Source organism: Micromonospora sp. NPDC048930 (assembly GCF_043197935.1).
Classification (GTDB): domain Bacteria; phylum Actinomycetota; class Actinomycetes; order Mycobacteriales; family Micromonosporaceae; genus Micromonospora.
Genome location: NZ_JBICUB010000007.1, coordinates 293,432 through 348,612, shown reverse-complemented (window position 1 = coordinate 348,612; position 55,181 = coordinate 293,432). Strand labels below are relative to the sequence as shown.

Annotated in this window: 55 protein-coding genes, 2 tRNA genes and 1 riboswitch (1 of these 58 cut by a window edge); of the genes, 22 read left to right on the top strand and 35 right to left on the bottom strand. The window is 71.9% G+C overall.

Annotated elements, in window-relative coordinates; translation table 11 throughout:
- On the bottom strand, window positions 1–80 hold the start of the coding sequence (locus ACGFI9_RS20790) for a biotin-dependent carboxyltransferase family protein (RefSeq protein WP_393179963.1). It extends 868 nt beyond the left edge of the window; the window shows 80 of its 948 coding nt (coding positions 1–80); it begins with the start codon at window positions 78–80; the stop codon falls past the left edge of the window.
- Between the two features lie 7 nt (window positions 81–87).
- Window positions 88–711, bottom strand: a complete 624-nt coding sequence (locus ACGFI9_RS20785) for an allophanate hydrolase subunit 1 (protein ID WP_393179961.1) — start codon at window positions 709–711, stop codon at window positions 88–90.
- A gap of 107 nt (window positions 712–818) precedes the next feature.
- On the opposite strand from ACGFI9_RS20785, the gene ACGFI9_RS20780 reads away from it, so the two are divergent.
- Window positions 819–1,496, top strand: a complete 678-nt coding sequence (locus tag ACGFI9_RS20780) for a hemolysin III family protein (protein WP_393179959.1) — start codon at window positions 819–821, stop codon at window positions 1,494–1,496.
- Between the two features lie 89 nt (window positions 1,497–1,585).
- Here the strand turns inward: ACGFI9_RS20780 and ACGFI9_RS20775 are convergent, their stop codons facing one another.
- Window positions 1,586–1,873: a DUF6458 family protein gene (locus tag ACGFI9_RS20775; protein WP_393179958.1), complete on the bottom strand. Its 288-nt coding sequence runs from the start codon at window positions 1,871–1,873 to the stop codon at window positions 1,586–1,588.
- Window positions 1,874–1,989: 116 nt separating this feature from the next.
- Here ACGFI9_RS20775 and ACGFI9_RS20770 point away from each other — a divergent pair, with 116 nt between their 5' ends.
- On the top strand, window positions 1,990–2,526 hold the full coding sequence (locus tag ACGFI9_RS20770; protein WP_393179956.1) for a SixA phosphatase family protein: 537 nt from the start codon (window positions 1,990–1,992) through the stop codon (window positions 2,524–2,526).
- 69 nt (window positions 2,527–2,595) lie between these two features.
- Here ACGFI9_RS20770 and ACGFI9_RS20765 read toward each other — a convergent pair whose 3' ends face one another.
- The 3 genes from ACGFI9_RS20765 to ACGFI9_RS20755 form a co-directional block, all read right to left on the bottom strand.
- A complete protein-coding gene (locus tag ACGFI9_RS20765; protein WP_088969138.1) occupies window positions 2,596–2,865 on the bottom strand; it encodes a DUF6458 family protein in 270 nt (89 codons plus the stop codon).
- A gap of 269 nt (window positions 2,866–3,134) precedes the next feature.
- Complete coding sequence (locus tag ACGFI9_RS20760) at window positions 3,135–4,991, bottom strand: acyl-CoA dehydrogenase (protein ID WP_393179955.1); 1,857 nt, start codon at window positions 4,989–4,991, stop codon at window positions 3,135–3,137.
- Between the two features lie 156 nt (window positions 4,992–5,147).
- Window positions 5,148–5,816 carry an NAD(P)-dependent oxidoreductase gene (locus ACGFI9_RS20755; protein ID WP_393179954.1) on the bottom strand — a complete coding sequence of 223 codons (669 nt, stop codon included), beginning with the start codon at window positions 5,814–5,816 and terminating at the stop codon, window positions 5,148–5,150.
- A gap of 87 nt (window positions 5,817–5,903) precedes the next feature.
- On the opposite strand from ACGFI9_RS20755, the gene ACGFI9_RS20750 reads away from it, so the two are divergent.
- Window positions 5,904–6,392 carry a MarR family transcriptional regulator gene (locus ACGFI9_RS20750; RefSeq protein WP_393179952.1) on the top strand — a complete coding sequence of 163 codons (489 nt, stop codon included), beginning with the start codon at window positions 5,904–5,906 and terminating at the stop codon, window positions 6,390–6,392.
- A 13-nt stretch (window positions 6,393–6,405) separates the two neighbouring features.
- Here ACGFI9_RS20750 and ACGFI9_RS20745 read toward each other — a convergent pair whose 3' ends face one another.
- Together ACGFI9_RS20745 and ACGFI9_RS20740 are read right to left on the bottom strand one after the other, a co-directional pair.
- The gene (locus ACGFI9_RS20745; protein WP_393179951.1) at window positions 6,406–7,533 is read right to left on the bottom strand and encodes a PP2C family protein-serine/threonine phosphatase; all 1,128 of its coding nucleotides are present in this window, start codon (window positions 7,531–7,533) and stop codon (window positions 6,406–6,408) included.
- A 77-nt stretch (window positions 7,534–7,610) separates the two neighbouring features.
- A complete protein-coding gene (locus ACGFI9_RS20740) occupies window positions 7,611–8,225 on the bottom strand; it encodes a septal ring lytic transglycosylase RlpA family protein (protein ID WP_393179949.1) in 615 nt (204 codons plus the stop codon).
- Window positions 8,226–8,422: 197 nt separating this feature from the next.
- On the opposite strand from ACGFI9_RS20740, the gene ACGFI9_RS20735 reads away from it, so the two are divergent.
- Window positions 8,423–8,968, top strand: coding sequence for a phosphoribosyltransferase (locus ACGFI9_RS20735; protein ID WP_393179947.1), 546 nt, complete (start codon window positions 8,423–8,425; stop codon window positions 8,966–8,968).
- 33 nt (window positions 8,969–9,001) lie between these two features.
- Here the strand turns inward: ACGFI9_RS20735 and ACGFI9_RS20730 are convergent, their stop codons facing one another.
- Complete coding sequence (locus ACGFI9_RS20730) at window positions 9,002–9,532, bottom strand: alpha/beta hydrolase (protein ID WP_393179945.1); 531 nt, start codon at window positions 9,530–9,532, stop codon at window positions 9,002–9,004.
- 111 nt (window positions 9,533–9,643) lie between these two features.
- On the opposite strand from ACGFI9_RS20730, the gene ACGFI9_RS20725 reads away from it, so the two are divergent.
- Window positions 9,644–10,078: an ASCH domain-containing protein gene (locus ACGFI9_RS20725; RefSeq protein WP_393179943.1), complete on the top strand. Its 435-nt coding sequence runs from the start codon at window positions 9,644–9,646 to the stop codon at window positions 10,076–10,078.
- A 64-nt stretch (window positions 10,079–10,142) separates the two neighbouring features.
- Here the strand turns inward: ACGFI9_RS20725 and ACGFI9_RS20720 are convergent, their stop codons facing one another.
- The 4 genes from ACGFI9_RS20720 to ACGFI9_RS20705 form a co-directional block, all read right to left on the bottom strand.
- Complete coding sequence (locus ACGFI9_RS20720; protein ID WP_393179942.1) at window positions 10,143–11,021, bottom strand: LLM class flavin-dependent oxidoreductase; 879 nt, start codon at window positions 11,019–11,021, stop codon at window positions 10,143–10,145.
- Window positions 11,022–11,128: 107 nt separating this feature from the next.
- A complete protein-coding gene (locus tag ACGFI9_RS20715; RefSeq protein ID WP_393179940.1) occupies window positions 11,129–12,184 on the bottom strand; it encodes a MerR family transcriptional regulator in 1,056 nt (351 codons plus the stop codon).
- Window positions 12,185–12,267: 83 nt separating this feature from the next.
- The gene (locus ACGFI9_RS20710; RefSeq protein ID WP_393179938.1) at window positions 12,268–12,828 is read right to left on the bottom strand and encodes an NUDIX hydrolase; all 561 of its coding nucleotides are present in this window, start codon (window positions 12,826–12,828) and stop codon (window positions 12,268–12,270) included.
- A gap of 1 nt (window position 12,829) precedes the next feature.
- Window positions 12,830–13,723: a LysR family transcriptional regulator gene (locus ACGFI9_RS20705; RefSeq protein WP_393179937.1), complete on the bottom strand. Its 894-nt coding sequence runs from the start codon at window positions 13,721–13,723 to the stop codon at window positions 12,830–12,832.
- 114 nt (window positions 13,724–13,837) lie between these two features.
- Here ACGFI9_RS20705 and ACGFI9_RS20700 point away from each other — a divergent pair, with 114 nt between their 5' ends.
- From ACGFI9_RS20700 to ACGFI9_RS20680, 5 genes are all read left to right on the top strand, one after another.
- Complete coding sequence (locus ACGFI9_RS20700; RefSeq protein ID WP_393179935.1) at window positions 13,838–14,233, top strand: VOC family protein; 396 nt, start codon at window positions 13,838–13,840, stop codon at window positions 14,231–14,233.
- 70 nt (window positions 14,234–14,303) lie between these two features.
- On the top strand, window positions 14,304–15,302 hold the full coding sequence (locus tag ACGFI9_RS20695) for an aldo/keto reductase (RefSeq protein ID WP_393179933.1): 999 nt from the start codon (window positions 14,304–14,306) through the stop codon (window positions 15,300–15,302).
- 74 nt (window positions 15,303–15,376) lie between these two features.
- Entirely contained in the window at window positions 15,377–16,357 is a 981-nt protein-coding gene (locus tag ACGFI9_RS20690; protein ID WP_393179931.1) for a GNAT family N-acetyltransferase, read from the top strand.
- Window positions 16,358–16,478: 121 nt separating this feature from the next.
- Window positions 16,479–18,410 carry a hypothetical protein gene (locus ACGFI9_RS20685; protein ID WP_393179929.1) on the top strand — a complete coding sequence of 644 codons (1,932 nt, stop codon included), beginning with the start codon at window positions 16,479–16,481 and terminating at the stop codon, window positions 18,408–18,410.
- Window positions 18,403–19,128 carry a hypothetical protein gene (locus tag ACGFI9_RS20680; RefSeq protein WP_393179927.1) on the top strand — a complete coding sequence of 242 codons (726 nt, stop codon included), beginning with the start codon at window positions 18,403–18,405 and terminating at the stop codon, window positions 19,126–19,128. Before ACGFI9_RS20685 ends, ACGFI9_RS20680 begins: the two co-directional genes overlap by 8 nt.
- Window positions 19,129–19,167: 39 nt before the next feature.
- Here ACGFI9_RS20680 and ACGFI9_RS20675 read toward each other — a convergent pair whose 3' ends face one another.
- The gene (locus ACGFI9_RS20675) at window positions 19,168–19,821 is read right to left on the bottom strand and encodes a GNAT family N-acetyltransferase (protein WP_393179926.1); all 654 of its coding nucleotides are present in this window, start codon (window positions 19,819–19,821) and stop codon (window positions 19,168–19,170) included.
- Window positions 19,822–19,946: 125 nt separating this feature from the next.
- Window positions 19,947–20,417, bottom strand: coding sequence for a HEAT repeat domain-containing protein (locus ACGFI9_RS20670; protein WP_393179924.1), 471 nt, complete (start codon window positions 20,415–20,417; stop codon window positions 19,947–19,949).
- Window positions 20,418–20,552: 135 nt separating this feature from the next.
- Here ACGFI9_RS20670 and ACGFI9_RS20665 point away from each other — a divergent pair, with 135 nt between their 5' ends.
- Window positions 20,553–21,509: a sulfotransferase family protein gene (locus ACGFI9_RS20665; protein WP_393179922.1), complete on the top strand. Its 957-nt coding sequence runs from the start codon at window positions 20,553–20,555 to the stop codon at window positions 21,507–21,509.
- A gap of 171 nt (window positions 21,510–21,680) precedes the next feature.
- On the opposite strand, the gene ACGFI9_RS20660 is transcribed toward ACGFI9_RS20665, so the two are convergent.
- Both ACGFI9_RS20660 and ACGFI9_RS20655 read right to left on the bottom strand, forming a co-directional pair.
- Window positions 21,681–21,914, bottom strand: a complete 234-nt coding sequence (locus ACGFI9_RS20660; RefSeq protein ID WP_393179920.1) for a hypothetical protein — start codon at window positions 21,912–21,914, stop codon at window positions 21,681–21,683.
- 245 nt (window positions 21,915–22,159) lie between these two features.
- Window positions 22,160–22,233: transfer RNA gene (locus ACGFI9_RS20655), tRNA-Gly, on the bottom strand.
- 248 nt (window positions 22,234–22,481) lie between these two features.
- Here ACGFI9_RS20655 and ACGFI9_RS20650 point away from each other — a divergent pair.
- Window positions 22,482–23,468 carry a zinc metalloprotease gene (locus ACGFI9_RS20650; protein WP_393179918.1) on the top strand — a complete coding sequence of 329 codons (987 nt, stop codon included), beginning with the start codon at window positions 22,482–22,484 and terminating at the stop codon, window positions 23,466–23,468.
- Window positions 23,469–23,537: 69 nt separating this feature from the next.
- On the opposite strand, the gene ACGFI9_RS20645 is transcribed toward ACGFI9_RS20650, so the two are convergent.
- On the bottom strand, window positions 23,538–24,083 hold the full coding sequence (locus ACGFI9_RS20645; protein WP_393179916.1) for a pyridoxamine 5'-phosphate oxidase family protein: 546 nt from the start codon (window positions 24,081–24,083) through the stop codon (window positions 23,538–23,540).
- Window positions 24,084–24,161: 78 nt separating this feature from the next.
- Between ACGFI9_RS20645 and dcd the strand changes: the two genes are divergently transcribed.
- Entirely contained in the window at window positions 24,162–24,740 is a 579-nt protein-coding gene (gene dcd / locus ACGFI9_RS20640) for a dCTP deaminase (RefSeq protein WP_393179914.1), read from the top strand.
- A gap of 47 nt (window positions 24,741–24,787) precedes the next feature.
- Here the strand turns inward: dcd and ACGFI9_RS20635 are convergent, their stop codons facing one another.
- Window positions 24,788–25,822 carry an NlpC/P60 family protein gene (locus ACGFI9_RS20635; RefSeq protein WP_393179913.1) on the bottom strand — a complete coding sequence of 345 codons (1,035 nt, stop codon included), beginning with the start codon at window positions 25,820–25,822 and terminating at the stop codon, window positions 24,788–24,790.
- A gap of 12 nt (window positions 25,823–25,834) precedes the next feature.
- A riboswitch (cyclic di-AMP (ydaO/yuaA leader) is annotated at window positions 25,835–25,970 on the bottom strand.
- Between the two features lie 231 nt (window positions 25,971–26,201).
- Here ACGFI9_RS20635 and ACGFI9_RS20630 point away from each other — a divergent pair.
- A complete protein-coding gene (locus ACGFI9_RS20630) occupies window positions 26,202–28,229 on the top strand; it encodes an N-acetylmuramoyl-L-alanine amidase (protein ID WP_393179912.1) in 2,028 nt (675 codons plus the stop codon).
- Window positions 28,230–28,293: 64 nt separating this feature from the next.
- Here ACGFI9_RS20630 and ACGFI9_RS20625 read toward each other — a convergent pair whose 3' ends face one another.
- The 5 genes from ACGFI9_RS20625 to ACGFI9_RS20605 all read right to left on the bottom strand — a co-directional run bounded on the left by ACGFI9_RS20625 (window position 28,294) and on the right by ACGFI9_RS20605 (window position 34,825).
- Complete coding sequence (locus ACGFI9_RS20625; RefSeq protein WP_393179910.1) at window positions 28,294–29,295, bottom strand: C40 family peptidase; 1,002 nt, start codon at window positions 29,293–29,295, stop codon at window positions 28,294–28,296.
- A 179-nt stretch (window positions 29,296–29,474) separates the two neighbouring features.
- Window positions 29,475–30,479 (bottom strand): hemolysin family protein, encoded by a 1,005-nt coding sequence (locus ACGFI9_RS20620; RefSeq protein ID WP_393179908.1) that lies wholly within the window; start codon window positions 30,477–30,479, stop codon window positions 29,475–29,477.
- Complete coding sequence (locus tag ACGFI9_RS20615) at window positions 30,472–31,779, bottom strand: hemolysin family protein (RefSeq protein ID WP_393179906.1); 1,308 nt, start codon at window positions 31,777–31,779, stop codon at window positions 30,472–30,474. Before ACGFI9_RS20615 ends, ACGFI9_RS20620 begins: the two co-directional genes overlap by 8 nt.
- A 158-nt stretch (window positions 31,780–31,937) precedes the next feature.
- A complete protein-coding gene (locus ACGFI9_RS20610) occupies window positions 31,938–34,139 on the bottom strand; it encodes a (Fe-S)-binding protein (protein ID WP_393179904.1) in 2,202 nt (733 codons plus the stop codon).
- Between the two features lie 422 nt (window positions 34,140–34,561).
- Window positions 34,562–34,825: a cell division protein CrgA gene (locus ACGFI9_RS20605; protein ID WP_393179902.1), complete on the bottom strand. Its 264-nt coding sequence runs from the start codon at window positions 34,823–34,825 to the stop codon at window positions 34,562–34,564.
- 231 nt (window positions 34,826–35,056) lie between these two features.
- On the opposite strand from ACGFI9_RS20605, the gene ACGFI9_RS20600 reads away from it, so the two are divergent.
- Genes ACGFI9_RS20600 through ACGFI9_RS20585 form a run of 4 tightly spaced genes read left to right on the top strand, consistent with a single transcriptional unit; the run spans window position 35,057 to window position 38,730 of the window.
- Window positions 35,057–35,863, top strand: a complete 807-nt coding sequence (locus ACGFI9_RS20600) for a DUF881 domain-containing protein (RefSeq protein ID WP_393179900.1) — start codon at window positions 35,057–35,059, stop codon at window positions 35,861–35,863.
- Window positions 35,860–37,797 carry a class E sortase gene (locus tag ACGFI9_RS20595; RefSeq protein ID WP_393179899.1) on the top strand — a complete coding sequence of 646 codons (1,938 nt, stop codon included), beginning with the start codon at window positions 35,860–35,862 and terminating at the stop codon, window positions 37,795–37,797. The genes ACGFI9_RS20600 and ACGFI9_RS20595 overlap by 4 nt, the downstream gene beginning before the upstream one ends.
- 2 nt (window positions 37,798–37,799) lie before the next feature.
- Window positions 37,800–38,075 carry a hypothetical protein gene (locus tag ACGFI9_RS20590; RefSeq protein ID WP_393179897.1) on the top strand — a complete coding sequence of 92 codons (276 nt, stop codon included), beginning with the start codon at window positions 37,800–37,802 and terminating at the stop codon, window positions 38,073–38,075.
- 4 nt (window positions 38,076–38,079) lie between these two features.
- The gene (locus ACGFI9_RS20585; protein WP_393179895.1) at window positions 38,080–38,730 is read left to right on the top strand and encodes an aminodeoxychorismate/anthranilate synthase component II; all 651 of its coding nucleotides are present in this window, start codon (window positions 38,080–38,082) and stop codon (window positions 38,728–38,730) included.
- Window positions 38,731–38,851: 121 nt separating this feature from the next.
- Here the strand turns inward: ACGFI9_RS20585 and pknB are convergent, their stop codons facing one another.
- The 7 genes from pknB to ACGFI9_RS20550 are packed head-to-tail and all read right to left on the bottom strand — an operon-like array spanning window position 38,852 to window position 47,778.
- Window positions 38,852–40,663, bottom strand: coding sequence for a Stk1 family PASTA domain-containing Ser/Thr kinase (pknB, locus tag ACGFI9_RS20580; protein ID WP_393179894.1), 1,812 nt, complete (start codon window positions 40,661–40,663; stop codon window positions 38,852–38,854).
- A complete protein-coding gene (locus ACGFI9_RS20575) occupies window positions 40,660–42,027 on the bottom strand; it encodes a protein kinase (RefSeq protein ID WP_393179892.1) in 1,368 nt (455 codons plus the stop codon). The genes pknB and ACGFI9_RS20575 overlap by 4 nt, the downstream gene beginning before the upstream one ends.
- 1 nt (window position 42,028) lies before the next feature.
- Window positions 42,029–43,534, bottom strand: coding sequence for a peptidoglycan D,D-transpeptidase FtsI family protein (locus ACGFI9_RS20570; protein WP_393179890.1), 1,506 nt, complete (start codon window positions 43,532–43,534; stop codon window positions 42,029–42,031).
- Entirely contained in the window at window positions 43,531–45,018 is a 1,488-nt protein-coding gene (locus tag ACGFI9_RS20565) for an FtsW/RodA/SpoVE family cell cycle protein (protein ID WP_393179889.1), read from the bottom strand. Before ACGFI9_RS20565 ends, ACGFI9_RS20570 begins: the two co-directional genes overlap by 4 nt.
- 28 nt (window positions 45,019–45,046) lie before the next feature.
- Window positions 45,047–46,501: a PP2C family protein-serine/threonine phosphatase gene (locus ACGFI9_RS20560; RefSeq protein ID WP_393179887.1), complete on the bottom strand. Its 1,455-nt coding sequence runs from the start codon at window positions 46,499–46,501 to the stop codon at window positions 45,047–45,049.
- Window positions 46,498–46,983 (bottom strand): FHA domain-containing protein, encoded by a 486-nt coding sequence (locus tag ACGFI9_RS20555; RefSeq protein WP_393179885.1) that lies wholly within the window; start codon window positions 46,981–46,983, stop codon window positions 46,498–46,500. Before ACGFI9_RS20555 ends, ACGFI9_RS20560 begins: the two co-directional genes overlap by 4 nt.
- A gap of 6 nt (window positions 46,984–46,989) precedes the next feature.
- A complete protein-coding gene (locus ACGFI9_RS20550) occupies window positions 46,990–47,778 on the bottom strand; it encodes a DUF3662 and FHA domain-containing protein (protein ID WP_123242989.1) in 789 nt (262 codons plus the stop codon).
- 209 nt (window positions 47,779–47,987) lie between these two features.
- Here ACGFI9_RS20550 and ACGFI9_RS20545 point away from each other — a divergent pair.
- From ACGFI9_RS20545 to ACGFI9_RS20535, 3 genes are all read left to right on the top strand, one after another.
- Window positions 47,988–48,073 (top strand) — tRNA-Leu (locus tag ACGFI9_RS20545).
- Between the two features lie 107 nt (window positions 48,074–48,180).
- Window positions 48,181–49,254 carry an NAD-dependent epimerase/dehydratase family protein gene (locus ACGFI9_RS20540; RefSeq protein ID WP_393179883.1) on the top strand — a complete coding sequence of 358 codons (1,074 nt, stop codon included), beginning with the start codon at window positions 48,181–48,183 and terminating at the stop codon, window positions 49,252–49,254.
- Window positions 49,251–50,057, top strand: coding sequence for a WecB/TagA/CpsF family glycosyltransferase (locus ACGFI9_RS20535; RefSeq protein WP_393179881.1), 807 nt, complete (start codon window positions 49,251–49,253; stop codon window positions 50,055–50,057). The genes ACGFI9_RS20540 and ACGFI9_RS20535 overlap by 4 nt, the downstream gene beginning before the upstream one ends.
- A gap of 61 nt (window positions 50,058–50,118) precedes the next feature.
- Here ACGFI9_RS20535 and ACGFI9_RS20530 read toward each other — a convergent pair whose 3' ends face one another.
- Window positions 50,119–52,128: a S8 family serine peptidase gene (locus ACGFI9_RS20530; RefSeq protein WP_393179879.1), complete on the bottom strand. Its 2,010-nt coding sequence runs from the start codon at window positions 52,126–52,128 to the stop codon at window positions 50,119–50,121.
- Between the two features lie 220 nt (window positions 52,129–52,348).
- Here ACGFI9_RS20530 and ACGFI9_RS20525 point away from each other — a divergent pair, with 220 nt between their 5' ends.
- The gene (locus tag ACGFI9_RS20525; RefSeq protein WP_393179877.1) at window positions 52,349–53,062 is read left to right on the top strand and encodes a hypothetical protein; all 714 of its coding nucleotides are present in this window, start codon (window positions 52,349–52,351) and stop codon (window positions 53,060–53,062) included.
- Here ACGFI9_RS20525 and ACGFI9_RS20520 read toward each other — a convergent pair.
- From ACGFI9_RS20520 to ACGFI9_RS20510, 3 genes are all read right to left on the bottom strand, one after another.
- Window positions 53,030–53,428 carry a hypothetical protein gene (locus ACGFI9_RS20520; protein ID WP_393179875.1) on the bottom strand — a complete coding sequence of 133 codons (399 nt, stop codon included), beginning with the start codon at window positions 53,426–53,428 and terminating at the stop codon, window positions 53,030–53,032. The genes ACGFI9_RS20525 and ACGFI9_RS20520 overlap by 33 nt on opposite strands.
- Window positions 53,429–53,586: 158 nt before the next feature.
- Window positions 53,587–53,808, bottom strand: a complete 222-nt coding sequence (locus ACGFI9_RS20515; protein WP_393179873.1) for a DUF397 domain-containing protein — start codon at window positions 53,806–53,808, stop codon at window positions 53,587–53,589.
- On the bottom strand, window positions 53,778–54,659 hold the full coding sequence (locus ACGFI9_RS20510; protein WP_393180154.1) for a helix-turn-helix domain-containing protein: 882 nt from the start codon (window positions 54,657–54,659) through the stop codon (window positions 53,778–53,780). The genes ACGFI9_RS20515 and ACGFI9_RS20510 overlap by 31 nt, the downstream gene beginning before the upstream one ends.
- Window positions 54,660–55,181 lie beyond the last annotated feature (522 nt).

The window sequence follows — 55,181 nt, the reverse complement described above, 5'->3', positions numbered from 1 at the left end:
TCCTGCACGGTGGTGAGGGCACCGGCCCGGAGCACGTGGATCACGCCGAGCACGCCGGTTCGCGACTGCGGGGCTGGCAAGACCGGCTCACTCCTCGCGCTCACGGGACACCAGCCGTACCCGGGTGCCGGGTGTGAGCCGGGCCGGCGGGTCGGCGTGCACGTCGAAGAGGACCAGGTCGGTCCGGCCGACCAGCAGCCAGCCGCCGGGCGAGGCGGTCGGGTAGATCCCGGCGTACGGGCCGGCCAGGGCGACCGACCCGGCCGGCACCCGGGTACGCGGGGTGGTGAGCCGGGGCACGGCCAGCTCCGCCGGCAGCCCGGTCAGGTACGCGAACCCGGGGGCGAACCCGCAGAACGCCACCCGGAACTCGGTACGCCGCAGCCGCTCGACCACCACCGGCACGTCGACGCCCCAGTGCCCGGCGACGGCGGGCAGGTCCTCCCCGTCGTACACCGTGGGCACCTCGACCTCGGCGGTGGTGGCCGGGTCGACGCCGCCCTGCGGGGTCCAGCCGGCGATCCGGGCCGCGGTCGCCGCCGGGTCCGGTACGCCGTCGACCAGCACGGTGGCCGCGGCCGGGACGATCTCGACGGCGCTCAGCTCGCCGGCGTCCCGGCGCCGCCAGAGTTCGGCGCGCCAGGCCTGGACCTGGTCGGGGTCGTCGCAGTCGAGCAGCAGGGCGTGCGCGCCGACGGGCCGGATCCGCATCCCGCCATACTGGCGGATGGGGGCGTCGACCAGGGTCCATCGACCGGTGGGTGGGCGTGACACTCCACACTACTTCCAAGTAACCTACGGTGCCGTAACCTATTGGCGTGACCACCTCGGCTCCGCTTCGGCTGAAGCCGGTCGACATCGGTAAACCCCGGATGCGCGGCTGGCTGCACACGTACGCGTTCTTCGTCGCGCTCGCCTGCGGCATCGTGCTCTGCTCGATCGCGGCCGCCCGCCCCGGCTGGGCACCCCTGGTCAGTTGCCTGGTCTACAGCCTGACCGTGTGCGGTCTCTTCGGCACCAGCGCCCTATACCACCGTCGGGTCTGGTCGGAGCGGGGCTATCAGATCATGCGCCGGATGGACCATTCGATGATCTTCGTGTTCATCGCCGGCACCTACACCCCGTTCTGCGCGCTGCTCCTCCGGCCCCGGCCGGCCGAGCTGATGCTGGGCCTGGTCTGGGGCGGGGCGGTGGCCGGGGTGGCGCTGAAGCTCATCTGGCCGCACGCGCCGCGCTGGGTGTCCGCGCCGCTCTACCTGGCGCTCGGCTGGGTCGCGGTGGCGATGCTGCCGCAGATCCTGCACGCCGGCGGGGTCACCGCCCTGGTGCTGCTGATCGTCGGCGGCGCCATCTACAGCGTCGGCGCGGTCTTCTACGCGCTGCGCAAGCCGAACCCGTGGCCCACCGTCTTCGGCCACCACGAGTTCTTCCACGCCTGCACCCTGGTCGCGGCGATCTGCCACCACATCGCGATCTACTTCGCGCTCTTCTCCTGACCGGCCCGGCCCGGCCGGGAGTTCGGCCCCCCGGAAGGAGTTCGAGGGCCCCGCGCCGTTGCGGGGCCCTCGCGGTATGCGGGGACCGGTCAGGCCGGGTAGCCCGGGCGGCGCACCTCGCGGTACTCCTCGCGGACGACCCGGTCGTCCTCGACCGGCACGGTCGGCTGGGCGACGACCCGCTCGCGCACCGGGGTGGCGACCACCGTACGGCGGCGGCTGTTCCAGAAGTACATCGTGAGGAGCAGGCCGACCACGCCGACGAGCATGAGCACCCAGCCCACGACGTTGAGGTCGAGCCATCCCAGGTTGGCGTCGATGGCGAACGCGAAGATCGCGCCCAGCGCGATGAGGAAGATGCTGGCACCGATGCCCATGACGTCGCCTCCTTGGCGTTCTGCTGGCGTTTCCTACCCGCCACGGCCATGGCTGAGGTAGCGGCATCCATCGACTTACCCAGGCGCTCGGATCGCCAATCAGGCAAGCTGTCCGCATGACCGACGGCAGGAACCAGGAGCGGACGCTGGTGCTGCTCCGGCACGCCAAGGCCGAACAGTCCGAGGAGGCGCCGGACACCGAGCGCCCGCTGAGCGCGCGGGGGCAGGCCGACGCCGCCGCGGCCGGCGCGTGGCTGGCACGGCACACCCTCCTCCCCGACGTGGTGCTCTGCTCCACGGCCCGGCGCACCCGGCAGACCTGGCACGGGGTGGCGCTGGGCATCACGGGATCCCCGCCGGAGGGGGGACCGACGGGGTCGTCACCGGTGGTGCGGTACGAGCCGGCCGCGTACGAGGCCCGGCCGGAGGGTCTGCTGGAGCTGGTACGGGCGGTCACCCCGGAGGCCGGCACGGTGCTGCTGGTCGCTCACAATCCGGGCATCTCGCTGCTCTCGGCGCTGCTGGACCCGGAGCGGGCGGATCCGGAGGGACTGCGGACCACCGACCTGGTGGTGCACCGCCCGACCACTCCGTGGGCGGCGCTGGCTCCCGGCGGCGCCCCGATCACCGCCCGGCACACCGCGCGCGGCTGAGGTGTCCCGAGGGCCGCCTATTTGACGCCTGCGGTAGCGGAGGGGCCTCCTTCGCGGTCACCCCCGCCGTCAGGACGGCGGGGCGGTGGGCGGCGGCGGGTCGGGCGGCGGGGGCATCATCGCCGTCGGGTGGGAGAGCCGGTTCTCCTCCACGATCAGCGTGCGTGCCCGCTTGCGCCGGTCCTGCCAGAACCAGAGCGTGGTGAGCAGGACGGCCAGCCCGGCCAGGATGAACACCCAGCCGACCGCGCGCAGGTCGATCCACCAGACGTTGGCCCGGATGGCGAAGGTCATGATCGCCCCGAGCGCGATGAGAAAGATTGCGCTGCCAATGCCCATGTGCGCTGCACTCCCCCGTGCGTTGGCCGTTGGGCGTGCCCGGTCGTGGTCCGCGACGGTTACCCGTCCGGCGGCCGGCCTACCCGGCCCACCCCGCCAATTCGCCGGAGCCCGCCCGCCCCGCGGCGGATTGGGGTATCGGACGGGCCGGACACCCCGACCTACCGCCACCCGGCGGCGCGGGCCGGACGGACGGACGACGACGGCCGGCGAGCAGTCGCTCGCCGGCCGTCGTCAGGGTCGAACCGGTCCGATCACCCCACCGGGGATCAGAACGCCTCCTCCGGGAGGTCCATGATCTCCAGGTCGGCGCCCTCGATGATCCGCCGGTCGGCGCCGATGCGCGGGAGCACCTCGCGGGCGAAGAACCGGGCCGCCGCCACCTTGCCGGTGTAGAACGCCTTGTCGGCGGTGGAGACCTCGCCGGCCAGGGCCTTCAGCGCCACGTCCGCCTGCTTCTGCAGCAACCAGCCGACCACCAGGTCACCGACCGCCAGCAGGAACCGGCGGCTGCTCAGGCCGACCTTGTAGAGGGCGCGGGCGTCGCCGCCCTGGGCCTCGCCCAGCCAGCCGGTCAGCACGCCGAGGATGTTCTGGATCTCGGCGAGCGCCTTGCCGAGCGCCTGCCGCTCCTCCTTGAGCTGGCCGTTGCCGGCCTCGGAGGTGATGAACTCCTGGATCTCGCCGGCGACCGCCAGCAGGGCCTTGCCGTTGTCCCGGACGATCTTCCGGAAGATCAGGTCCAGGCTCTGGATCGCGGTGGTGCCCTCGTACAGGGTGTCGATCTTGGCGTCCCGGACGTACTGCTCCAGCGGGTAGTCCTGGAGGAAGCCGGAGCCGCCGAAGGTCTGCAGCGACTCGTGACCGAGCAGTTCGTACGCCCGCTCCGAGCCGACGCCCTTGACCAGCGGGAGGAGCAGGTCGTTGACCCGCTTGGCCAGCTTGGTGGCCTTCTCGTCGCCGGCCGCCTCGGCGATGGCGACCTTGTCCTGCCAGCTGGCGGTGTAGCAGACCAGCGCCCGCAGGCCCTCGGCGTACGACTTCTGCATGAGCAGCGAGCGGCGCACGTCCGGGTGGTTGGTGATGGTCACCCGGGGCGCGGTCTTGTCGGTCGACCGGGTCAGGTCGGCACCCTGCACCCGGTTCTTGGCGTACTCGAGCGCGTTCAGGTAGCCGGTGGAGAGGGTGGCGATCGCCTTGGTGCCGACCATCATCCGGGCGTACTCGATGATCATGAACATCTGCCGGATGCCGTCGTGCTTCTCGCCCAGCAGCCAGCCCTTGGCCGGTACGCCGTGCTCACCGAAGGTCATCTCGCAGGTGTTGGAGACCTTCAGGCCCATCTTGTGCTCGACGTTGGTGGCGAAGACGCCGTTGCGCTCGCCCAGCTCGCCGGTCTCCTCGTCGAAGTGGTACTTCGGCACCACGAAGAGGGAGAGGCCCTTGGTGCCGGGGCCGCCGACGCCCTCCACGCCGACCGGGCGGGCCAGCACGTAGTGGACGATGTTGTCGGAGAGGTCGTGCTCACCCGAGGTGATGAAGCGCTTGACGCCCTCGATGTGCCAGGAGCCGTCGGGCTGCGGGATGGCCCGGGTACGGCCGGCGCCCACGTCCGAACCGGCGTCCGGCTCGGTGAGCACCATGGTCGAGCCCCACTGCTTCTCGATGAAGAGTCTGGCCCACTTCTTCTGCTGCTCGGTGCCCTCGACGTGCAGCACGTGCGCGAAGGACGGGCCCGACGCGTACATCCAGATCGGGGCGTTCGCGCCGAGCACCAGCTCGGCGAGGGACCACCAGAGGGCGCGCGGGGCGTTGGTGCCGCCGAGGGCCTCGGGGAGGTCGAGCCGCCAGAACTCCGACTCCATGAACGCCTGGTACGACTTCTTGAACGACTCCGGCAGCGGCGCGGTGTGCGTCGCGGGGTCGAAGACCGGTGGGTTTCGGTCGCTGTCCGAGTAGCTGGCGGCCAGGTCCTCGCGGGCCAGGCGGTCGACCTCGGAGAGGAAGCTACGGGCGGTGTCGACGTCCAGGTCCGTGTACGGCTCCTGGCCGAACGTCCGGTCCGCCCCGAAGACCTCGAACAGGTTGAACTCGAGGTCCCGAAGGTTGCTCTTGTAGTGGGTCATGCTCGCTGGCCCCGCTTCCGGACAGGTGTTACCGATCAGTAACCCAGACTGTATTACTCGCCGGTAGCCAACGACAAGCCGATCGTGGAAGTGACAGCGATTACACACTTCTGGTTCAGCTTCCGGCCACCCGGGCCGAGCCGGGCGCCCGTACCACTATCTCGCGACGCCGACGGTCTGCCGGACGGAGTCCGGCCGGTCGAGCAGAGCGAGCATGAGATGGGCGACATCGGCGCGCGACACGGTGAGGCCGCCGCGAATGTTGCGCCCGTACGCCGTGCGGTAGCGCCCGGTCAGCGGGCCGTCGGTCAGCCGGGGCGGCCGGACCACGGTCCAGTCCAGGCCGCCGTCCCGCAGTTCCTCCTCCATCAGCGCGAGGTCGGCGTAGTGGTGCCGCAGCACCCGCCGGATCGCCGGACCGAGCACGAAGCGCATCAGCGGACCGTCGCCCTCGTCGTACCGGGGCGGGTTCGGCCGGCCGGGGGACGGCACCACGCCGACCGGAGCGGCACTGACCACCACGATGCGGCCCACCCCAGACCCGGCCATCGCCTCGGTGATCGCCCGCGTGCCCCGGGACGCGACCCCGGCGTCGGCCCTGGACCGGGGACCGAGCCCGGAGAGCACCGCGTCCGCGCCGTCCAGCGCGGCCCGCAGCGCCGTCCGGTCAGCGGCCGCGAGGTCGGCGGTGACCACCCGGGCGGCCGTGCCGGGCAGCCGGGCCGGGTCGCGTACCACCGCCGTGACGTCGTGACCGGCGGCGAGCGCCTGGTCGACAAGGTGACGACCGATTCCACCGCTGGCCCCGAAGATCGTGAGCTGCATCCGCCACTCCTCCGTCCATCCCCGCCCGAGGCGGCCGAGTCCCGTAAGATATGGAAACCGTAACAGTTGATACGAGGGCCAAACAATATGAGTTCCGTAGATTCTGCGGAAGCCCGCCGGCGGCGCCGGTCGGCCACCCGGATCAAGGAGGCCATGCGGGAGCTGAGCAACCAGCTCGCGCTGCTCAACCACCACGTCGGCGTACGCCTCTCGCTGCGCGACGTGGACCTGGACTGCCTGGACCTGATCGCCCGGCACGGACCGCTCAGCCCGGGCACGCTGGCCCGCCGGGCCGGGCTGCACCCGGCCACCATGACCGGCATCCTGGACCGGCTCCAGCGGGGCGGCTGGATCGTCCGCGAGCGGGACCCCGAGGCCACCGACCGGCGCTCGGTGACCGTCCGGGCCCGGCGTGAGCGCAACGGCGAGCTGTTCCGCCTCTACGCCGGTATGAACGCCGCGATGGACGACATCTGCGCCGGGTACGACGAGGCCCAGCTCGAGGTGATCGCCGACTTCCTGCACCGGGCCGGGGAAGCCGGGCGGCGGGCCACCGACGAGCTGGCCGAGGGCTGAGCGGGCCGGAGCGTCAGCTCTCGGCCGCGCCGACCTCCCAGCTCGGCACGGCGGCGGTCACCTCGCTGCGCGGGCCGGAGTATTCCATCAGCACCAGCGCGATGTCGTCGTCGAGCCGGCCGTGCACCCACTCGACCAGTGCGGTCTCCAGCGACGCCAGGCCGTCGGCGACGGTGCCGTGGCCGAGCAGCCGCCAGGCCCGGTCGGCGGTCGGGAAGAACTCGCCCTCGCGGCGGGCCTCGCCGAGCCCGTCGGTGAAGAGCAGCAGCCGGTCGCCCGGTTCGAGCCGCTCCACCCGGGGCCGGACCACCGGCATGAAGCCCAGCGGGGGCGCGGGCGCCGGGGGCTCGAGCGGGATCACCGCACCCCGGCGCAGCAGCAGCGGCGACGGATGTCCACAGTTGACGATGGTGAGGGTGCCGCCCCGCTCCTCGACCAGCGCGGCGGTGACGAAGTCCTCGTCGCCCACGTTGCGGGCCACCGCCCGGTCCAGGTCGGTCACCACGGCCCGCAGGTCGGCCCGCTCGTACGCGACGTGCCGGTAGGAGCCGAGCACGATGCTGGCCAGCCGGACCGCGTCCAGCCCCTTGCCCCGGACGTCACCGATGATCATGCGGACGCCGTACGGGGTGTCCATCACCTCGTACAGGTCGCCGCCGATCTCGGCGGTGGCCGTGGAGGAGATGTAGCGGGCGGCCACGGCGAGCGTGCCCACCTGCGGACCGAGCGGCCGGAGCACCGCCTGCTGGGCGACCGAGGCGAGCCGGGACAGCTCGGCGATCCGCTCGGACTGGCGCTGGCGTACCGCCGCCACGGCGGCCGCGATCCCCGAGGCCAGCGCGATCCCCGCGACGTTGACGGCGGTGACCAGCGAGGTGGTCCCCTCGGCGAGGGCGAACGCGGCCCCGATCCCGGTGGCGACCACACCCAGCCCGCACACCACCCGCCAGGACGCCAGGGCGGCGGCGAGGAGCGGGGCGGCCGCCATCAGCGCGAGGTAGTGCGCGGGGCGGCCGTCCGCCAGCTCGACGGCGGAGACGAGTGCGAGCAGCGCGAGGGCCGCGCCGATGCCGGCGCGGGATCCGGGGCTCAGCGGGCCGCGGCCCGACTGGAGAGGTTGCGTGCGTACACCGGACAGCATGCCTGATAGACGTGACCGGGAGAATGAGCCGGGCGGGTGGTCCATGGAACTTCTGCCCGGCCGCGCCGCCTACCCGATCAGCCGAGGACCTCGTACCGGACGTCGATCTCGCCGAGGTCGGTCGAGGCGATGGCCGCGAAGGCGGCCCGCGACAGGTCCAGGCACCGGCCGTCGACGTACGGGCCACGGTCGTTGATCCGCACGATCACGGACTTGCCGTTGGCCGGGTTGGTCACCCGGACCCTCGTGTTGAACGGCAGCGTCTTGTGCGCGGCGGTCAGCGCGTCCGGGTTGAAGGTCTCCCCGTTGGCGGTCATCTGACCCTCGTCGTAGAAGGACGCGCCGCAGGAACCGCTGTCCACGACCTTGGGGGACGAGGTGGTCTTCCTGGCGGTGGGCTTCGGGCTGGCGGTCCGGGTCTTGCTCCGCGAGGCCGCCTGGGTACGGGTCGCCGTCGGGCTGGGGGTGGCCTTCGGCGAGGGGCTGAGGCTCGGCGAGGCGGAGGGGGACGCCGAACTGGGGGCCAGGGTGCTGGGCAGCGCCTCGGCGACGGTCGGCTCGGCGGCGGGCTCGGCCGAGGTGAGCTGGACCGCGCCGACGGCGCCGCCGACCGCGAGCACCACGCCGACGGCCGCGGTGGCGGCGATGCCGGCGGGCGAGAACTTGCGGGGACGGAAGTGCCTACCAGCCACCACCCGGTCCTTTCGTCAGCGGAACAAACCGGCTGGGACCGTAACGAGAGAAGTACTTCCGAAGTCAACGTGATCATGGTGCTATGCCCGTATTTACCCCGGTACGTGTAGCCGATCAAGCCAGCCAGCCTCCCCCGAACGGAGGAAGGTCCGCTGGCCGGAGCCGGTGCCCCATCGCCTGGCGTCGGTGCCCGAGGATGGGGGTCGTGCTGAACCGACGTCTGGTCGAGCTGTTCCGCTGGGTCGATCCCGGCCCGGACAGCAGTCATCTGGTCAGCGACACCTCCGGCTGGTGGCGCGATCCGGAGGTGCTGGCCGGCCTCGGACCGGCCCTCGCCGGCCTGTTCCCGGCCGCCCGACCCACCGTCGTGATCGCCCCCGAGGTGACCGGGCTGCTGCTCGGCCCGCTGGTCGCGGTGGCCGCCGGCGCCGGCTTCCTGCCCGCGTACAAGGGCGGCGGCGAGCGGCGCCGGGTCGGGGCGATGAGCTGGGCGGAGACTTCCCCGGACCACCGGGGCGCACGGCTGCGCCTCGGCGTGGACGCCGGCCGGCTCGGCCCCGCGGACCGCGTACTGCTCGTGGACGACTGGGTGGACAGCGGGGCCCAGGTGGACGCGCTGCACCGGCTGGTGGCGGCCACCGGGGCCGAGGTGGTCGGGGCGGCGGCCGTCGTGACGACCTGCCCGCCGGCCGTCGCCGAGCGGCTCGGGCTGCGCGCCCTGCTCGCCGGAGACCTGCTGTGAGCGCGTGACGCGCGGCGTGCTGGCGGGCGCCGGTTACGCCGGCCGGCTCAGCTGAACGAACTCCTCCACGGCGGTGCAGACCCGGCCCAGCACCTCCGCGGACCGCGCCAGCGGGCCGGGCACCAGCATCGAGTGGTCGGCGTCCGGCACCTCCAGCACGTGCGGGCTGAGCCGGCGCGCCACCTCGCCGTGCCACAGCATGTCGCCGGTGCCGCCCACCAGCAGGCACGGGGCGGTGGCCCGGTCGAGCGCGCCGACCACCTCCGGGTGGTTGAGCACCGGGGTCAGCCAGACCGCCGGCAGGTCCCGGTCGGCGGCCAGCGGGGTGGCGAAGGTGCCCAGCGACTTGCCGACCACCAGGTCGGCGCCGGCGTCGAGGGCAGGCGTCACCTGCTCGGCCACCCACCCGGCGGTCCGGTCGGCGGGCAGGTCGCGGGGCACCTGCCAGGTCACCTCGTGGACGTCGAAGCCGAGGCGGCGCAGCGCCTCCCCGACGTACGCGAAGAGCGGGGCACGGGTGTCGTAGCCCACGCCCGGGACGAGCACCGCCCGGCGGTCCGCCATGGTCGCCTCCTCGTGACCTCTCCGGCTCTCCCGCCAGCATCACCGACCGGGGCCCGTGGGGGACGGGAAATCCGGCGACGGGGCGGCCGGCCGGCCACTAGCCTCGGCAGGATGTGGCCCCGGATCGGTGGACTCCGCACGCTCGCCCTCGGCAACCCCGGCGAGATGCGCGCCAACCTCAACGCCCTCGTGCTGGCCGGCGTGAAGACCGCCACCGCCGGCCTGCTGACCGACGAGTACGCCGACGAGAACGAGGAGTTGGAGCACGTCGGCGAACGGCTGGCCCTGGTCGACGACCAGGACCTGCTGGTCGGGGTCGTCGAGGTCACCGCCGTCGAGGTGGTCCGCTTCGCCGACGTGAGCTGGGACTTCGCCCGCTCCGAAGGAGAGGGTGACCGGTCGATCGAGGAGTGGCGCGAGGGTCACCGCCGCTACTGGACCGGCGTGGGCTTCCCGGTGGACGACGACACCCAGGTGGTCTGCATCCGGTTCCGGCTGGTCTCCGCCGGGGACGGCGGGATCGGCACCGGCGACCTGGGCACCTGAGGTGCAAGGAAGGGCCCCTCCTTAACGCCTCGTGCGGGTAAAGGGCCCCATCCTGACGCTTTCGTCAGAGCCGGCGCAGCTCCGGCAGCAGGCCGACCGCCTCCACCAGCACCGCCTCGTCGCCCGCGTACCAACTGCTGGCCCGGGGCCAGTGCGTCACCACGTCGGTGAAGCCCAGCCGGGCCGCCCGCGCGACCTGCTCCGCGAAGAAGTCGGCGCCGCTGAGCGAGAAGGCCGGCGCCGAGTCGAGCGACAGGTAGCGGTCCAGGGTGGCCGGGTCACGGCCCGCCTTCTCCAGCGTCTCGGCCATCCGCCCGGCGAGGTCCGCGACCGTCGACCACCAGCTCTCCAGGTCGTCACCGCCGAGCCCGGTGGTCACCCAGCCCTGGCCGCACCGGGCGACCAGCCGCATCGAGCGGGGCCCGTTCGCGGCGACCACGAACGGCACCCGCGGCTGCTGGACGCAGCCCGGGTTGTTCCGCGCGTCCACGGCGGCGAACCACTCGCCGCGCCAGGTGGTGCCGTCCTCCCGCAGGATCAGGTCCAGCAGTTCGGTGAACTCGGCGAACCGGTCGACCCGCTGCCGGGGCGGCAGGGTCTCCCCGCCGAGCACGGTGGCGTCGAAGCCGATGCCGCCCGCGCCGAGCCCCAGCAGCAGCCGGCCGCCGGAGACGTCGTCCAGGGCGGTCACCTGCCGGGCGAACGCCGCCGGGTGGCGGAAGTTGGGCGAGGCGACCAGGGTGCCGAGGCGGATCCGGGAGGTCACCGTCGCGGCGGCGGTCAGGGTCGTCATCGAGTCGAACCAGGGGCCGTCGACCAGGTCGCGCCAACCCAGGTGGTCGTACGTCCAGGCGTGGTCGAAGCCCCACTCGTCCGCCTGCCGCCACCGCCGCTGCGAGTCCGACCAGCGCTGGTCGGGAAGGATCACGATGCCAATCCGCATGATCGCCAGCCTACGGCGGCGGTCCGGGTTCGCGGCACGGCATCAGGCGCGCCGAGCGGCCGGCCCGGACCGGCGCCGACCCACCCGCGCCGGCCCGGGCCGCCCGGTCACGCGGTCACCACGTCGGCGACCACGCAGGCGACGTTGTCCGGCGCGCCCCCGGCGTACGCGAGGTCGACCAGGCGCCCGACGGCGGTCTCCGGGTCGTCGGCCCCGGCGAGCGCCGCGTGCAGCGCCTCCGGCCCGACCACGGCGGAGAGCCCGTCGGAGCAGAGCAGGTAGCGGTCGCCGACCAGGGCGGTACGCAGCGCGAGATCCGCCTCGACCCGGGCCCCGGCGCCGAGCGCCCGGGACAGCAGGGCCCGTTGCGGGTGCGCCGCCGCCTCCGCCGGGGTCAGCCGGCCCTGGTCGACCTGCGACTGCACGTACGTGTGGTCCTGGGTCAGCCGGGACAGCTCGCCCCCGCGCAGCAGGTACGCCCGGGTGTCACCGACGTGCACCAGGGCGAGCTGGGTGCCCCGGCGCAGGATCGCGGTGAGCGTGGTGACCGGCTGGTGCCGGTCGGTGGCCTGCGCGCGTACCGTCCGGTCGGCCGCGGTGACCGCGTCGGCGAGCGTGGCGAGCAGTTCGGCGGCGGGCGCGTCGGCCAGTTCCAGCGGCCGGAGCGCGTCGACGGCGGCGGTGCTGGCGGCAGCGCCGCCCGGTCCGCGTAGGCCGTCCGCCACGGCGAGCAGCGTGTCGCTGGCGTACGCGGTGTCCTCGTTGGTATCCCGGACCGCGCCGGCCGTGCAGCGGACGGCGTACCGGAAGGTGGGGTCGGACATGGTGGGGCCCCTCTCAAAGAGCTGGTCGACGAGGAGCGCGACGACGCGTCCGCGGGCCGCCGTGTCGGCGCTGACCCGACGCCACCAGGCGTCGACCGCCTCGGCCGCCGCCTCCGCCGGGAGATCGCAGACGGCCCGGATCTCGGCCAGCGGCATCCCGGCCCGGCGCAGCACGGCGATCAGCCGGGCCCGGTCGAGCTGGGCCGGTTCGTAGTACCGGTAGCCCGAGTGCGGGTCGACGGCGGCGGGCGGGAGCAGCCCCAACTCGTCGTAGAGCCGCAACGCCTTCGGCGTCAGTCGCGCCGCTCGGGCGAACGCCCCGATCGTCAGCAGCTCCACGGACCCATCCTCCTCGTGCCGGTCACGGCGACCGGCACGGACCACGCTGGGCCTTGCCGCAGGGGCAGGGTCAAGGCTCACCGTCAACCGGGGCTGAGCTTGGCCAGCATCCGCCCGAGGTGCGGTTCGACCGTGCCCGGCGCGGCCGCGGCCACCTCCCTCGGTGTCCACCAGCGGACGCCCCGGAACTCGCCGGGGTCGGGGACCAACTGCTGGTGCCGGCGGCCGCTCAGCACGTACCAGAGGCTGACGTCGGTGTGCCGGTCCGCCGGCCCGCCGACCGTCTCGGTGACGGTGAGGAAGGCCGGCCGCTCGCCGTGCGGCGGCGCGAAGACGGCCGGCACGCCCAGTTCCTCCACCACCTCCCGGCGTACGGTCTCCGTCGGGTGCTCGCCCGGCTCGACGTGGCCGCCGGTCGGCAGCCACATCCCCGCCTTGCGGTGGTCGACCAGCAGCACCGCGCCGTCCGCCGCGTCCACGAGCAGGAAGTACGCGACCAGGTGCGGCGAGGGCGTACGGGGCTTCTCCCGGCGGAAGATGTCCGCCGTGCGGCCCAGCCAGGCCAGCGTCTCGGCGCGGTGCCGCGCCTCCAGTTCGTCCCCCGGGGTGAGCGCCTCGACCAGGGCCCGGATCTCGTCCCGCACGTCAGTCCCCCGGGTGGTCGTTGGCGTCGACGGCGGCGCGGACGAACTCGCGTACCCGGGCCGTGGTGTTGGTCGCCAGCCAGACGGGCCCGCGCAGGATCGGCGGCGCGTCGTGGATCGGCACGTACGCCAGGTCGGGCCGGGGGTGGTAGCGGCTGGTCTGCTCACCGACCGGCAGCACGCCCCGGCCCATCGCGACCAGGGCCAGCATCTCCGGGAACGTGTTGCCGGCCGGCCCCATCGGCACCGGGCGGCCCGCCGGCGTCCGGTCCGGGGTGCGGTCGCGCTTGAACTCGGTCGAGGTCACCGCCGGGTACTGCACCACCGGGTGGTCGGCCAGCACCTCCAGCGACACCGACGCCTCCCCGACCAGCGGGTGGTTCGCGGCCACCGCGAGGACCCGCCGCTCGCGCAGCAGCGCCGGGCCGTTCGCCATCCCGTCGAAGGGGTACGACGCGATGAGCACGTCGACCGAGCCGTCGTGCAGGCTCGACCGGGTGGTGGCGAGCGGGGCCTCGTGGACGTGCACCACGCAGTCCGGGTGGCGCTCGGTGAAGAGGCTGACCGCCCGGAGCAGCACCGGCGCGGTCGACTCGCCGACGAACGCCACCCGCAGCTCGCCGGTGAGCCCGCGCCCCGCCTCGACGGCCCGCCGGACGGCGTCCTCCATGCCGGCCACCAGCGGCCGCAGGTCGTCGGCGAGCCGGGCGCCGATCGGGGTGAGCCGGACCATCCGGCTGGTGCGCTCGAACAACGGCGCGCCGATCCGTCGTTCCAGCTTCCGGACCACGTGGCTGATCCGCCCGGTGGTCACCCGCAACCGCTCGGCGGTACGCCCGAAGTGCAGTTCCTCGGCGAGGGTCAGGAACGCCTCGATCTCGTACCGCTCCAGCACGTTGACCCCCGTCGTTGACTCAGGGTCAACGATCGTAGCCCGATCGCGGCTTGGTCGACGGCCGCGCCCGGACGAGGGTGGGAGGTGAGGTTTTCGCCGTTCGAAAGGAACCTGATGGACGCCGTGAATGCAGTGCGGGTGACGGGCTTCGACCACCTGGTCCTCGCCGTCGCCGACGTCGAACGCGCCCTCGACTTCTACTGCGGCACCCTCGGCCTCGCCCCGGTCCGGGTCGACCGCTGGCGGGCCGGCGAGGTCCCCTTCCCCTCGGTACGCGTCAACGCCGAGACCATCATCGACCTGGTACGCGGCGAGCCGAGCGGGTCGAACGTGGACCACTTCTGCCTGGTGGTGGAGCCGCTCGACTGGGCGGAGGTGATCGACTCGGGAGTGTTCACCGTGCTGACCGGGCCGGTGCCGCGCTTCGGCGCGCAGGGCAGCGCCACCTCGATCTACGTACGCGACCCGGACGGCAACACCGTCGAACTGCGCTGGTATCCGCCGTCCTGACAGGCTTGACCTGGAGTGCGCTCGAACCCGGAGACTGTGCCCCGGCAGGACGTCGGGGCATCGGACGGGAGTGACGGTCGTGAATCGCACGTTGGGACGGAGCGGGATCCAGGTCAGCGCGCTGGGCATGGGCTGCTGGGCGATCGGCGGCCCGTACGCGGGCGGCAGCAACCAGTACGGCTGGGGCCGGGTCGACGACGCCGAGTCGATCCGGGCCGTCCGCCGGGCGGTCGAGCTGGGAGTGACCTTCTTTGACACGGCGAGCAGCTACGGCGCCGGCCACAGCGAGGTGGTGCTCGGCAAGGCGCTCGGCACCGACCGCGACCAGGTGGTGATCGCGACGAAGTGGGGTCACACCTTCGACGAGCTGACCCGGGAGGCGCTCGGCACGGACAGCAGCGTCGCCTACCTGCGCAGCTGCCTGGACGGCTCGCTGCGGCGGCTGGGGACCGACCACGTCGACCTCTACCAGCTGCACCTCGGCGACCTGCCGGTGGCGGAGGCCCTGGAGCTGATCGGGCCGCTCGAGGAACTGGTCACCGCCGGCAAGATCCGGGCGTACGGGTGGAGCACCGACGACCCGGAACGCGCCTCGGCCTTCGCCGCCGCCGGCCCGCACTGCACCGCCGTGCAGCACGACATGTCGGTGCTGGCCGACCGGCCGGCGATGATCGAGGTGTGCGAGCGGGCCGGCCAGGCCAGCATCAACCGGGGGCCGCTCGCGATGGGGCTGCTCAGCGGCAAGTACGCCGACGGCCGCACGGTGGCCGGCGACGACGTGCGTTCGCAGAGCTACGAGTGGCTGACCTGGTTCCGCGACGGCGCCGGGGCACCCGAGTGGCTGGCCCGGGTGGAGGCCCTGCGCGAGGTGTTCGCCACCGGCGGACGTACGCCCACCCAGGGCGCGCTGGCCTGGCTGTGGGCCCGCAGCGAGGTCACCGTCCCGATCCCGGGGTTCCGTACCGTGGCCCAGGTCGAGCAGAACGCGGGCGCGCTCGCGCACGGGCCGCTGCGTCCGGACGAGTTCGCCGCCGTCGAGGAGCTGTTGGCGGACCTCCGCGCGCACTGACCGGCCGCGGACCGGCGACCGGCGCCGCCGGAAACCGGTGGGGAGCCGGTCAGGTCCGTTGCTAGCGTGGCGCGATGCCCGAACTCCAGCGCCTCGACGCCCGCCACGCCCCCGCGTTGCTCCGCTTCGAGCGGGAGAACCGGGCGTACTTCGCGCGGTTCGTGCCGGACCGGGGGGACGACTACTTCACCGGGTTCGCCGCCCGGCACGCGGAGCTGCTCGCCGAGCAGGAGACCGGCCGCTGCCACTTCCACCTGCTGGTCGACGACGACGGCAGCATCCTGGGCCGGTTCAACCTGGTCGACGTGGCCGACGGCAGCGCCGAGCTGGGCTACCGGGTGGCCGAGCGGGCGACCGGCCGGGGCGTGGCCCAGGACGGTGTCCGCCGGGTCTGCGAACTGGCCCGCGACGCGTACGGGCTGCGCCGGCTGGTCGCGTCGGCGGCGTTGGCGAACCCGGCATCGCTCGCGGTGCTACGGCGCAGCGGGTTCACCCCGACCGGCGAGGTGGTGCTCGGCGGCCAACCCGGCCTCCGGCACGTACGCGACCTGGCCGACGCGACCGGGATGAGCGCCGACGAGGTGCACCGCGTGCTGGACCGCCTGGCCGCCGCCGGCTGCCCGGCCTGGATCAGCGGCGGTTGGGGCGTGGACGCGCTGGTCGGCGAGCAGACCCGACCGCACCGTGACCTGGACCTGGCCGTCCCGGCCGAGCACGAATCGGCCGCGCTGCGGACGCTCGCCCAGCTCGGGTACGTCGTCGAGACCGACTGGCGCCCGGTCCGCGTCGAGGTCGTCGCGGACGGGCGGGGACGGGTGGACCTCCACCCGCTGCGCTTCGACGAGGCCGGCGACGGTCACCAGGCCGGCCTGGACGGCACCAGCCTCCGCTGGCCACGGGAGAGCTTCACCACCGGGACCATCGCCGGTCGCCCGGTCGACTGCATCTCGGTGGACCAGCAGCTGCTGTTCCACAGCGGCTACGAGCCGCGCGACGTCGACCGGGAGGATCTGGCCCTGCTGCGCCGGCTCGCCGCCACCGTCCGGAACGGCTGACACCGCGGCCTCCCGGGCCACCGGCGGCAGCGTTCGAGCGGGTGTGGGGCGCCGGCCGGAGCGGCGGAGTGTGCCCGATCGGAAGACGACCCACTGGTGCGGGCACCAATACACTGTGTCCATGGTGGGCGGACCGGAGCTGAGCGTCGAGCGCATCTTCAGCTCGCCCGCCGGTCCGGAGACGCCCACCGGGTGGGTGACGCTGACGTCAGCCTCATTCTCGGCCATGCGCCCGGACGAGAACCTCACGAACTTCTTCAACGGCGGCGAACCGTACTGGGAAGCCGTGATCAATCCCCGCCTCCCGCGCATCCAGCTCACCCAGTCGCTCCTGGAGCGGACCCGCCGGAGGATCCGGGAGAGCAAGGCCGGCATCGAGCTTCTCATCGGCCCGACGGGAGAAGGCAAGTCGACGGCGCTCCGCCAGGCCACCGCCGCGCTCGCACAGGAAGACTCACGGACGATCCTGTGGCGCCAGCAGCGGGACGCGGTCCTGGACCAGAACGTCATCGACGCGGCGAACGCCTACGGCCCGGGCACCGTGCTGGCGTCGGACAACGCGCACCTGATCCTGGGACAGCTGCACGAGCTCGTCGAAGGCGGGCAGCTGCCGTCGTCCAGCGGCCTGCAACTGCTCCTGGCCAGCCGTGACACCGACTGGACCCGGCGGACCCGGGAGCTCGGGTTCAAGCTGAATCCGGCCGAGGCCTGGAAGAGCATGGGGCCCATCGTCTGCACCAGACATCCCTTCGGCCGGGTGTCCGAGACGGACGCCAGGAAGATCATCCAGAGCTGGCGGACGCTCGACCCGGACTGTCCCGACACGATTCGGGGCCTGAGCGACGGCGAAGCGGCCAGACTGCTCAGCGATGCCTGCGGCAGTGCCGCGTCCCAGCACGGGGCGCTCCTCGGCGGGCTGCTCACCGTCCGCTACACCCCTGAGGAACTGCGGGCCCACCTGGTGACCCTGTTGGAATGCCTGTCCCGCGACACGACTCCCTGTGACATGACGCTCGCCGACGTGGTGATCGTGCTCGCCCTCGTCGACGTGGCCGGCGTGGACGGGGTTCCGAGCGAGATCATCGCCCGGTTCTGCGATGTCAACGAACTGGATTTCCGCAGCCAGGTCGCGAGCCGGCTGGGTGAGGAAGCGGTCGCCAACTACAGCGACGACACCCTGAGGTCGCGCCATCCGATGGTCTCCGAGGCGCTCTTCGACGTCGCGATGTCCGACGGCAGTGGTTTCGCCGTAGAATCCGCGGCCCGCCACCTTCTCGACGTGATCGCCAAAGAGGGCGGGAACGACAAGCTCAAGGACGGGCACGGCCAGGTCTTCGGGCTCGGCCGCGAACTGTACAAGGCCAAGGTCCCGAAGAGCCTGGCCCCCAGGTCGCGTCTGCTCGGCATCGCTCTGGCGCGGAGGGCGCGCGAACTCAGACCGAACACGCTCGCCAACCACATGTCGCTGTCCGAATGCCTCCGCCTGGAGAAGCAGGCGGGGCGAGCCGTGCTGACGGTCTGGGCGCCTGTCGCCGACCAGTTGCTCGACAAGGACAACTGGCAGGACTGGAACAAAAACTCGAGGACGGCGTTGAACGAGTTCGCCATCACGGCGAGCTTGGCCGGCGACGAACTGGAGGCGGCGGTACTGCGGATCGCGGCACTGTCCGACAACTACCGGGCCAACCGGCTCACCAGAGCGAAGGCCACCTTCACCCTGCAGGGACTCGCCCTGCACCTGTCGAGACTCCACGTCGAGACAGCCGAGCCGTGGTTCGGTGAGTTTCTGGCGGACGTGCACGGCTGCATCCTCGCCTGCTTCCCGGACGACCTCGAAGCTGTCTCGATGACCACGCAGTACCTGGCCGACACGGGGCTCACGTCGCGCTCGTTCACCACCCCGGCCGCCTTCGTACGGCGCGTCGAGGACGCGTTGACCCGGATGTCGGCGGCGGAGAGCGACTACCTGGACCTCGACCTGTGGCGTACGCGGAGCACCTTCGCGGACATGGCGGGCTTCCTCACGGTGACGCGCAGGAGCAGTGGTGCCTGACGTGATCCGCAGGCTGGTCCTCGGCGGCTCGGCCGTGGCCCTGGCCGGCGGATGCGCCGTCGGAGCGGGTCTCTGCCTCTCCGCACCGGCGGCAGCCGCCCCGGCGGCGCCCACCCCGTCACCGAGCGCCAGTTCCTCGGCCGGCGGCGCGCCCATTCAGGTGATCCTGCCGTCGCCGGCGCCACCCAGCACCTCGATCGGCCCCAAGGACCTCCTGGTCCCGCTGGGCACGCTGCTCGGCGCGGCCCTCGGCTTCGGGGGAGCCGTCACGGGAGCCAGACTGGCGGCGAACGCCCAGGACCGGCGCGCCCGCGAGGAGGCGGAGAACAAGCGACAGGAGGAGGAGAAGGCCCGCGCCGTCAAGAGACTGGAGGAGTTCGCCGACCAGGCGAACAATCTCATGGGCTTCGCGGCCACCCTCGCCATGTCCAAGCCGGAAGCCTGGACCGGTGGCGCGGCGGCGCAGCGGGACGAGTTGCGGCTCCGTGCCGCCCAGATGCTCGGCACCAGTCGTCTGCTGGACGCCGATCTTGAGCAGAGCGTCAGCGCATTCATCGGCTCGGCGCTGGACATCAGCAACGCGCCCACGGCCCCACAGGCGAGGCAGGCGGCGCAACGGTGCGGTGCGGCCTTCGAGGCCCTCATGCAGGCCATCGGCGACAAGCTGTCGTCGCGACCGAGGGCCGGGGCGACGGTCCCACCAGCAGGAAGACCGTGAGCCGCCGCCCGGCGGTCGAAGGCGCTGGAGCGGGGGCGGTCAGAGGCCGAACATCGGGCGGCAGGCCGGGAACCCGTCGACCCTCGCCGCAAGCCGCTCTGCCTGGGCCCACTTCTCCCTGGTGAGCCGTAGGCGGTCGGAGACGAGGGCCTCGCCGTCGCGGGCGTCAACCGAGATGCCGTCGTGCTCGTAGCCGAGCTTGCGGGACACGCCCTGCGAGGCGTGGTTGTCCTGGAACACCTCGGTACGCGCGGCACGGGCGTCGAGGTGGTCGAACGCCAGCGTGAGCAGACCGATGCGCGCCTCGGTCCCGTAGCCCTTGCCCTGGTGCTCGATGCCCAGCCAGGCGGAGGTCGTGACCTCCCGAACAACCAGGAAGTCACGGGCCCGAAGCGTGACCACGCCCAGGGGCTCTCCCTGGCGGAAGACCCCGAGGCCGAGTCGCCACGCCGCCACGCTCCACTCTGCGAGCCGGCTCCAGTGTTCCTGCAGCACGAACCGCGCCCGATCCTCGGGACTGCCGTCGGTCCACGGCGTCAGGAACGGACGTTCGTCCGCGCGGTGCACGCCCTTGCCGGCGAGGTGAGCGAGCGCCGCCAGTTCCTCCTCGCGGGGCAGGCGAAGCTCAAGTCGTGGCGTGGCGACGGTCAGGCCATATTGGGGCCACAGGTCAGCAAGCACGGGCTGGATCATCGCCGCCAACTCCTGGCCGCGCTACCGGGTTACCGAGCCAGCTTCTCACCGCATCGGCGGCAGCCGGTGTCGGGTCTCAGGACGTCCGTGACAGATCAGTCTCGGGACGTGGGTGACACACCTGGCTAGACGATCTTCGGGTTCCGCCCTGCCAGCTCCGTCAAGGCATCGCTGGCTTCCAACCGAACGGACGCCTCTGGGTGGTCGAGGTACGGCGTGATGATCGGCCGGGCGGCCGGGTCGTGTGTCAGGCCAAGGATGAGCAGCACATACCCGGTGAGCTCCGCCGACAGGTCGGGCAACAACGGCGCCAGCGGCTGGAACAACGCCAGCGGCAGCATGTAGGTGGTGGCCGCGTCGGCGCATGCATTCAGCGCTGACTCCCGCACCCGCTCATCCGTCTCGGCGACCGTTAGCGTGACCAGCCGTGCCACTGCGGTCTCCGTGTCGTCCTGGTCACCGGCGCAGCGTCGAAAGCAATCGCCGACTTCTGCGGCACCGTGCTCACGGACCCGCGGATCGGGGTCGGTGAGCAGAGCGAGCGCCCTTCGCAGCGCGTCGCGTCCTGCATCGAGGTCCTCATACTCGTACGGCACCGTCTCATGATCCTCGGTGGAGCAGTCCCCGATCATCGACTATCCGCACCGGCGGGTACGGGTCCGGCCCGTAGCAGCGGATGAAGGGGATAAAAGGCTTGCCCAGGCGCCGGGCTAAGAGTTTGACTGCTCGCCATGCCTTCCCCCTCACCGATCTTCGTTGCGGGTACGGGTCGTTCGGGAACGTCACGGATCGCCGACATCATCGGCGAACATCCGCTGATCCATCGGATTCCCATGGAGACCCGGTTTCTCATCGACCCGGGTGGCCTGCGGGACCTGGCCGACGCGCTCACCGATCGATACGACCCCACCGTCGGTGAGGACGCCCTGCACCGGCTGAGCGACTTCCTCACCGTACGAGTGCCCGGCCGGCGCGACGATCGCGGCAAAACCGTTCCCGAGCTGGTCGGCGAGCGGCGCTACCGGGACGCGGTGCAACAGCTCTGGCCGCAGTTGATCGCGTGCACATTCGACGAGCCTGCGCCCGCGGAGGGCTTCGGGAACGCCGACCGGCCTGCCGGACCGTTCGAGCCGCTGAGCCGCCGGCGGGTACTTCCCAGGTATTTCAGCGACCGGGGCGAACTGCTCGGAATCTTGCGGGGCCTGATCGACACGATGTTCGGCGGAGCAGCCGCCGACGCGGGCAAGCCGACCTGGTGCGAGAAGACACCGTTCAACCTGCTGTGCATGGAGTTCCTCTGGGAACTGGTCCCCGAAGCGACCATCGTGCACATCAAGCGTCACCCGGTCTCAGTGCTCGCATCCCATCTGGCCCAGCCATGGGCACCGCCCACCGTCGACGGCGCGCTCGCCTACCTCAAGCCGGTCTACCACCGATGGCTCACCTGGAAGAACACGGTCGACCTGACGGGCAGGCGATACATCGAGGTGAAAGCAGAAGATCTCGCAGCCGACTGGCCCGGGCAGCGCCGCGCCCTGTTCGAACGGCTCGGCGTCGACGACTTCGCCACCCCTTCATCGTTTCAGTCGCACAAGCTGACGAACCGCAACGACCAATTCGACGACGAAACCCGCGAGTTCATCGAAGAAGCACTCGGCAAGGTCATCCCGGCCATGGGATATGAGTGACGGCTCTGGCTCTCCACCTTGACGACGCCGCGTCGCGCCCCTCGAACGCCCGGTAAACGCGGTCGGCGGCAGCCGGCTGTCCTGCCCCGGAGGATGGTCGACACGGCGGCCTCGGATGAGGCTTTACATGATCGCGACAGCCGTGCGGCTCGCGGCACGAAAGCCCGTCGTTCAGGCGGAGGTCCGGGGGCAGGTTCGTGCGGCCTCGGGGTCGCCTGAGATGAGTACGGCCACGTCGTGAAGCTGGCGGCAGTAGGCCGCCTCCTGGCCGCCGAGCACCCGGATTATGCGGATGAGTTGTTCCTGGCATGACGCGAGCACCCGGGACCGCCGGGCGTCGAGACTGCCTCGGTTCTGCAGCCAGGAGCTGACACAGCCCGCGACGTCGGCGTCCAGCGTCACCACGTCGACACCCGCTACCTGAGTGCCTCTCAGCCGACTCGGGAAGGGAGTCTGCAAATGCGTCTCCCACAGCTCAGCAACAGCCGGGAATCGCTCGCCTGTCATAGGAACTCCCGAACTCTCCGCGCCCCGGGTGCGCTCTGGCGGTCAGTTCATCGGGGGCACGTAGCGGTCACGGCCAGCGCAAGAAGCGGTAGCAACGATCGAGGCCCCAGCCAGGAAACCTGTCCTGAGCTGGGGCCTCACGCTGGAGCGGGTGACGGGAATCGAACCCGCACTGTCAGCTTGGGAAGCTGATGTTCTGCCATTGAACTACACCCGCAGGCGGCACCACTGTACCTGAGGCCACCACCTCCGTGCACCCAGGTACCCCCGTGGCGGCTTCCGCGCCGCCGCGCAACCGCCGCGCAACGATCTTGAAACGACCCCGGCGCATCCGAGCAGCAGAAAGTTTCACGACGGCAACATATGGTCGTTCTCAAATCCGTCGATCGGATGTAACGTCTCCCCCACGTTCTCCGACCCGGCGTGACATACCCCCGTTTCACGCCGGCAGAAAGAGGTGGGCCCATGGGACTCAGTCCCAACCTGCTGACCCGGCGTGCCGCCGGTGTCGCGACGACGACCTTCGCGCTGATGCTCAGCACCGCCGCCGTGGGTGTCGTCCCCGCTGCCTCGGCCTTCTCGGCCGCCCCCGCCGGCTCGTGTGCCGAGCCCGCTGACGTCCACTCGGACGCCCGGGTCGCCAAGGGCGGCAGCACCAAGCTGGACCCGAACAACCTGACTGCCAAGCAGGTGTCCGAGCGCGAGGCCGACCTCGCCGCCGCCCTGCGTGAGCGGGCCGCCTTCCGGGGCGGCGCCCAGGCCGCAGCCCCGCTGGCCACCGTCACCGTCCCGGTCGTCGTGCACGTCATCCAGCGGGACAGCACCCGCGCCGGCGGAAACATCCCGGACTCGCTGATCACCTCGCAGATCACCGTGCTGAACCAGGCGTACAGCGGTGCCACCGGCGGCGCCCCGACCGCCTTCAGCTTCCAGCTGGCGAAGATCAACCGCGTGACGAACCCCGCCTGGTACCCGATCGTGCAGGGCTCCTCGGCCGAGCGGCAGATGAAGACCTCGCTGCGGGAGGGCGGCAAGAACACGCTGAACGTGTACCTGGGCGAGCTGAGCGACAACCTGCTCGGCTGGGCCACCTTCCCGAAGCGCAAGCTCGACAGCATGGACGGCGTGGTCGTGCTCAACGAGTCGCTGCCGGGCGGCACCGCCACCAACTACAACGAGGGCGACACCGGCACCCACGAGATCGGCCACTGGCTGAACCTCTACCACACCTTCCAGGGTGGTTGCGCCGGCTCCGGCGACAGCGTCGACGACACCCCGGCCGAGGCTTCCCCGGCGTACCAGTGCCCGACCGGTCGGGACACCTGCAGCGCCGCGGGCCTGGACCCGATCACCAACTTCATGGACTACACCTACGACTCGTGCATGCACCAGTTCACCGCTGGTCAGGCGAGCCGGATGATCACCGCGTGGAACGCCTACCGCGCGGCCTGAGCACCCAGCACCGAACCGCCGGTGCCGGCCCTGTCCTCGGACGGGGCCGGCACCGGCGTTTTCGTGGGCTCAGGCGGCCGGACGGCGGGTGTCGAAGCCGTGCCGGCCGCGCCGGCCCTCGACCGGGCCGACCGTACGTCGGGGCGGGGCGGTGGCCCGCGGGTCGAGCCAGACCTGCACCTGCGGCCGGCCGGCGCCCGGCTGGGCCGCCTGGTCGCGGCGGGTCAGCATCGCCACGTCGATGGTGAACTCGAACAGCCGCCAGTCGATCTGCGGGGCGGCCCGGCCGAGCTCGGCCACCCGGGCCAGGGTCGCCGGGTCGGTCACCGGACGGGCCCGGCCCGCCAGGTATGCCTCGTCGTCGCTCTCCTCCGGCGGGAACGAGTGCAGCGCGTAGCGGCCGTCCCGTTCGAGGTCGCGGCGCTTGGGCGAGTCGATGACGAAGCAGTAGAGCCCGTCGTCGGTGATGACCGGGGAGACCGGGTGGACCCGGGGGCCACCGTCGGCGCGGACCGTGGCGAGGTAGCCGAAACCCGGCCCGTACTGCTGCATGAGAAGGCGGATCTCGTCGGCGAGTCGGGGCTCGTCGGCGGCGAATTCGGACCAGGATGCCATGCGGACATTCTATCGAACAGGTGTACGAAGATGTAGTCCGACACGCAGGTCACCCGTACCGGTCGCTATGGTGTTCCGATGCTGCTCTCCGACCGCGACCTGGTCTCCGAGATCAAGGCGGGCACGCTCGCGCTGGAGCCCTTCGAGCCCACGCTGGTGCAACCGTCCAGCATCGACGTACGCCTGGACCGGCTCTTCCGCGTCTTCAACAACCACCTCTACACCCACATCGACCCGGCCATCCAGCAGGACGACCTGACGTCGATGGTGGAGGTTCCCGAGGGCGAGCCGTTCGTGCTGCACCCGGGGGAGTTCGTGCTCGCCTCGACCCTCGAGGTGATCTCGCTGGGCGACCAGCTCGCCGGCAGGCTGGAGGGCAAGTCGAGCCTGGGCCGGCTCGGGCTGCTCACCCACTCGACGGCGGGCTTCATCGACCCCGGCTTCTCCGGGCACGTCACGCTGGAACTCTCCAACGTGGCGAACCTGCCGATCACCCTCTGGCCGGGCATGAAGATCGGGCAGCTCTGCATCTTCCGGCTCTCCTCGCCGGCCGAGCACCCGTACGGGTCGGAGGTCTACGGCTCGCGCTACCAGGGACAGCGCGGCCCCACCCCGAGCCGGTCCTGGCAGAACTGGCGGGTCTGGCCGACCCGCTGAACGAGGACGCAGAGGGCTCCCGCGACGCGGGAGCCCTCTGCCGACCGTCAGCCCGGACGGCCGTAACTGTTGATCTGGCCGTCGTCGACGCGCTTCATCGTGATCGGCTTGCCGGACTGGGAGGCGTGCACCACCCAGCCGCCACCGACGTACAACGCGACGTGGTGCAGGTCGCTGTAGTAGAAGACCAGGTCGCCGACCTGCAGCTCGCTGCGGCTCACCCGCCGGGTGACGTCGTGCTGCTGCCGGGCGTTGTGCGGCAGTGACACGCCGGCCTTGGCCCAGGCGGCCATGGTCAGGCCGGAGCAGTCGTAGTGGTCCGGGCCGGCGGCACCCCAGACGTAGATCTTGCCGATCTGGGCGCAGGCGAACTTGGCCGCGACCCCGCCGGGACCGCCCGGGTAGCCGGCCGGGCAGGGCGCGGGACGCAGCGGCCCACCGCCGCCGTTGCCGTACACCTTGAGCCGCAGCTTCTGGAGCCGGGCGATCTCGGCGTCGATCTGCTTCTTCTGCGCCGCGAGCTGGGCCTCGGTACGGGCCAGCTTGGCGATCATCTCGTCCAGCGGCTTCTTCTTCGCGGCCAGTTGGTCGCGCAGGTCGGCCACGGTCTGCACCTGCTGCTGCTGGCGGTGCGCGAAGCGGTCGAGCAGTTCGAGGCTGTCGACCACCTCGCCCGGCGAGCGGCTGCCCAGCAGCGCGTTCACCGTGGAGATGCTGTTCCCCTTGTACGCGTCGGCGGCGAGGCCGCCGACCTGCCCGAGGGCCTCGTCGACCTTCGCCTGCAGCGGGGCGATCTGCTTGGCCAGCGCCGCGGCCTGCTTGCGCTTCGCGGCGAGGTCCTCGCGGGTTGCGTTGACCTGTTCGATGATCGGTTCGAGCTTGTTCCAGTCCCGGTCGATCTGGGCTTCGATCTCGGCGACGGACGGATCGGCGTGCGCCGCCGTGGCGCCGCCGGTCAGGATGACGGCGGTGCCGACCAGGGCGGCGAGGGCGGTGGTGAAGCGGGACCAGCGTGAACGCGGCGCAGCCGTCAGCCGGTCGAGCGACCGGACCGACGGTGGCCGCGGGGCATGGTGTGCCACCGGGCTCCGTACTCCTTCTTCCCGACCGCCTACCGGGTTAGCTGACGGGTTCGGGCGGGAAGGGAGCCGCCCTACCGCAGAGGCTGCGGATTCACCCCAGGCACCTGGGTCCCCGGCTCGCCCGGAGGCGACTCGGCGGTGTCCGACCGTCACCACCCGGGCTGGGCGGTGAACTGGCGGTCGACGACAGACCAGAGTAGAGATCGCCGTTATCAATCCGCAACCCGAGACGCCGTGACACTCCGTACGCAAATTCGCGATCGCGGGCCCGGTGAAGATTTCCTTCAGCAGGTATTACAGGGCAGAAAGGTATTGACCACGGGCCGGGCGTGGAGTGAGGGTGGGAGCGCAGTGACCCCCATCCCTGTCTGGAGGTTTGATGCACCTCTCACCCCCGCCGTCGGGCAGACGGATACTGCTGGCCGCCGCCGTCGCGGCAGCCACCGCCCTCGGCGCCACCGGCCCGGTGGCCGCCGAACCATCCACCACCGACACCGCCGACCGGCAGCAGCAGTACGCCGCCGCGGCCGACCAGTACGGCGTGCCGCAGAGCGTCCTGCTGGGCGTCTCGTACCTGGAGTCCCGCTGGGACACCCACCCGGGCCAGCCCAGCACCAGCGGCGGCTACGGGCCGATGCACCTGACCGATGCCGAGCAGGTCGCCTCGACCCCGTCCAGCTCGCACGTGGACGAGAACGAGGACCCGCGCGGCGACGACTCCCGCCCGCTCACGCTCGACCCGGCCGTCGCCGCCGCGCCCTCCGGCGACGTGCTGCCCCAGGCGTCCCTGCAGACCGTCGACGCCGCCGCCGCGCTCACCGGCATCCCGGTGGAGACGCTGCGCACCGACGCCGCCGCGAACATCCGGGGCGGCGCGGCGCTGCTCGCGTCGTACCAGAAGGACCTGGGTGGTCCGGTCGGCGCGGACAGCGACCCGGCGGCCTGGTACGGGGCGGTGGCCCGATACTCCGGCGCGGACACCGAGGACGCGGCGGCGGCCTTCGCCGACGAGGTCTACGACCAGATCGGCCAGGGCGCCGCCCGGACCACCGACGACGGCCAGCGGGTGACCCTCGCGGCCACCGCGGTGACGCCGGACGAGTCCGGGCTGCACAAGCTGGGCCTGCGCCGCGCCGAGCGGCCGGACGGGCTGGAGTGCCCGGTCCGCCTGGCCTGCGAGTGGATCCCCGCGCCGTACGGGAAGTACGGCCCGGGCGCCGGCGACTACGGCAACTACGACCTCGCCAACCGGCCGGCCCAGCAGAAGATCGAGTACATCATCATCCACGACACCGAGGGCTACTTCGGCCCGAGCGTGAAGCTGGTGCAGACCGTGACCTACCTGGGCTGGCACTACACGCTGCGCTCGGTGGACGGCTACGTCGCCCAGCACATCAAGGCCAAGGACGTCGGCTGGCACGCCGGCAACTGGTACGTCAACGCCAAGTCCATCGGCATCGAGCACGAGGGCTTCGCCGGCCACGGCACCTGGTACACCGAGGCGATGTACCGGGCCTCCGCCAAGCTGGTCCGGCACCTGGCGCTGCGGTTCCAGATCCCGCTGGACCGGCAGCACATCCTGGGCCACGACAATGTCCCCGGCACCACCGCCGGAAACGTGGCCGGGATGCACTGGGACCCGGGCCCGTACTGGGACTGGTCGCACTACTTCGACCTGATGAAGGCGCCGTTCCAGGGCACCGCCACGCCGCACACCGGCCTGGTCACCATCGACCCGGACTACGCCACCAACCAGCCGGCGTTCTACGGCTGCAACCAGCAGCCGCCGGGCGTTCCGAAGCCGACCCCGCCGGCAGCCCCGTGCCCGCTGCGCGGTTCCTCCTCGGTCATCCTGCGCACCGCGCCGAGCGTGGACGCGCCGCTGGTGAACGACCTCGGGCTGCGCCCGAACGGCACGCCGGACACCATGTACATCTCCGACCACGGCGCCCGCGCGTCCGCCGGTCAGACGTACGCCCTCGCCGGCGTCCAGGGCGACTGGACGGCGATCTGGTACCTCGGCCAGAAGGCGTGGTTCTACAACCCGGCCTCGGCGCCCACGGCCAAGTGGGCCGAGGGCTTCGTGGTGACCCCCAAGCCCGGGAAGGCCACCATCCCGGTGTACGGGCGGGCCTACCCCGAGCGGGCGGCGTACCCGGCCGGGGTGCCGTACCAGACCATCTCGCCGCTGCAGTACAAGTTCCCGGCGGGCCAGCGGTACGCGGTCGGCGGGGTCCTGCCGGGCGAGTACTACCGGGCCGTCACGTTCGACGGTTCGGCGCCGGGTGACTGGACCGTCATCCGGGGCGAGAACAAGTACGTGCAGGTGCAGTTCGGCCACCGGGTGATGTTCGTCAACCTCGACGACGTGGAGATCCAGCCGGCATCGGTCGGCGCGCCGGCGTAACCGGTCCCGACGGCGAAGGCCCCCGGTCCGCGTGGACCGGGGGCCTTCGTGCTGCTGAGGGAGGTCAGGTGACCCGGCGGAAGCCGGCTACCGGCATGTAGCTGATCTTCGCGACCTGGATCTGCTTACCCGTGCGGGGCGCGTGCACCATGAGCCCGTTGCCGAGGTAGAGACCCATGTGATGCAGGTCGCTGTAGAAGAAGACCAGGTCACCGGGGCGGGCCTCGGCGCGGGACACCGGCCGGCCCTCGTTCCACTGCGCACCGGTGAAGTGGGTCAGGTAGATGCCCGCCGCCTTGTAGGCGTACTGGGTGAGGCCGGAGCAGTCGAACGTGTTCGGGCCGGTGGCGCCCCATTCGTACCACTTGCCGACCTGCGCGCAGGCGACCCTGATCGCGGTACGGGCGGCGCTGCTCACCACGCCGTCGATGCTCGGACAACCCTCGACCCGTACCGAGGTCACCGGCAGCATCGCGGTGAGCCGCTTGATCTCGGAGTCGATCTGCTTCTTCTTCGCCGCCAGCTGGTCGCGCTGCTTGATCTGGGTGGCGATCAGCGCGTCCAGCTTCTGCTTCTGCGCGTTGTACTTGTCGCGGATGGCCAGCACGCCGGCCACCTGCTTGCGCTGCTGCGCGGCCAGCCGGTCGAGGATGACGAGCTGCTCACCGAGCGTGCCCGGCTTGGTGCTCACCAGCAGGGCGCCGATCTCCTGGGACGGGCCCTCCATGTAGTACCGGGCGGCCAGGTCACCGACCCGGTTCATCGCCAGGGCCGACTCCAGCTCCAGCGGCACCATCTTCTTCTGGAGGTCCGCCGACTTCTTCTGGTTGGCCTTCAGCTGGGAGCGGATCTTGTTGTAGCTCTCGATGGTGGGCTCGAGCTGTTCCCACTGCTTGTCGATCTGCGCGTCGATCTCATCCACCGACGGCGCCGCGTGCGCCGGAGCCGCCAGCAGCCCGGCGCCGACCGCGACGGCCGCGACCAGGGTGAGGAGACGGCGTACGACCCGGCGTGCCGCGACCGGTCGGGCGGGCGGCTGGCTCGGGGCGTGACGATGAGGGGGCATGGTTGCCACCGGCACGGACTCCTTTGCAACCGACCGCCGGGCGCCTCGCGAGGGGGAAGGTGGAGGCAGACGACCCACAGCGGTCGGTGCCCCACATTAGGGAAGGCACCCGGGTGGAATCAAGGCGACCTTTTGGTCAATCACGTTTGCGCAACCGCTTGCGCACCAAGGGTATTCATTCACTTTCCAACGATTGCGGTCAATACGTCATCGAGGGTCACCACACCGAGGGGCCGACGACCGTCGCTCACCAGCACCATGTGCCGTCGCTCGCGCCGCATGGAGAGCAACAGGTCGGCTAGCGTACGGTCGGGTGGCACCACCGCCAGCGGCCGGTAGACCTCGACCGGCACCGGGGCCCGCCGGCTCGCGCCCGCGTACCCGAGCACGTCCTTCACGTGCACGAAGCCGAGCACCCGGCGGGTGGACCGCTGCACCACCGGGAAGCGGGACCGGCCGGTCCGGGTCGCCAGCACCTCCAGCGAGGCCGGTGAGACGTCCTCGGCCACCGTGGTGACCGTCGACCAGGGTTGCAGGGCGTCCGCTGCGGTACGGCTGTGCAGGGCCAGCGCGCCGGTGATCCGCGCGTGCTCCTCCGCGTCCAGCAGCCCCTCGGTACGCGCCTGCGAGACCAGCCCGGCCAACTCCTCCGCGGTGAACACGGTCTTCACGGCGTCGGTCGCCTCCACCCGCCACAGCCGCAGCACCTGCCGGGCCGACCACTTCATGGCCAGCAGCAGCGGCTTGGTGGCGACGCAGAAGGCCAGCATCACCGGGCCGAGCCAGAGCGCCGACGGCTCCGGACCGGCCAGGGTGATGTTCTTCGGCACCATCTCGCCGACCACGGTGTGCAGGAAGACCACCACGCCGAGGGCGATCACGAACGCCACCGGGTGCACGCCGGAGGCCGGTAGGCCGAGCGCCTCGAACGGCGCCTCCAGCAGGTGGGCCAGCGCCGGCTCGGCGATCGCGCCGAGGCCGAGCGAGCAGACCGTGATGCCGAGCTGCGCCCCGGCGATCATCAACGGGATCTGGTTCATCGCCGACAGCGCCCAGCGGGCCCGCTTGGATCCGGCCGCGAGCGGTTCGATCACCGTACGCCGGGAGGCGATCAGGGCGAACTCGCTGCCCACGAAGAAGGCGTTGCCGAGCAGCAGCAGGACGGCGACCAGGAGCTCACTCATCGCCGTCGGGCTCCTCGGGGCGGACCACCCGGACCTGCTCCACGCGGTGCCGCTCGACCTCGATGACGGTGAACTCGTAGCCGGCCTCCTCGACGGTCTCGCCGGGGACCGGGATGTGCCCCAGCCGGGCCATCAGGAAGCCCGCCAGGGTCTCGTACGGCCCCTCGGGCAGCCGGAAGCCGGTTTGCTCGGCCAGCTCGTCCTCGCGCAGCACGCCGTCCACCAGGACGGTCCGCTCGCCGCCGGGCACGGTCAGCTCGACCGGCCCGAGATCGTCCACCGCGTCCGGGTCGAACTCGTCGGCGATCTCGCCGACCAGCTCCTCGACCAGGTCCTCCACGGTCACCACGCCGTCCGTGCCGCCGTACTCGTCGACCACGATGGCCAGGTCGGCGCCGGCGTCCTTGAGCGCGGCCAGCACGCCGTCGAGGTCGAGGCTCTCCGGGACGTACACCGGCTCGCGGGCGACCGCCGCGACGGTGGTCGACCCCCGGCTGGCCAGCGGTACGCCGAGCGCGTCCGGCACCCCGGCCACGCCGGTGACCAGGTCCAGCGTCTCCTCGTAGACCGGGAACCGGGTCCGGCCGGTCTGCCGGGACAGGTCCAGCAGCTCGGCGACGGTGGCGGTGGCGCGCAGCGCGACCACGTCCACCCGGGGGGTCATCGCCTCGGCGGCCCGCTTGTCGCCGAAGCGGATGGTCCGGCGCAGCAGCATCGCGGTGTCGGGCGGTAGCGCGCCGGCCCGGGCCGAGATCGCGGCGAGCAGCCCCAACTCCTCCGGGGACCGGGCGCTGGCCAGCTCCTCCTGCGGCTCCACGCCGAGCCGGCGGACCAGCCGGTTCGCCGAGTCGTTGAGCAGCCGGATCAGCCAACCGAAGGTGCGGGAGAAGGTCCGCATCGGCCCGGCGGTGGCGAGCGCGGCCGGCATCGGCCGGGCCAGCGCCAGGTTCTTGGGGACCAGCTCGCCGAAGAGCATGGAGATCAGCGTGGCCAGGGCCAGGGCGAGCAGCCCGCTGAACCGTTCCGCCCCGCCGACCGGGCGCAGCAGCGGGGCGAAGAGCCGGGCCAGGGCGGGCTCGGCCAGGTAGCCGGTGAGCAGTGCGGTGATGGTGATGCCGAGCTGTGCGCCGGAGAGCTGGAAGGACAGCTCGCGCAGCGCCCGGCGTACGGTGGCGGCCCGGCCGTCACCCTCGCCGGCCCGCCGGTCGATCTCCGCGCGGTCCACGGTGACCAGGGCGAACTCGGCCGCGACGAAGAACGCGTTGCCGACGGTCAGCAGGGCGAAGCCGACCAGGGGCAACAGCGCGGTGACCAGAAGGGCGTCGATGTTCGCCTCACCTCGGACGGGATTCTTACACGGCCCCGCCAGCCCGCACGAGCGCGCAGGTCCGGGCCGCGTGGAGACGGAAGCGGCGCCACCGGGTGGGTGGCGCCGCGTCCGTCGTCGTACGGGCCCGCTCAGCCGGCGGCGCCGGCGGTCTCCTTCTCGCCCGCGGTGTCCTCGGGCTTGACCGAGCGGAGCAGCACGCTGGCCACGTCCACGACCTCGACCTGCTCGCCGGCGCCCTTGCCGTTGACCCCGTCGTTGAGCATCGTCGAGCAGAACGGGCAGCCGACCGCGATGGTCTTCGCGCCGGTGGACATGGCCTCCTCGACCCGGTCCACGTTGATCCGCTTGCCGATCTTCTCCTCCATCCACATCCGGGCGCCGCCGGCGCCGCAGCAGAAGGAGCGCTCGCTGTTGCGCGGCATCTCGGTGATCTCGGCGGAGCCGAGGGCGGCCCCCAGCACCTCGCGCGGCGGGGTGAAGACCCGGTTGTGCCGGCCCAGGTAGCAGGGGTCGTGGTAGGTGAGGCCGCCGTCCAACGGCTGCACCGGGGTGAGCTTGCCGGTGGCCACCAGGTGCGCCAGGAGCTGGGTGTGGTGGACCACCTCGAACTCGCCGCCGAGCTGGCCGTACTCGTTGCCCAGGGTGTTGAAGCAGTGCGGGCAGGTGGCCACGATCTTGCGCTTGCTCTTCTCCCGGCCCTCGAACGCCTCGTTCAACGTCTCGACGTTCTGCTGGGCGAGCATCTGGAAGACGAACTCGTTGCCGATCCGGCGGGCCGGGTCACCGGAACACGTCTCGCCCTCGCCGAGGATGGCGAAGGAGACGCCGGCCTCGTGCAGCAGCGTGGCGACCGCGCGGGTGGTCTTCTTGGCCCGGTCCTCGAACGCGCCGGCGCAGCCGACCCAGAACAGGTACTCGAAGTCCTCGACCTCGCCCACCCGCGGCACCTCGAAGCCCAGGCCCTTGGTCCAGTCCTCGCGGGTGTTCTGCGGGGCGCCCCACGGGTTGCCCTTGTTCTCCAGGTTGCGGAGCATGACGCCGGCCTCGGACGGGAAGCTCGACTCGATCAGCACCTGGTAGCGACGCATGTCGACGATGTGGTCGACGTGCTCGATGTCCACCGGGCACTGCTCGACGCAGGCGCCGCAGGTGGTGCAGGACCAGAGCACGTCCGGGTCGATGACGCCGCCCTCCTCGGCGGTGCCGATCAGCGGCCGGTCGGCCTCGGCCAGGGCCAGCACGTCGACGTGCGCGAGCTGCTCCTGGGTCGCCTTCTCCTCGCCGGTCAGGTCCTTGCCGCCGCCGGCCAGCAGGTACGGCGCCTTGGCGTACGCGTGGTCACGCAGGCTGAGCACCAGCAGCTTCGGCGAGAGCGGCTTGCCGGTGTTCCAGGCCGGGCACTGCGACTGGCAACGACCGCACTCGGTGCAGGTGCTGAAGTCCAGCAGGCCCTTCCAGGTGAACTGCTCGACCTGGGCGACGCCGAACTGGTCCTTCTCCGGGTCGGCCTCCTCGAAGTCGAGCGGCTTGCCGTCGCTCATCATCGGGCGCAGCGGGCCGAGGCCCGAGCCGGCCGGCTTCTCCGGCTCCCGCTTGAAGAAGATGTTGGGGAACGCCAGGAAGCGGTGCCAGGCGACACCCATCGTGACGTTCAGCGAGATCACGATGAGCCAGGTCATCGAGATCGCGATCTTGATGAGCGCGGCGACGCTCACGCCGGCCGTCCAGGCCGGGAGCGCGGCGCCGACCGCGTGGCTGAGCGGGGTGGCCCAGACCGGGTACTCGAAGTGGTCGGTGGCGACCTTGAAGCCGCGGATCAGGAAGCCGAAGATCAGGACCAGCAGCACGACCCACTCGACGAAGTAGCCCTGCCACATGGTGGAGCCGGTGAACCGGGAGCGGTTGCCGGGCCGGTTGGGCCGGTTGGTCAGGCGGATCGCCATCAGCACCAGGATGCCGGCCAGGCCCAGGATCCCGATCCACTCGGTGGCCAGGCCGAAGACCGTCCAGTGCCCGATGATCGGCAGCCCGCCGCCCGGGGTCACCACCTCGAAGTACGCCTCGAGCACCAGCAGCGACAGCACGATGAACCCGACCATCACGAACCAGTGCGCCGCGCCCACCACGCTCCACTTGAGCATGCGGGTGTGACCGGCGGTCTCCACCAGCATCTTCTTCGTGCGGGCGCCCTTGTCGGCGAACCGCTCCGGCGCGGGTTGCCCGAGCCGGATGACGGCCGTCATCTTCATGACCGCGCGTACCGCAAGCCACACCGCCACCGCGGTGATGGCGGCCGCGAGGATCGTGGTGACGATCTGGACGCTGCCCATCGAGTTGGCCTCCCGGTCTGCTGCCTGTCGAGCGGCTCGGCGACCGGGAACGGCTCAGGAGGCGACCGGCTTTCCGCCGCTACCGCCACCCCGACCGGACCGGCCGATGACCTCGCTCCGCTCGGTCATGCAGTGCAGCCTACGCGCAAGGTTACCCAGCAGTAACGTGAGTCATCTCGCATCCGGCCACGCCGCCCTGCGCACACCTTAGGGGGACATGGCCCCGCACGCCGAGCAGGGGCCACGGCGGCGTGACGTACGTCCATCGCATGGACGGCGGTGAACCGGTCAGCGGGGCCGACCGGGGCGAGACAGGGCGACGGCCCGGCCCCGGAAGCAGTCGGAGGAGCCGGGCCGGAGTCGACCGCTTCAGGTCGCTGCGCGGCGTCAGACGCGCCGAGCTGAAGCAGTCGCAGACCGGGTCAACGCCAGCGGGAGAGCAGGATGAGCGAGGCGACCATCGCGCCGAAGCCCACCGCGAGGTTCCAGTAGCCCCACGTGGCGACCGGGTAAGCCTGCTCGGAGAGGTAGTACACGACCAGCCAGCCGATGCCGACGACGATCAGCGTGACCGCGGTGATCGGCAGCCACATCGGGCTAGGCTTGCGCGTCGCCGCGGTCGCCGTCGGACGCACGTCCGTCGGCGGGGTGTACACCTTCTTCTTGCGGACCTGAGACTTGGGCACGACGCTCTCCAGAGGGGGGTACGACCTCGTCCGGCCTGACAACCGGGCGCGGGGGCGACGGTCCATGGCCAATAATGTTCGACAGCTAGCGTAGTCCCGACGGACCGTCCAGGCCACGAATGGGGTCAGGCCGGTGCGCGGAGTGACCGAAAAGGGGGGGACTTTTCGGGTCGAGCATCCCGGTACGCGCCCTCGCGGACCGGAACGAGACGACGGGAAAGGGAACGCCCGGTGGAGTACACGTCCGGCGCCGCGTCCTGGCAGAAGGTCCTCCGGCGGGCGGTCGCCGGCCTGCTGCCCCGGCGGCCACGGCAACGCCGCCCCGGATGGTCGATCGGCGTACCCCTGATCGCCGCCGCAGCGGGCCTGCTCTTCACCACGACCGCGACCACCGCCGGCGGCACCGCGCTGCGGGAGGACCGCCGTCCCCAGCTCACCCAGCTGATCGAGGACCGGCGCGAGCAGGTCGCGGCGAGCGAGGCGAAGGCCGCCCGGCTGCGTGCCGAGGTCGAGGAGCAGACCGCCGCCCTGGCCGACACCGACGGTCCGATCAAGGAGCAGCGCGACCGGGCCGCCGCCAGCCGGCAGGCCGCCGGGTTCACCGCGCTCACCGGCACCGGGGTCACCATCGAACTCAACGACGCGCCCCGCCGCGCCGACCAGACCCTGCCCAAAGGTGCCAGCAACGATGATCTGGTCGTCCACCAGGGCGACGTCCAGGCGGTCGTGAACGCCCTCTGGGCGGGCGGAGCCGAGGCCATGTCAATCATGAACGTCCGCGTCCTCAGCACCAGCGCGGTACGCTGCGTCGGTAACACCCTGCTGCTGCACGGCCGGGTGTACTCCCCTCCTTTCAAGATCGTGGCAATCGGCGACCCCGCCTCGCTCCAGCGGGCCCTCGCCGCATCCGAGGGAGTCCGGTTGTTCAAGGAAGCGGTGGACCACTACCAGCTCGGCTACTCCGAAACCGTCTCCACGGTCACCGTGCCGGCGTTCGAGGACTCCACCTCCCTCCGGTCCGCGAAGGTGCCGCGGTGACCTCCGGGGACCCCCGGGAGCGGGACGGGCGCCACCGCGACCACAGCGACGACCCCACCGCGTTCATCCCCCGGGTCGAGCGTCCGGCCCCGCCGGCCCCGCCGGCCCCGCCGGCCCGGCCCGCGCTCGACCTCCCCTGGCCGGAGCCGGCCGGGCAGCAGCCCGCCGCGCCCCGCACGCCGGCCGACGACCGGCGTGCCGCCTTCTTCGGCGGCAGTACCGAGGCCGTCCCCACCGGGCCGGCCTCCGCCGACCCCCGCCCGATCAGCCCGGCCCCCGCCGACCGCGACCGGACCACCCCGGCCGCCCCCGACCACGGCTTGATCCCGCCGGCCCCCGCCGGCCGCGACCGGACCACCCCGGCCTCCGCCGACCGGGCGTGGATCCCCCCGGCCGCCCACGACCCGCGCGCCGCAGCGGCCGCCGGCCCGGAACGCCCCGGCCACCGCCCGCCCGCCGACCCCCCGCGCCGCCTCCCCGTCGAGCCGCCGCCACGCTGGGGCGAGGAGGCCGCGCGCCCGGCCGCCCCGGCCACCCCGCCCGGCCCGGACCCGACCGCCGCCGACGGCCGCACCGACCGTCGGGCGGGTGCCACGAACGCCGCCGACCGGCCGGCCGCCACCGCGCGTCCTTCCGACCCGTTCGGTACCGGCGGATCGACCGCGACCCGGCCCGACACCGCCCCGCCGCAACCGCAGCCGCCGGCGTCGGCGTCGGCGGCGGCGGCCGATCAGTCCGGCGCCCGGCCGTCCACCCCCTCGGCCGCCCCTGGCGTACGGCCGGCCGCCCCCGGCGACATGCCGACCGCGATCATCCCCCGGCTGACCGACCGACCGGAGAGCCGTTCCGCGGCGGCGGAGGGCACGCAGAGCGCCGCCCGCGAGGCGGGACCGGCCGCCGCCGGCACGCCCCGGTCGGCGGTGCCGGCCGGTGGCGCACCCCGATCGACGACGCCCGGTGGCGTCCCGCAGGCGGACGGGCCCGGACGGGCGGACGCCGGCGCTGTCTCGGCGGATCCGTCGGCGACCGCCGTGCTCCCGGCCGTCACCGCCCGACGGCCGAACACTCCCGGCCTCGACTCCACCGCGCTGATGGGTGCCGTGCCCCCGCTGCCCGAGACCCGTGGCGACGAGCCCGACACCCCGGCCGAGCCGCCCCGCCCCCGCCGGGGCGAGCGCGTGGTGCAGCTCCGACCCGAGCAGACCGGCGAGGGGTACAAGAGCGTCTACTCCGAGCTGACCCGTCCCACCGTCGCCTCCCGGCTGCGTACCGGTATCCGGGCCACCGGCGAGGTGCTGATCACCTTCGGCCTGGTCGTGCTGCTCTTCGCCGGGTACGAGATCTGGGGCAAGACGGTGATCGTCGACGCCCACCAGAGCGACCTGAACAACCAGCTCGCCCAGGAGTGGGGGGCGGACCCGACGGTCGGCCCGACCGCACCCGCCGGCCCCAGCGCGAAGCCGAAGCCGCCGGCGGAGGGCAAGCCGGTCGCCGGGCTCTACATCCCCAAGTTCGACAAGCACTGGGTCGTGGTCGAGGGGGTGAGCCCCGACGACATCCGTTACGCCCCCGGTCACTACCCGAAGAGCGCCATGCCGGGCGAGGTCGGCAACTTCTCCGTCGCCGGGCACCGCATCCGGTCCACCTTCTGGCGGCTGGACGAGCTCGACGACGGCGATCCCATCGTGGTCGAGACCAAGGACCACTGGTACGTCTACCGCGTCGTCAAGACCCGGATCGTCCGGCCGAGCCAGGTGGAGGTCGTCGCGCCCAACCCGTTCGAACCGGGCCAGCCGGCGGCGCAGAAGCTGCTCACCCTCACCACCTGCAACCCCAAGTTCAACAACTACCAACGCCTGATCATCCACGCGGAGCTGGACGAGACCGCCAGTCACTCGAAGTCCGAGGGCCGGCCGCCGGAGCTGGAAGGCTGACGATGTACGCGTGGATCTGGCGCAAGCTGCCGTTCGGACTGGCCGGGAAGCTGATCGGCTCGCTGCTGCTCGCCGCTGCCACGGTCGCCCTGCTCTGGTTCGTGGTCTTCCCGTGGGCCGAGCCGCTGCTCCCCTTCGACGACGTCCAGGTCACCCAGGACTCGGGCGTGCCGGGCGACGACGGCGGCGGGCTCACCGTGCCGAGCGTGGGCCCGACCGAGGAGGACATCCCGTACAGCACGGAGACCAACAACGCCCCGCCCACCCCGAACAGGTGACCCGATGCGCGTCCTGGTGATCGACAACTACGACTCGTTCGTCTTCAACCTCGTGCAGTACCTCGGCCAGCTCGGCGTGGACTGCGAGGTGCGACGCAACGACGAGATCGACGTCGCCGAGGTCGGCCGGGTGGGGGCCGCGGGCGTCCTGCTGTCGCCCGGGCCGGGCAGCCCGGACCGCGCCGGCATCTGCCTCGACGTCATCCGGGAGTACGCCGGCAAGCTCCCGCTCTTCGGCGTCTGCCTCGGTCACCAGGCGATCGGCGAGGCGTTCGGCGCGACCGTCACCCGGGCGCCGGAGCTGCTGCACGGCAAGACCTCCGAGGTGAGCCACCACGGGGTCGGCGTACTCGCCGGCCTGCCCGACCCGTTCACCGCCACCCGCTACCACTCGCTCGCCGTGCTGCCCGAGACGCTGCCGGACGAGCTGGAGGTGACCGGCTGGACGGGCTCCGGCGTGGTCATGGCGATGCGGCACCGGACCCTGCCGATCGAGGGTGTCCAGTTCCACCCGGAGTCGGTGCTGACCGAGGGCGGGCACCTCATGCTGGCGAACTGGCTGGCGGTCTGCGGGCACCCGGAGGCGCTGGAGCGGGCCCCGGAGCTGGCCGCCGAGGTGGACGCCCGCCGCCGGGCCGCCTTCGCCACCGCCTGACCGGCTTCACCCGCACCGACCCGGGTACGCGGCGCCGTCCCGGCCGCCGACACACCGCCGGATCGCTGAACCCCCGTCGGTGAGAACGTCAAGGCCCCGACCGGAGTCGGGGCCTTGAACGTCACTGGCCGGAAAGCCCCTCCGGCGGGCTGGTCGGGAAGGGGAACCCGCCACCGGTGCCCGGCGTCGTCGGCGAACCGCTCGGGCTGGGCGACGTCGGCGATTCGGTCGGCTCCGGCGGCGCGATGTCGACGTAGATGGTGACCTGCCGCCCCTTCGCGTAGTCCTTGTTGGCGTCGGGGCTCTGCTTGCTGACCTTGCCGACCTGGTCCGGGTTGGTGGTCTCGTCGCCGTCGAGGGTCCGCACCTTGTATCCGGCGTTCTTCAGGATTCGCTCCGCCTGGTCCTTGGGGAGGCCGACCACGTCCGGGACCTTGGCGACGTTGCCCTTGGACACCTGCACCTTGACGGTGGAACCGACCGCTACGGTCGCGCCCTCCTTCGGGTTGACGCTGACCACGAGGCCCTCTGGCAGGCTGCTGTCGACGTCCTCGGATTCGACGTTGAGCTCCAACCCTTCGAGCTGCTGCCGAACGTTCGTGAACTGCGAACCCTTCAGCCCGCTCGGGATGGTGACCTGCTGCCGGCCGCCGCAGATCTGGATCGTGACGTTCTGGCCCTTCTTCACCGTGGTGCTGGCCGGCGGGCTCTGGCCGGCCACGGTGCCCTTCTCGCAGGTGTCGTTCTTCACCTGGTCACCGAGCACCGGAACGAGACCGGCGTTCTGGATCTCCTGGAACGCGACGGCCTGGGCCTTGCCCTCCAGGGACGGCACCCGGACCTCGTTCGCCGCCTTCTGGTTCAGGTACAGGGCGGCGGCCAGGGCGATCACCGCGAGCACGCCGAGCGCGGCGAAGGTGGCGATGACCCACGACGAGCTCTTCCGCTTGCGCGGGTCGCCGACCCGGGCCGGCATCTGCTGGCGGGTCTGCGGACCCATCACCTGGGTCTGGTACCCGCCGGCAGCGGCGGCCGGGGCCATCGCCGCGGTCTCGTCCGCCGGCATGACCGGGGTGGCCAGCACCGGACGTCCGGCGGCGGCGCGGAGCAGGTCCGCCCGCATCTCGCCGGCGCTCTGGTAGCGGTTCAGCGGGTTCTTGGACAGCGCCTTGAGGACGATGGCGTCCACCGCCGGGTTGACGTCCGGGTTGATGGTGCTCGGCGTCGGCGGTTGCTCCCGCACGTGCTGGTACGCGACGCTGACCGGGCTGTCCCCGACGAACGGCGGGTGCCCGCAGAGCAGCTCGAACAGGACGCAGCCGGCCGCGTAGACGTCGGAGCGGGCGTCGACCGACTCACCGCGCGCCTGCTCCGGGGAGAGGTATTGTGCGGTGCCGATGACGGCGCTGGTCTGGGTCATCGTGGTGGCCCCGCTGGCCAGCGCCCGGGCGATGCCGAAGTCCATCACCTTGACCTGGCCGGTCTGGGTGAGCATCACGTTGCCCGGCTTGATGTCCCGGTGGATGATGCCGTGCCGGTGGCTGAACTCCAGCGCGGCGCACATGTCGGCGCAGATCTCCAGCGCCCGGCGCGGCTGGAGCCGGCCCTCGGCGCCCAGCACCTCCTTGAGGGTCCGTCCGTTGACGAACTCCATCACGATGAACGGCAGCGTCTCGCCGGTCGGTGCGGTCTCCTCGCCGGTGTCGTACACCGCGACGATCGCCGGGTGGTTCAGCGAGGCGGCGTTCTGGGCCTCGCGGCGGAACCGCATCTGGAACGTCGCATCCCGGGCGAGATCCGCCCGAAGCATCTTGATCGCGACGTCCCGCCCGAGCCGGAGATCGCGACCGCGGTGCACCTCCGCCATGCCGCCGTAGCCGAGCAGCTCGCCGACCTGGTACCTGCCACCGAGCAGGCGGGCCTGCGCTGTCATCGCGTCTCTCGTCCTTCGCTCGTCGTCGTCTCGCCGCCGGCCGGCTGGAGCCGTACCTCACGACGGTACGACGTTCCGACCAGATCGTCCGCACCGCGCGTCCGCACCGCGCCGGACGCCACGCTCACCGGAGCAAGCGCGCCGGGTTGGCCGGCCGCCGCGTGCTTCCGGTAGTAGTACGAAATCACGCCGGAGCAGAGCACGACCAGTACGGCCACCACCACGGCGGTGACCCACAGGCCGGATCGGGACCGGCGGGGCGCCGACGGCGGGGCGGCCGCCGGCCGCGCGTACCCCAGCGGGTGGTGCTGCCGGGGCGGCGGCACGGTCGCCGCGCCGCGCGGCGCCACCGCCGGGCGGGGCTGCGGGGCGGGCTGCGCCACCACGGCGGGCCGCGACGCCACCGGCGGGTGGGCGGCCACCGCCGGCGGGCGGGGCTGCGGGCGCGGCGCGGCGGGGACCGCCGCCCGGGCCGTCGGAGCGGCCGGCGAGGAGGGTACGCCGGAGATCGGCCCGGCGTGCCCCGCGCCGCCCCGGGCCTGCTGCGACAGGGCGAGCTTGGCCTGCCGGGCGACGCTGGCCAGGGCGGCGGCGCTCGGCCAGCGGGACGCCGGGTCCTTCGCCATGGCCCGCTCGACGATCGCCCGGACCTGAGGCGGGATGTCGGCGGGGAGCGGTCGGGGGGCCTCCCGGACGTGCTTCATGGCGATCTCGAGCGGGTTGTCCCCCTCGAACGGCCGCCGGCCGGCGAGGCACTGGTACGCGACCACGCCGAGCGCGTACACGTCGGAGGCGGGGGTGGCGACCGCGCCGGTGGCCTGCTCGGGCGAGATGTACGAGGCGGTGCCGAGCACCGAGCCGGCGGCGGTGAGCTGGCCCACCAGGTCGGAGCGGGCGATGCCGAAGTCGGTGAGCACCAGCGTGCCGTTCGGGCGGACCAGCAGGTTGCCCGGCTTCACGTCGCGGTGCACGATGCCCTTCTCGTGGGCGGCGTGCAGCGCGTCCGCGGCCTGGGCCAGCAGGGCCATCGTCCGGGCCGGGGTGAGCCGCCCCACCCGGCTGAGCGTCGAGGAGAGCGCGTCGCCCTCGACGTACTCCATGACCAGGAAGGCGATCTGCTGGTCGCTGCCGAAGTCGTAGACGTCCACCACCCCGGGGTGGTTGATGGTGGCCATCGTCCGCGCCTCGCCGCGGAACCGCTCGGCGAAGCCCGGCTCGTCGAGCAGGGCGGGGAGCAGGCTCTTCACGGCGACGGTCCGGCCCAGCACCTGATCGGTGCCGCGCCAGACGTCGCCCATGCCACCGCTGGCGATCCGCTCGTCGAGGCGGTAGCGGTTGCCGAGCTGCACTCCCGGGCTGAGCATGTCAGCGGCCCCCGGAGTCGGCGATCGCCGCCGCCATGATCTTGCCGGCGATCCGGGCCGCTTCGTGGCTGCCGCCGGAGCCGGCCTGCTCCAGCTCCACGCAGACGGCGGAGATCGGGGTGCCGTTCCGGTCCAGGGCGAAGCCGATGAACCAGCCGTGGTCGGGGGTGCCCGGGCCGGACTGGGCGGTGCCGGTCTTGCCACCGACCGTGTAGCCCTGGATACGGGCCGACTTGCCGGTGCCGTTCTCGACCACGCTGACCATCATGTCCCGCAGGTCGGCCGCGACCTGCCCGCTCACCGGCTGGCGCAGCTCGCGCGGCTTGGCGGTGTAGTAGCTGGTGGTGCGGTCCGGGGCCAGCAACTGCTTGACCAGGTACGGCCGCATCTGGCTGCCGCCGTTGGCCACCGAGGCGGCGATCAGCGCGCCCTGCAACGGGGTCATCCGGACGTCGCGCTGGCCGATCGAGGACTGGGCCAGCGCGGCCGGGTCGGTGGCCCCGTCCGGGGCGGTCATCTCGCCGGTCCGGCTGGCCGCCACCGGCAGGCCGCCCTCGCCCAGCTGCCCGACCGTGAGGTCGTCCTGCTCGAAGCCGAACGCGCGCGCCTTGTCCTTGACCTTGTCCGCGCCGAGCTTCACGCCGAGCTGCGCGAAGCCGGTGTTGCAGGACTCGGTGAGCGCCTGGATCAGGGTCACCTCGTCCTGCGGGCAGATCGAGTCGGCCGCGTTCTTGATCGGCGTGCCGGACGTCGGCGGGGTCCAGCTCTCCCCGGCGGGGATCCTGGTCTGCTTGGTGTAGCCGCTCTCCAGCGCCGCGGCGGACATGATGACCTTGAAGGTGGAGCCGGGCGGCAGCACCTCGGACAGCGCCCGGTTGGCCAGCGGCCGGTCCTTGTCCTGCTCGAGCTGGTTGAACGCCTTCGACGCCGCAGCGGTGTCGTGGCTGACCAGCGGGTTCGGGTCGAAGCTCGGCATGGAGACGAGCGCCTGCACCGCCCCGGTACGCGGGTCGATCGCGATCGCCGCGCCCCGGGTCGCCCCGACCTCGTTGTTCTGGAGCTGCTTGTACGCCATGTCCTGGGCCCGCTTCGAGAGGGTCAGCAGGACGTTGCCGCCGCCGGTCTTGTTCCCGGTGAACATGTCCTTCACCCGGTCACCGATGAGCTGATCGCTGGTGCCGGCGAGGAACTGGTTCTCGGTCCGCTCGATGCCGGTCGCGCTCCCGTTGACCGGCTGGTAGCCGAGCACGTGCGCGTACTCCTCGCCGGCGGGGTAGGTGCGCAGGTAGCGCAGCTTCCCGCCGGTGTCCTTGCTGATCGCGTACGCGGTGCCACCGACCTCGATGTTGCCGCGCTTGCGGTCGTACTCGGCGACCTGGACCCGGCCGTTGTAGTCGCTGTTGCGGTATTCGTCCGCCTTGTAGGCCTGGATCCAGTTCAGGTTCGCGAAGAGCAGTCCGAACAGGATCATCACGACCACTCCGACGCGGCGCAGCGGTGCGTTCACGGCCGGATCACCTCCGTGGGAGCACCGTGCAGCTGTTCCGGCGGGCCGCCCGACGGCCGGGCCACCGGTCCGCCCCCGGTCACCGGCCGACGGGCGCCGTCGGAGACCCGGAGCAGGACCCCGATGAGCAGCCAGTTCGCCATCAGCGACGAGCCACCGGCGGAGAGGAACGGGGTGGTCTGGCCGGTCAGCGGGATGAGCTTGCTGATCCCGCCGACGATCACGAAGACCTGGAGGCCCAGGGTGAAGGCCAGGCCGCCGGCGAGCAGCTTGCCGAACGAGTCGCGGACGGCCAGCGCGGCCCGCAGCCCGCGCTCGACGATCAGCAGGTAGACCACGAGCAGCGCGGAGAGGCCGAAGAGCCCGATCTCCTCGCCGATGCCGGCGAAGATGAAGTCCGTCTGCACCTCGGGCAGCAGGGTCGGCTGGCCACCGCCCGGACCGGCCCCGAAGAGGCCGCCGCTGCCGAGCGTGAGCAGGCCCTGGACGAGCTGGTAGCCCTTGTCGTACGGGTCACCGAACGGGTCCAGCCAGATCTCCGCGCGCAGGTAGAAGTTGGCGAACGGACCGCCGACCGTGCTGCCCAGGAGGTACGCCAGGTAGGCGCCGCCGAAGAAGAGGATCAGGCCGATCAGCAGCCAGCTCACCCGTTCGGTGGCGATGTAGAGCGTCACCACGAACATGCCGAAGTAGAGCAGCGAGGTGCCCAGGTCCTTCTCGAAGACCAGGACCAGGAGGCTGATCAGCCAGACCACGAGGACCGGGCCGAGGTCGCGTCCGCGCGGGAAGTCGATGCCGAGCAGCCGGCGGCTGGCCAGCGACAGCACCTCCCGCTTGCGGACCAGGTAGTACGCGAAGAAGGCGAGCAGGGCGAGCTTGGCGAACTCACCCGGCTGGATCGAGAAGCCGCCGATCCGGATCCACAGCTTGGCGTTGTTGATCTCGGAGAACCGGGCCGGCAGCACCGCCGGGATCATCACCAGCACGATGCCGGCCAGCCCCAGGGTGTACGCGTACCGGGAGAGCGACCGGTGGTCCCGCATGATCGCCAGCAGCCCGGCGGCGAGGATCACCGCCCCGAGCGTCCAGGCGAGCTGCCGGCCGCCGGTGCCGGCGAAGATGGCCAGGTGCTCCCGCTCCTCCGGAGCCGCCTGGGCCAGGTCGTAGCGGCGCAGGAAGCCCACGCCGATGCCGTTGAGCAGGGCGACCGCCGGCAGCAGCGCCGGGTCGGCGAAGGGCGCCAGCCAGCGGATCACCAGGTGCAGGCCGAGGAAGACCAGGCCCAGCGTGGCGGCCGGGACCCAGAAGTCCGAGGTGACCGTGTCCAGCACGTTCGCCTCGACGGTCGCCGAGTACGCCGCCACCAGCACCATGGCCAGCAGGAGCAGCGACAGCTCGGCGTTGCGCCGGGACCGGGCCAGGCGTACGCCAGGCTGCTCGCCCGTCGAGGCGGGCGAGGCTGCCGGTACGGCGGCTGCGGTCACGGATGCGTCCTCCGGGTCGAACCGACGCTCACTCCGGCGACCGGCAGCCGGCCGGGTCGACCGGCGGGACCGTGTCGGAGGGGATGGCGTCGGGCGTGGTGGTCGGCGCGCTCGGCGCGGGCGTGGGGGTGGCCGGCGCGGTGACGCTGGCGCTGCCGGACGGCGCCACCAGGCTGGCGGTGGCGCTGGCAGCCGCGGTCGGAGTCGAGGACGGCGTCGGGCTGAGCGCGGCGGCCGTCGGGCTCGGGCTCGACGGGCAGAGCGGCTTCAGGTTCGGGTTGGCCGGGTCGTCGCTGGTCAGCTCGGCCAGCCGCCGCTCGGCGTCCGGTTCGCTCTTGGCCTGGATGCCCTGCTTGACCTGCTCCTGCGCGGCCAGCGTGAGGTCGTCCAGCTTGGCCTCGCTGGTGGCGTGCACCCGAGACAGGTCGAGACCGGCGATCTGGCCCGGTACGCCCCGGAACACCGCGAGCTGCCCCTCCTCCGTGGCGCCGACGTAGTACTGGCGCTGGGTGTAGCTCCACCCGCCGAAGAGGCCGCCGCCGAGGATGACCAGCAGGGCCAGCAGCATGGCCGCGCTGCGCAGCGGGCGGTGCCGACGCGGCTCGGGATCGTCGTCGCGGGTGTCCGCCGGCTCCTCGGGTGCCGCCGGCCGGGGCGCGGAGAGCGCGGAGGCGCGGGCGGCCGGGGTGGAGACGTCGGCCGACGTGGCCATGCCCCGGTCCCGGGCGGCGGCGCCGCCCACGATCGGGGACGCCTCGACGATGTCCTGATCGGTGGCGTCGGCGATGATCACCGTGATGTTGTCCGGGCCGCCGCCGCGCAGCGCGAGTTGCACCAGGCGCTCGACGCACTGCTGCGGGTCGGCGTACTCGCGCATGGTGTCGGCGATGGTGTCCGCGCTGACCACGCCGGAGAGGCCGTCCGAGCAGATCAGGTAGCGGTCGCCGGGGAGCACCTGGCGGACGCTGTACTCCGGGTCGATGTCGCGGCCGTCGAGCGCCCGGGTGAGCAACGAGCGCTGGGGGTGGCTGCTCGCCTCCTCCGCGCTGATCCGGCCCTCGTCGACGAGCATCTGGACGTACGTGTCGTCCTTGGTGATCTGCGCGAACTCGCCGTTGCGCAGGAGGTAGGCCCGCGAGTCACCGATGTGGACCATGCCGAGCTTGCTGCCCGAGAAGAGGGTCGCGGTGAGCGTGGTGCCCATCCCCTCCAACTGGGGGTTGGCGTCCACCGTGTCGCGGAGTTGTTGGTTGGCGGTGCCCACGGCCGAACGGAGCGCGTCCACGAGGGCGTCCCCGGGGACGTCCTCGTCGAGGGGCGCCATGGCACCGATGACGATGTTGCTGGCGACGTCACCGGCGGCCATGCCGCCCATGCCGTCGGCGACGGCGAGCAGCCGCGGTCCGGCGTAGACGGAATCCTGGTTACCGTCTCGGATCAGACCGCGGTCGCTGTGGGCCGCATAGCGCAGGGTCAGAGTCATGGCCGTAATTCGAGGGAAGTGCGGCCGATGCGGATCGGCACGCCGAGGGGGACGGGGGTTGGTCCGGTGACCTTAGCGCGATCCAGGTAGGTGCCGTTAGTCGATCCGAGGTCCTCGACGAACCACTGCCCGTCACGCGGCACGAGTCGGGCGTGTCGCGCGGACGCGTAGTCGTCCGTGATCACCAGCGTCGAATCCTCGGCGCGACCGATGGTGATCTGGGCCTCACCCAGAGTGATCCGGGTGCCGGCCAACTGACCCGCCGTGACCACCAGCTGGTGCGCCGCCCGCCCCCGCTTCACCTTCGCCGGCTTGGCCGCCGGCCCGGCCGGGGCGCCGACCCCGCGCGGCGCGGCCACCAGCCGACCCGACCGGGCCCCCGCGAAGAGGTCCCGGCGGATCACACCGACCACCGTGAATACGAAGATCCACAGCAGGATGAGGAACCCGAACCGGGCGACGGTGATGACGAGTTCCGGCAACGCGGATCAGCCGTCCACGCGGAAGGTCAGGGTGGTCGTGCCGAGCTGGATCATGTCGCCCGGGTTGAGGGCGACGGCGGAGACGCGCTGGCCGTTGACCATCGTGCCGTTGGTGGAGCCGAGGTCGGTCAGCACCACCTGGCCGCCGTCGAAGTCCAGCCGGGCGTGCCGCCGGGAGATGCCGACGTCGGGCAGGCGCAAATTGGCCTGGTCACCGCGGCCGATCACGGTCGAGCCCATCTGGAGGGGGTAGGTACGGCCGTCGCCGGAGACCAGACGGACGTTGCGGCCACCGCCGTGCCCGGGCGGCGGGCCGTAGCCGCCACCCTGGTCGTACGCCGGGTAGGCCGGGCCGGCGTCGTAGCCGCCGGGCGCGGAGACCGGCGCCACGTCGCCACCGGTGTAGACCTCGGCGGTGACCCGGAACATGCCGGTGTCCAGCCCCTCGCCGCGCTCGATCTCGACGATCACGTCCCCGTAGACCGTCCAGGCCTGCTCGCCGATGAACTCCGCCTGCGACTGGGCCAACTCCTGGGCCAGCGCGGCGGCGTAGGGCGCCAGCCGACTGTGGTCGTACGGCGAGAGATCGATCACGTAGCGGTTGGGCACCAACGTGCGCCCGCCGGCCAGGATCGCCTTGTGCGCCTCGGCCTCCCGCTGCATGGCGTTGAGGATCTCCACGGGGTGCACCACCCCTTTGAAGACCTTGGCGAAGGCCCCCTCGACCAGGCCTTCCAGACGCTTTTCGAAGCGTTGCAGCACGCTCACCGGCTCCTCCTCGGGTCCCGAGGCCATGATGGTATCCGGACACCGCCCCCGCAGCTCACATGCCGCTCGGCCGGCTGCCGGCGGCCCGTTCGTGGACGACCCGAAGGCCGTGCTACAGTTTCGTCCGCCACGAACGGTGATCGCTCGTGGCGATGACCGGGGACAGCGTAATATGTTCCGGCACCCGCCGCAGGCGGCGGGAGCGGGATGAGCTACGGTGTTCCAGGTCAGGCCACGGGGAAGTGGCGGAATGGCAGACGCGCACGGTTCAGGTCCGTGTGCCCGAAAGGGCGTGGGGGTTCAACTCCCCCCTTCCCCACCATCACGAGGGCTCCGCAACCAAGCGGGGCCCTCGCGCCGTATCGGGGCGTGCTGGGCGTCACGCTATGCTCCGATTCGTCCCTGCCTCCTATGGATCAGGAGTGGCGTGTGAGTGTCGCGTTGGTGACCGGCTCGGGCGGTCTGATCGGTTCCGAGGCGGCCCGGCACTTCGCCGGCCTCGGTCTCCACGTGGTCGGCATCGACAACGACATGCGCCGGTACTTCTTCGGCGAGGACGGGTCGACCTCCTGGAGCCTGGACCGGCTCGCCGCCGACCTGGGCACCTCCTATACCCATTACCCGGTGGACATCCGGGACCGGGACGGCCTGGAGAAGGTCTTCAAGAGGTACGCCTCGGACATCGCCGTGGTGATCCACAGCGCGGCGCAGCCCAGCCACGACTGGGCGGCCAAGGAGCCGTACACGGATTTCGACGTGAACGCGGGCGGCACCCTCAACCTGCTGGAGAACACCCGCCGGCACGCGATCGAGGCGCCGTTCATCCACTGCTCCACCAACAAGGTGTACGGCGACCGCCCGAACAGCCTGCCGCTGGTCGAGCTGGAGACCCGGTACGAGCTGCCCGAGGACCACCCGTACTTCGCGGGCATCCCGGAGGACATGTCGATCGACGAGTCGCTGCACTCGATCTTCGGCGCCTCGAAGGTCGCCGCGGACGTGATGGTCCAGGAGTACGGCCGGTACTTCGACATGCGGACCGCCTGCTTCCGGGGCGGCACGCTGACCGGCCCGGCGCACTCCGCGGCCGAGCTGCACGGCTTCCTCGCGTACCTGATGCGCTGCGTCATGGAGGGCCGGACGTACAACCTCTTCGGCTACAAGGGCAAGATGGTCCGCGACGCGATCCACTCCCGCGACGTGCTCACCGCGTTCGAGGCGTTCTTCCGTGAGCCGCGCTCGGCGCAGGTCTACAACCTGGGCGGCGGCCGGCACTCCAACACCTCGCACATCGAGGCGTTCCGGATCGCCGAGCAGATCACCGGCCGCGAGGCGCAGATCAACTACGTCGAGCAGGCCCGCACCGGCGACCACCAGTGGTACGTCAGCAGCATGGCCCGCTTCGAGGAGCACTACCCGAGCTGGAAGATCACCTACGACGTGCCGATGATCCTGCGGGAGATCTACGAGGCCAACGTCGACAAGTGGGTGCCGAAGGCATGACCACCGGGACCAAGCGGAACGTGCTCGGCGTACTCGTCGACGCGACCGACTACGCCCGGGCGACCGAGGCGGTCGTCGCGGCGGCGCACGAGCGGCGCCCGCTGGCCCTGACCGCGCTGGCCGTGCACGGCGTGATGACCGGGGTGCTCGATCCGGCGCACAACGCCCGGCTCAACTCGTTCGACGTGGTCACCCCGGATGGCCAGCCGGTCCGCTGGGCGCTCAACCTGCTGCACGGCGCCGGCCTCACCGACCGGGTCTACGGCCCGGAGCTGACGCTGCGGGTGCTCGCCCGCTTCGCCGAGGAGGGGCTGCCGGTCTACCTGTACGGCTCCACCGAGGAGACGCTGTCCCGGCTGATCCCGGCCCTGGAGCGGAAGTTCCCGGCGCTGAAGATCGCCGGGGTCGAGGCGTCCAAGTTCCGCTCCCTGCAGCCGGGTGAGGACGTCGAGATCGCCGACCGAATCAAGGCCAGCGGGGCCCGGCTCGTCTTGGTCGGGCTGGGCTGCCCCCGCCAGGAGGTCTTCGCGTACGCCATGCGGCCGCTGCTCGACATGCCGCTGATGGCGGTGGGCGCGGCGTTCGACTACCACGCCGGGCTGCTGCGCAACCCCCCGCCGTGGATGCAGCGGGCCGGGCTGGAGTGGTTCTGGCGGCTCGGCCTGGAGCCGAAGCGGCTCTGGCGGCGCTACGTCATCCTCAACCCGGCGTATCTGGCCCGGCTGGCGGCGCAGCGGACCGGCCTGTGGAAGGCCACCCCGCCGCCGCCGGCCACCGACCGTCCCACCACTTTCGACGTCTGACAGACGACGTCCGGCGGCCACCTGTGGGGTGACCGCCGGACGCCGGTGGGAAGAGGTTGGCTCAGGAGACGGTCACGGCCGTGTCGTCGATGACGAAGGACGTCTGCAGGGAGACGTCCTCGGTGCCGGTGAACCTCAGGGTGACGGTCTGGCCGGCGTAGGCGGCCAGGGAGAAGGACCGCTGGGTGTAGCCGGCGGCCTTGTTCAGGTTGGAGTAGGTGGCCAGCGTCGCCAGCACCGTGCCGGAGGAGTTGAGCACCTGCACGGTGAGCTTGTCGTACTGGACGCTCGTGGTGCTCTCGGAGCTGTCAATGTGCAGCCAGAAGGTGAAGTTGTAGGAGGTGCAGCCGCTGGGCAGGCTCACCGCCTGGGACAGGGTGTCGGTGTGGGTGGTGCCATAGCCGTCCAGCCAGGCGTTCCAGGTGCCGGAGCGCGGCGGCTGGCCCGACGAGCCGTACTGGCCGATGACGCCCGAGGTGGACGCCCAGACGGTGTTACCCGACTCGAAGCCGGGGTTGCCCAGCTTCTGCCCGGCCCCGGTGCAGCCACCCGAGCCCGTGACGGTCAGCGAGTAGCTCGCGGTCTTCGTGCCCGACGCCGCCGTACCGCTGACGGTGACCGCGTACGTGCCGGGCGGGGTGCCGGCCGAGGTGGTGATGGTGAGCGTGGAGGAGCCGCCGGAGGTCACCGTGGCCGGGTTGAACGAGGCGCTCGCGCCGCTCGGCAGGCCGCTCGCGGAGAGGCTGACCGACTGGGCCGAACCGCTGGTGGTGGCCGTGTTGACGGTGGCCGTCACCGAGCCGCCCGGGGCGGTGGAGCCGGAGGTCGGCGACACCGAGACGGAGAAGTCGTTGGTCGGCGGCGGGGTGCTGCCGTTGACGACGTAGAGCAGCCGGTTCGGCGTGCCGGTGCCCACGTTGGTCACCACGTTCGGGGTGGCGTTGTTGACCAGGTAGTCCCGCACCTGCTGCGGGCTCCACGACGGGTTCGACGCGAGCACGAGCGCCGCGACGCCGGCCACGTGCGGCGACGCCATCGAGGTGCCGCTGATCGTGTTCGTCGCGCTGTTGCTCGTGTACCAGGCGGAGGTGATGTTGACGCCCGGCGCCAGGATGTCGACGCAGGTCCCGTAGTTGGAGAAGCTCGCGGCGGCGTCGTTGTTCTGCGTGGCGCCGACGGTGATCGCCGACCCGACCCGGGCCGGCGAGTAGTTGCAGGCGTTCTGCCGGTTGCCGAAGATGTCGCCGTTGCCCGCCGCCACCGCGTAGGTGACGCCGGAGTTGATGGAGTTGGTCACCGCGTTGTCGATCGCGGTGTCGGCGGAGCCGCCGAGGCTCATGTTCGCCACGGCCGGCTTGACCGCGTTCGCGGTGACCCAGTCGATGCCGGACACCACCTGGGCGGTGGTGCCGCTGCCCTGGCAGTTCAGCACCCGGACGCCGACGAGCTGGACGCCCTTGGCCACCCCGTACGACGAGCCGCCCACGGTGCCCGAGACGTGCGTGCCGTGGCCGTTGCAGTCGTCGGCTGAGCCGCCGTCCACCGCGTCGAAGCCGGAGACCGCCCGGCCGCCGAAGTCGTTGTGCCCGAACAGGATGCCGGTGTCGATGACGTAGGCGTGCACGTTGCTCGCCGTGTTCGGGTAGGTGTACGAGTTGTCCAGCGGCAGGTTCCGTTGGTCGATCCGGTCCAGGCCCCAGGACGGCGGGTTCGTCTGGGTGCCGGCGATGGTGATGGTGTGGTTCTGTTCCACGTAGGACACCGCGGGGTCGGCGGCGATCCGGGCCGCGGCCTGTGCCTTCACCCGGACCTCGAAGCCCCGCAGGGCCGCACTCCAGGTACGGGCCACCGTGCCGCCGTGCCGGGCGGTGAGCCGGGCAGCGGTGTCGTCGACCTGGGTGGGGGCGACCGTGGCGTCCTTCAGCACGACCAGGTAGCTGTCGGCCACCGCGGTGGCCCCGCCGGCGTGAAGGATCACGCCGGTGGGTTCCGCGGCCGACGCGGGCGACGCGGCCGCGAGCATGGTCAGGGCGGCCACTCCGACGAGTACGGACCTGTGTGGGAGACCCATCTCCCTACCTCCTCCCGACCGGCACAGGACCGTCCGCCCGGTGAGGCGCAGGCGAATCGACGCTGACCGATCAAGGAGAGGCTAGGTCCACGGCCTGAGCACTGTGAAGATGCCGGATGTGCCATAACGCCGACGGGATGCCCCCTACGGGAGGGCGTACGGGACGAACCGGGGTCACGCCCCGGATTCGGTGCACGTCGAACTGGGCAAGGCTGGGCACATGGACGGCCATCTCATCGTTCTGCTCCCCGTCGCCGCCGTCTGGGCGGCCGCCGGCATCGTGGCGGACGGACTGCCCCGGCTGGACCGCGCCCGTGCACTGCGCCGGCGTACCGGATGGTTGTCCGGCCTGACCCTCACGGGCTTGGTGCTGACCGCGGCCGTCCTGTTCGTGGGCCTGCAGAGTGCCGGCACGACGCCGATCGACCGGGCCGCCTCCGGCCTGCTGCTCGCGGCGGGCCCGGCGCTGGTCGTCGCGGTCTGCTCGGTCCGGCGGATCCGGCGGCTGTGGGCCGGCGCGGGCGCCTTCGCCGCCGCCCCCGACACCCCGGCCCCGCACGGCCTGCGGGCGGCCGCGGCCCACCCGCTGGTCGGGCTGCCGCTCCAACTGACCGCGCTCGCGGTGCTGCCATCCCTGGTCTCGGCGGCCGGCGTGGACCTGTTCGCCGGTCCTGCCGTGACCGGCCCCGCCATCACCGTCGGCGCGCTCGGCGCCATGGTGATCGGCGTACGCCACGCGCTGCGGCACAACCGGCTCGCCGAGCGGGCCATGCCACCGGCCTTCGTTCGGTCCGGAGCGCCACCTCGCGGCGCGGAGGCCGAACCTGGCCGCCCGGCCTTCATTCGGTCCGGAGCGCCGCCTACCGGCGCGGAGGCCGAATTGTGGCCGCAAGCCACCCGGTCACCGGGAGCGGCCAGTCCCCTGCACGTATAGCAGTTCGAGGATCGCCCGGGTCGCCTCGAACCAGCGGTCCAGCCAGCCGGGCGGCGGGACGCTGCCCTTGGGCGGCAACTCCATCAGCAGGCCGCGCAGCAGCGGGTGGTCCACCAGGGACTCGGACTGCTCCAGCGGCCAGCCGCTCGGCGGGAACGACGGTTCGGTGAGCGGGTTCGGGTCCAGCGAGGGCAGGGAGAGCGGCGGGGACGCCTGCTCCGGGGCGGCCGCGTCCCGGCCACCGATCTCGGTGTCGGCGGAGACCTCGGTGAGGACGGTGTCCCGGCGCGCCCCGCGGTACTTGCCGCCGAACCGTTCCGGCTTGCCCGGGCCGTTGGTGAGATTCTCTGAACCGATCGTCGTCATCCGTCTCGCCTGCCTCGTTCGGTTGCCGATCTGTGCGGTTCAACGAGGCGGGGCGGAACTGGCGACGGGTGGCCGGACCGGCCGGCCGCGGAAAACGAAATGGTCCCGCCCGGCCACGCTGCCGGGCGGGACCAGCTCTCGGTCCGGGGAGCGTCGGATCAGTCCCGGACGAACACACCGTGCCTGGCGCCGCCGACGAAGGCGCGCCAGTCACCCGGGGCGAAGATCAGGGCAGGGCCCGTCTTGTCCTTTGAATCCCGAACGCCGACCGCCCCGGTCACATACGCGACCTCCACGCAGTTGTCACAGTTCGGCCCACTCTTCGAGCTCTTGAACCACGTCGCCTGCGTCAGGTCCACGGGGAACTCCTTGGTCGCCATTTCCACAACGGCTCCTCTGCCAGTTTTGCGATGTGTGCTATGGATTCCTCCGGGCGTATGGCCGCCGCTCGAATGTGATCGAAGATGAAGCTGTACTTCTGCAGTTCGTCGCTCTTCTCGAGGAAGAGCCCACCCGTGGCGTTCTCCGCGTACACGACATCGGGATCACTCGGTTCGGGGAAGCTGAGAATGGTGAAGGTGCCGTCCATGCCGGCGTGCGCTCCCACCTCGAAGGGCAGGACCTGCAACGTCACGTTCGGCAGTTGGGCCACCTCCACCAGCCGTTCGAGCTGGCCACGCATCACCGCGTCGCCGCCGACCGGCCGGCTCAGCACCGCCTCATCGAGCACCACCCACAGATCGACCGGATCGTCCTGCGTCAACAACGACTGACGGCCCAGACGGACACGCACCCGTTGTTCCACCTGTTCGGCGCTGAAGTCCGGCCGAGCGGCCCGGATCATCGCCCCCGCGTACTCCTCGGTCTCCAACAGGCCGGGCACGACCTGCTGTTCGTACGCCCGGATCGAACTGGCCGCCGCCTCCAGCCCCACGTACGCCCCGACCAGCACCGTGCTGTACGGATGCCACCAGCCCTTCTGCCGGGCCTCGCGGGCGATCTGCACCAGCTCGTCGCTCTCCGCGCCCACCACCCCGTAGATGCGGAGCATGTCCCGCACGTCGCGGGGGGTGGCCGTGGTGTGGCCGGTCTCGATCCGCGAGATCTTGGAGGCCGAGCACTCCAACTGCTCGGCGACCACCTCGATGGTGATGCCGGCCGCCTCCCGCTGACGGCGCAGTTCCGCGCCGAGCCGGCGACGCCGGATGGTGGGGCTGCGCCGTTCGCTCACCACGAGGCGGCTCCGCGAGTCGCTGGACGGGAACGCTGGCTCCTCGCGCTGCTGAGCTTGCTGGTCCGCTCGCTCCGCTCGCTCACCCGGCTACCTCCGGTCGATCGCGCCCGGTTCGACACCCGCCAGGGCGCGGCCGTCGTACGGCGGGCGATCGTTCGCGGCAGGGGGTGGTGCCGGTCCTCGACCGGCCGCGTCGGGCGAAACCGGCGTCCAGTGTGCCGCCCCGGGACCTGAGGCTTCAAGCGTCCCGTTCACGTGTCCTGCTCGCGTATCGGCAAAAGTCGACGTGCAACTTGCATGAAGCACGTCACTGATGCAGTCTGTCGGTATGGCACGGGTTACTCACCGTCTTCGCATGATCTCCCGGCGTGGTAGTCCCACGGGCCGTGGGACGGCAGGAGGGGAGCCGTCCCGCGCCGTGAGACCTGCCCCGGGGTGAAGACCCCGCCGCTGTACGCCAGTTTGGCTGCGGCGGCGGGAGCGGTAACCGGGAGCAGCCGGGTGATGGTCGGGTGGCAC

Coding starts and splice junctions, on each gene's coding strand:
- ACGFI9_RS20785 (WP_393179961.1), bottom strand. CDS start 711: ATGCGGATCCGGCCCGTCGGCGCGCACGCCCTGCTGCTCGACTGCGAC.
- ACGFI9_RS20755 (WP_393179954.1), bottom strand. CDS start 5,816: ATGCAGCTCACGATCTTCGGGGCCAGCGGTGGAATCGGTCGTCACCTT.
- ACGFI9_RS20645 (WP_393179916.1), bottom strand. CDS start 24,083: ATGGCATCCTGGTCCGAATTCGCCGCCGACGAGCCCCGACTCGCCGAC.
- ACGFI9_RS20575 (WP_393179892.1), bottom strand. CDS start 42,027: ATGCTCAGCCCGGGAGTGCAGCTCGGCAACCGCTACCGCCTCGACGAG.
- ACGFI9_RS20675 (WP_393179926.1), bottom strand. CDS start 19,821: ATGATCCAGCCCGTGCTTGCTGACCTGTGGCCCCAATATGGCCTGACC.
- ACGFI9_RS20535 (WP_393179881.1), top strand. CDS start 49,251: ATGACCACCGGGACCAAGCGGAACGTGCTCGGCGTACTCGTCGACGCG.
- ACGFI9_RS20630 (WP_393179912.1), top strand. CDS start 26,202: ATGCACCTCTCACCCCCGCCGTCGGGCAGACGGATACTGCTGGCCGCC.
- ACGFI9_RS20760 (WP_393179955.1), bottom strand. CDS start 4,991: ATGACCCACTACAAGAGCAACCTTCGGGACCTCGAGTTCAACCTGTTC.
- ACGFI9_RS20530 (WP_393179879.1), bottom strand. CDS start 52,128: ATGGGTCTCCCACACAGGTCCGTACTCGTCGGAGTGGCCGCCCTGACC.
- ACGFI9_RS20685 (WP_393179929.1), top strand. CDS start 16,479: ATGGTGGGCGGACCGGAGCTGAGCGTCGAGCGCATCTTCAGCTCGCCC.
- ACGFI9_RS20725 (WP_393179943.1), top strand. CDS start 9,644: ATGTGGCCCCGGATCGGTGGACTCCGCACGCTCGCCCTCGGCAACCCC.
- ACGFI9_RS20520 (WP_393179875.1), bottom strand. CDS start 53,428: ATGACGACGATCGGTTCAGAGAATCTCACCAACGGCCCGGGCAAGCCG.
- ACGFI9_RS20735 (WP_393179947.1), top strand. CDS start 8,423: ATGGGGGTCGTGCTGAACCGACGTCTGGTCGAGCTGTTCCGCTGGGTC.
- ACGFI9_RS20550 (WP_123242989.1), bottom strand. CDS start 47,778: ATGGCCTCGGGACCCGAGGAGGAGCCGGTGAGCGTGCTGCAACGCTTC.
- ACGFI9_RS20610 (WP_393179904.1), bottom strand. CDS start 34,139: ATGGGCAGCGTCCAGATCGTCACCACGATCCTCGCGGCCGCCATCACC.
- ACGFI9_RS20525 (WP_393179877.1), top strand. CDS start 52,349: ATGGACGGCCATCTCATCGTTCTGCTCCCCGTCGCCGCCGTCTGGGCG.
- ACGFI9_RS20750 (WP_393179952.1), top strand. CDS start 5,904: ATGAGTTCCGTAGATTCTGCGGAAGCCCGCCGGCGGCGCCGGTCGGCC.
- ACGFI9_RS20650 (WP_393179918.1), top strand. CDS start 22,482: ATGGGACTCAGTCCCAACCTGCTGACCCGGCGTGCCGCCGGTGTCGCG.
- ACGFI9_RS20515 (WP_393179873.1), bottom strand. CDS start 53,808: ATGGCGACCAAGGAGTTCCCCGTGGACCTGACGCAGGCGACGTGGTTC.
- ACGFI9_RS20665 (WP_393179922.1), top strand. CDS start 20,553: ATGCCTTCCCCCTCACCGATCTTCGTTGCGGGTACGGGTCGTTCGGGA.
- ACGFI9_RS20745 (WP_393179951.1), bottom strand. CDS start 7,533: ATGCTGTCCGGTGTACGCACGCAACCTCTCCAGTCGGGCCGCGGCCCG.
- ACGFI9_RS20730 (WP_393179945.1), bottom strand. CDS start 9,532: ATGGCGGACCGCCGGGCGGTGCTCGTCCCGGGCGTGGGCTACGACACC.
- ACGFI9_RS20700 (WP_393179935.1), top strand. CDS start 13,838: ATGGACGCCGTGAATGCAGTGCGGGTGACGGGCTTCGACCACCTGGTC.
- ACGFI9_RS20770 (WP_393179956.1), top strand. CDS start 1,990: ATGACCGACGGCAGGAACCAGGAGCGGACGCTGGTGCTGCTCCGGCAC.
- ACGFI9_RS20690 (WP_393179931.1), top strand. CDS start 15,377: ATGCCCGAACTCCAGCGCCTCGACGCCCGCCACGCCCCCGCGTTGCTC.
- ACGFI9_RS20625 (WP_393179910.1), bottom strand. CDS start 29,295: ATGCCCCCTCATCGTCACGCCCCGAGCCAGCCGCCCGCCCGACCGGTC.
- ACGFI9_RS20585 (WP_393179895.1), top strand. CDS start 38,080: ATGCGCGTCCTGGTGATCGACAACTACGACTCGTTCGTCTTCAACCTC.
- ACGFI9_RS20590 (WP_393179897.1), top strand. CDS start 37,800: ATGTACGCGTGGATCTGGCGCAAGCTGCCGTTCGGACTGGCCGGGAAG.
- ACGFI9_RS20620 (WP_393179908.1), bottom strand. CDS start 30,479: ATGAGTGAGCTCCTGGTCGCCGTCCTGCTGCTGCTCGGCAACGCCTTC.
- ACGFI9_RS20775 (WP_393179958.1), bottom strand. CDS start 1,873: ATGGGCATCGGTGCCAGCATCTTCCTCATCGCGCTGGGCGCGATCTTC.
- ACGFI9_RS20720 (WP_393179942.1), bottom strand. CDS start 11,021: ATGCGGATTGGCATCGTGATCCTTCCCGACCAGCGCTGGTCGGACTCG.
- dcd (WP_393179914.1), top strand. CDS start 24,162: ATGCTGCTCTCCGACCGCGACCTGGTCTCCGAGATCAAGGCGGGCACG.
- ACGFI9_RS20765 (WP_088969138.1), bottom strand. CDS start 2,865: ATGGGCATTGGCAGCGCAATCTTTCTCATCGCGCTCGGGGCGATCATG.
- pknB (WP_393179894.1), bottom strand. CDS start 40,663: ATGACAGCGCAGGCCCGCCTGCTCGGTGGCAGGTACCAGGTCGGCGAG.
- ACGFI9_RS20560 (WP_393179887.1), bottom strand. CDS start 46,501: ATGACTCTGACCCTGCGCTATGCGGCCCACAGCGACCGCGGTCTGATC.